At 39.3% G+C, this 57671-nt stretch carries 46 protein-coding genes and 2 tRNA genes (2 of these 48 cut by a window edge); 11 read left to right on the top strand and 37 right to left on the bottom strand.

Translation table 11 applies throughout. From position 1 onward, the window contains the following. Positions 1 to 1696: the 5' portion of a M13 family metallopeptidase gene (locus Q8M41_RS02920; protein WP_305363741.1), read on the bottom strand. The gene continues 356 nt to the left of window position 1, outside the view; 1696 of the gene's 2052 nt are visible here — the first part of the coding sequence; it begins with the start codon at positions 1694 to 1696; its stop codon lies beyond the left edge, outside the window. Between the two features lie 356 nt (positions 1697 to 2052). Here Q8M41_RS02920 and Q8M41_RS02915 point away from each other — a divergent pair, with 356 nt between their 5' ends. Next, entirely contained in the window at positions 2053 to 4701 is a 2649-nt protein-coding gene (locus Q8M41_RS02915; protein WP_305363740.1) for a valine--tRNA ligase, read from the top strand. Positions 4702 to 4718: 17 nt separating this feature from the next. Here the strand turns inward: Q8M41_RS02915 and Q8M41_RS02910 are convergent, their stop codons facing one another. The 6 genes from Q8M41_RS02910 to Q8M41_RS02885 all read right to left on the bottom strand — a co-directional run bounded on the left by Q8M41_RS02910 (position 4719) and on the right by Q8M41_RS02885 (position 10561). Continuing rightward, complete coding sequence (locus Q8M41_RS02910; protein ID WP_305363739.1) at positions 4719 to 5162, bottom strand: hypothetical protein; 444 nt, start codon at positions 5160 to 5162, stop codon at positions 4719 to 4721. An 80-nt stretch (positions 5163 to 5242) separates the two neighbouring features. Beyond that, complete coding sequence (locus Q8M41_RS02905; protein ID WP_305363738.1) at positions 5243 to 6088, bottom strand: arsenite methyltransferase; 846 nt, start codon at positions 6086 to 6088, stop codon at positions 5243 to 5245. 51 nt (positions 6089 to 6139) lie between these two features. After that, positions 6140 to 6469, bottom strand: coding sequence for a helix-turn-helix transcriptional regulator (locus tag Q8M41_RS02900; protein ID WP_305363737.1), 330 nt, complete (start codon positions 6467 to 6469; stop codon positions 6140 to 6142). 104 nt (positions 6470 to 6573) lie between these two features. Next, complete coding sequence (locus Q8M41_RS02895; RefSeq protein WP_305363736.1) at positions 6574 to 8955, bottom strand: ATP-binding protein; 2382 nt, start codon at positions 8953 to 8955, stop codon at positions 6574 to 6576. 196 nt (positions 8956 to 9151) lie between these two features. Next, on the bottom strand, positions 9152 to 9889 hold the full coding sequence (locus Q8M41_RS02890; RefSeq protein WP_305363735.1) for an acyl-CoA desaturase: 738 nt from the start codon (positions 9887 to 9889) through the stop codon (positions 9152 to 9154). 216 nt (positions 9890 to 10105) lie between these two features. Further along, positions 10106 to 10561, bottom strand: a complete 456-nt coding sequence (locus Q8M41_RS02885) for a type I restriction enzyme HsdR N-terminal domain-containing protein (RefSeq protein ID WP_305363758.1) — start codon at positions 10559 to 10561, stop codon at positions 10106 to 10108. Positions 10562 to 11183: 622 nt separating this feature from the next. Between Q8M41_RS02885 and holA the strand changes: the two genes are divergently transcribed. Beyond that, entirely contained in the window at positions 11184 to 12215 is a 1032-nt protein-coding gene (gene holA / locus Q8M41_RS02880; protein WP_305363734.1) for a DNA polymerase III subunit delta, read from the top strand. Positions 12216 to 12690: 475 nt separating this feature from the next. On the opposite strand, the gene Q8M41_RS02875 is transcribed toward holA, so the two are convergent. The 7 genes from Q8M41_RS02875 to Q8M41_RS02845 form a co-directional block, all read right to left on the bottom strand. Then, complete coding sequence (locus tag Q8M41_RS02875) at positions 12691 to 13611, bottom strand: hypothetical protein (protein ID WP_305363733.1); 921 nt, start codon at positions 13609 to 13611, stop codon at positions 12691 to 12693. A 78-nt stretch (positions 13612 to 13689) separates the two neighbouring features. Then, positions 13690 to 14403, bottom strand: coding sequence for a GAF domain-containing protein (locus Q8M41_RS02870; RefSeq protein ID WP_305363732.1), 714 nt, complete (start codon positions 14401 to 14403; stop codon positions 13690 to 13692). A 130-nt stretch (positions 14404 to 14533) separates the two neighbouring features. Then, positions 14534 to 15454, bottom strand: coding sequence for an alpha/beta hydrolase (locus tag Q8M41_RS02865; RefSeq protein WP_305363731.1), 921 nt, complete (start codon positions 15452 to 15454; stop codon positions 14534 to 14536). A gap of 12 nt (positions 15455 to 15466) precedes the next feature. Further along, on the bottom strand, positions 15467 to 17656 hold the full coding sequence (locus Q8M41_RS02860) for a penicillin acylase family protein (protein ID WP_305363730.1): 2190 nt from the start codon (positions 17654 to 17656) through the stop codon (positions 15467 to 15469). A 75-nt stretch (positions 17657 to 17731) separates the two neighbouring features. Beyond that, the gene (locus Q8M41_RS02855; protein WP_305363729.1) at positions 17732 to 17977 is read right to left on the bottom strand and encodes a hypothetical protein; all 246 of its coding nucleotides are present in this window, start codon (positions 17975 to 17977) and stop codon (positions 17732 to 17734) included. Positions 17978 to 18165: 188 nt separating this feature from the next. Beyond that, complete coding sequence (locus Q8M41_RS02850; RefSeq protein ID WP_305363728.1) at positions 18166 to 18528, bottom strand: DUF2200 domain-containing protein; 363 nt, start codon at positions 18526 to 18528, stop codon at positions 18166 to 18168. Positions 18529 to 18849: 321 nt separating this feature from the next. Continuing rightward, positions 18850 to 19254 carry a hypothetical protein gene (locus Q8M41_RS02845; protein ID WP_305363727.1) on the bottom strand — a complete coding sequence of 135 codons (405 nt, stop codon included), beginning with the start codon at positions 19252 to 19254 and terminating at the stop codon, positions 18850 to 18852. A gap of 229 nt (positions 19255 to 19483) precedes the next feature. On the opposite strand from Q8M41_RS02845, the gene Q8M41_RS02840 reads away from it, so the two are divergent. Then, a complete protein-coding gene (locus tag Q8M41_RS02840; RefSeq protein ID WP_305363726.1) occupies positions 19484 to 19888 on the top strand; it encodes an EVE domain-containing protein in 405 nt (134 codons plus the stop codon). 201 nt (positions 19889 to 20089) lie between these two features. Here the strand turns inward: Q8M41_RS02840 and Q8M41_RS02835 are convergent, their stop codons facing one another. From Q8M41_RS02835 to Q8M41_RS02825, 3 genes are all read right to left on the bottom strand, one after another. After that, on the bottom strand, positions 20090 to 20620 hold the full coding sequence (locus tag Q8M41_RS02835) for an acyl-CoA thioesterase (RefSeq protein ID WP_305363725.1): 531 nt from the start codon (positions 20618 to 20620) through the stop codon (positions 20090 to 20092). A gap of 355 nt (positions 20621 to 20975) precedes the next feature. Further along, positions 20976 to 22271 (bottom strand): DUF5103 domain-containing protein, encoded by a 1296-nt coding sequence (locus Q8M41_RS02830; RefSeq protein ID WP_305363724.1) that lies wholly within the window; start codon positions 22269 to 22271, stop codon positions 20976 to 20978. A gap of 45 nt (positions 22272 to 22316) precedes the next feature. Then, entirely contained in the window at positions 22317 to 24233 is a 1917-nt protein-coding gene (locus Q8M41_RS02825; protein WP_305363723.1) for an ABC-F family ATP-binding cassette domain-containing protein, read from the bottom strand. Positions 24234 to 24539: 306 nt separating this feature from the next. Here Q8M41_RS02825 and Q8M41_RS02820 point away from each other — a divergent pair, with 306 nt between their 5' ends. Continuing rightward, the gene (locus Q8M41_RS02820; protein ID WP_305363722.1) at positions 24540 to 25247 is read left to right on the top strand and encodes a hypothetical protein; all 708 of its coding nucleotides are present in this window, start codon (positions 24540 to 24542) and stop codon (positions 25245 to 25247) included. A 246-nt stretch (positions 25248 to 25493) separates the two neighbouring features. Beyond that, entirely contained in the window at positions 25494 to 27908 is a 2415-nt protein-coding gene (locus Q8M41_RS02815; RefSeq protein WP_305363721.1) for an AsmA-like C-terminal region-containing protein, read from the top strand. Positions 27909 to 27920: 12 nt separating this feature from the next. Here the strand turns inward: Q8M41_RS02815 and Q8M41_RS02810 are convergent, their stop codons facing one another. Then, positions 27921 to 28670 carry an isoprenylcysteine carboxylmethyltransferase family protein gene (locus Q8M41_RS02810; RefSeq protein WP_305363720.1) on the bottom strand — a complete coding sequence of 250 codons (750 nt, stop codon included), beginning with the start codon at positions 28668 to 28670 and terminating at the stop codon, positions 27921 to 27923. A gap of 209 nt (positions 28671 to 28879) precedes the next feature. On the opposite strand from Q8M41_RS02810, the gene Q8M41_RS02805 reads away from it, so the two are divergent. Continuing rightward, complete coding sequence (locus tag Q8M41_RS02805) at positions 28880 to 29914, top strand: quinone-dependent dihydroorotate dehydrogenase (RefSeq protein ID WP_305363719.1); 1035 nt, start codon at positions 28880 to 28882, stop codon at positions 29912 to 29914. Positions 29915 to 30064: 150 nt separating this feature from the next. Here Q8M41_RS02805 and Q8M41_RS02800 read toward each other — a convergent pair whose 3' ends face one another. From Q8M41_RS02800 to Q8M41_RS02790, 3 genes are all read right to left on the bottom strand, one after another. Continuing rightward, the gene (locus Q8M41_RS02800) at positions 30065 to 30247 is read right to left on the bottom strand and encodes a spore protein (protein WP_305363718.1); all 183 of its coding nucleotides are present in this window, start codon (positions 30245 to 30247) and stop codon (positions 30065 to 30067) included. Positions 30248 to 30272: 25 nt separating this feature from the next. Then, positions 30273 to 30343 (bottom strand) — tRNA-Cys (locus Q8M41_RS02795). A gap of 53 nt (positions 30344 to 30396) precedes the next feature. Then, complete coding sequence (locus tag Q8M41_RS02790) at positions 30397 to 31140, bottom strand: RNA methyltransferase (RefSeq protein WP_305363717.1); 744 nt, start codon at positions 31138 to 31140, stop codon at positions 30397 to 30399. Between the two features lie 41 nt (positions 31141 to 31181). On the opposite strand from Q8M41_RS02790, the gene Q8M41_RS02785 reads away from it, so the two are divergent. Then, on the top strand, positions 31182 to 33506 hold the full coding sequence (locus tag Q8M41_RS02785; protein WP_305363716.1) for a BamA/TamA family outer membrane protein: 2325 nt from the start codon (positions 31182 to 31184) through the stop codon (positions 33504 to 33506). Positions 33507 to 33852: 346 nt separating this feature from the next. On the opposite strand, the gene Q8M41_RS02780 is transcribed toward Q8M41_RS02785, so the two are convergent. From Q8M41_RS02780 to Q8M41_RS02760, 5 genes are all read right to left on the bottom strand, one after another. Further along, on the bottom strand, positions 33853 to 34413 hold the full coding sequence (locus Q8M41_RS02780; RefSeq protein WP_305363715.1) for a hypothetical protein: 561 nt from the start codon (positions 34411 to 34413) through the stop codon (positions 33853 to 33855). After that, positions 34410 to 36725, bottom strand: coding sequence for a patatin-like phospholipase family protein (locus Q8M41_RS02775; RefSeq protein WP_305363714.1), 2316 nt, complete (start codon positions 36723 to 36725; stop codon positions 34410 to 34412). Before Q8M41_RS02775 ends, Q8M41_RS02780 begins: the two co-directional genes overlap by 4 nt. 104 nt (positions 36726 to 36829) lie before the next feature. Continuing rightward, complete coding sequence (locus Q8M41_RS02770) at positions 36830 to 37591, bottom strand: hypothetical protein (protein WP_305363713.1); 762 nt, start codon at positions 37589 to 37591, stop codon at positions 36830 to 36832. 18 nt (positions 37592 to 37609) lie between these two features. Further along, on the bottom strand, positions 37610 to 38716 hold the full coding sequence (locus tag Q8M41_RS02765) for a carbohydrate-binding family 9-like protein (protein WP_305363712.1): 1107 nt from the start codon (positions 38714 to 38716) through the stop codon (positions 37610 to 37612). Between the two features lie 79 nt (positions 38717 to 38795). Continuing rightward, positions 38796 to 39602, bottom strand: a complete 807-nt coding sequence (locus Q8M41_RS02760; RefSeq protein ID WP_305363711.1) for an endonuclease/exonuclease/phosphatase family protein — start codon at positions 39600 to 39602, stop codon at positions 38796 to 38798. A gap of 467 nt (positions 39603 to 40069) precedes the next feature. Between Q8M41_RS02760 and Q8M41_RS02755 the strand changes: the two genes are divergently transcribed. From Q8M41_RS02755 to Q8M41_RS02745, 3 genes are all read left to right on the top strand, one after another. After that, the gene (locus Q8M41_RS02755) at positions 40070 to 41419 is read left to right on the top strand and encodes a DUF1080 domain-containing protein (RefSeq protein ID WP_305363710.1); all 1350 of its coding nucleotides are present in this window, start codon (positions 40070 to 40072) and stop codon (positions 41417 to 41419) included. A gap of 433 nt (positions 41420 to 41852) precedes the next feature. Beyond that, positions 41853 to 42056: a DUF2281 domain-containing protein gene (locus Q8M41_RS02750; RefSeq protein WP_305363709.1), complete on the top strand. Its 204-nt coding sequence runs from the start codon at positions 41853 to 41855 to the stop codon at positions 42054 to 42056. 3 nt (positions 42057 to 42059) lie between these two features. Beyond that, positions 42060 to 42443, top strand: coding sequence for a type II toxin-antitoxin system VapC family toxin (locus Q8M41_RS02745; protein WP_305363708.1), 384 nt, complete (start codon positions 42060 to 42062; stop codon positions 42441 to 42443). 344 nt (positions 42444 to 42787) lie between these two features. On the opposite strand, the gene Q8M41_RS02740 is transcribed toward Q8M41_RS02745, so the two are convergent. From Q8M41_RS02740 to Q8M41_RS02690, 11 genes are all read right to left on the bottom strand, one after another. Then, positions 42788 to 43198 (bottom strand): hypothetical protein, encoded by a 411-nt coding sequence (locus Q8M41_RS02740; protein ID WP_305363707.1) that lies wholly within the window; start codon positions 43196 to 43198, stop codon positions 42788 to 42790. A gap of 606 nt (positions 43199 to 43804) precedes the next feature. Beyond that, positions 43805 to 43876 (bottom strand) — tRNA-Arg (locus Q8M41_RS02735). Between the two features lie 60 nt (positions 43877 to 43936). Then, entirely contained in the window at positions 43937 to 45037 is a 1101-nt protein-coding gene (gene ychF, locus Q8M41_RS02730) for a redox-regulated ATPase YchF (RefSeq protein WP_305363706.1), read from the bottom strand. Between the two features lie 164 nt (positions 45038 to 45201). Continuing rightward, positions 45202 to 46074, bottom strand: a complete 873-nt coding sequence (locus Q8M41_RS02725) for an SMP-30/gluconolactonase/LRE family protein (protein WP_305363705.1) — start codon at positions 46072 to 46074, stop codon at positions 45202 to 45204. Positions 46075 to 46097: 23 nt separating this feature from the next. Next, the gene (locus Q8M41_RS02720) at positions 46098 to 46865 is read right to left on the bottom strand and encodes an SDR family NAD(P)-dependent oxidoreductase (RefSeq protein ID WP_305363704.1); all 768 of its coding nucleotides are present in this window, start codon (positions 46863 to 46865) and stop codon (positions 46098 to 46100) included. 15 nt (positions 46866 to 46880) lie between these two features. Beyond that, positions 46881 to 48593 carry an IlvD/Edd family dehydratase gene (locus Q8M41_RS02715; protein ID WP_305363703.1) on the bottom strand — a complete coding sequence of 571 codons (1713 nt, stop codon included), beginning with the start codon at positions 48591 to 48593 and terminating at the stop codon, positions 46881 to 46883. A gap of 168 nt (positions 48594 to 48761) precedes the next feature. Continuing rightward, entirely contained in the window at positions 48762 to 50336 is a 1575-nt protein-coding gene (locus tag Q8M41_RS02710; protein WP_305363702.1) for a hypothetical protein, read from the bottom strand. 57 nt (positions 50337 to 50393) lie between these two features. Further along, entirely contained in the window at positions 50394 to 51239 is an 846-nt protein-coding gene (locus Q8M41_RS02705) for a polysaccharide deacetylase family protein (RefSeq protein WP_305363701.1), read from the bottom strand. Between the two features lie 22 nt (positions 51240 to 51261). Then, entirely contained in the window at positions 51262 to 52116 is an 855-nt protein-coding gene (locus Q8M41_RS02700) for a sugar phosphate isomerase/epimerase (RefSeq protein WP_305363700.1), read from the bottom strand. Between the two features lie 26 nt (positions 52117 to 52142). After that, entirely contained in the window at positions 52143 to 53906 is a 1764-nt protein-coding gene (locus Q8M41_RS02695; protein ID WP_305363699.1) for a neutral/alkaline non-lysosomal ceramidase N-terminal domain-containing protein, read from the bottom strand. Positions 53907 to 53939: 33 nt separating this feature from the next. Beyond that, a complete protein-coding gene (locus Q8M41_RS02690; protein ID WP_305363698.1) occupies positions 53940 to 56984 on the bottom strand; it encodes a PVC-type heme-binding CxxCH protein in 3045 nt (1014 codons plus the stop codon). Positions 56985 to 57265: 281 nt separating this feature from the next. On the opposite strand from Q8M41_RS02690, the gene Q8M41_RS02685 reads away from it, so the two are divergent. After that, positions 57266 to 57671, top strand: partial view of a DUF3500 domain-containing protein gene (locus Q8M41_RS02685; RefSeq protein ID WP_305363697.1) — the beginning only. Its footprint extends 611 nt past the window's final position; only the first 406 of its 1017 coding nucleotides appear in the window; its start codon is at positions 57266 to 57268; the stop codon falls past the right edge of the window.

Here is a 57671-nt window from a genome sequence, read left to right as displayed (position 1 = left end):
TATAGGCATCAAATTGTTCCTGCAGGGCAGTCGCTTTAACTTTGAACTTAGTTCTGTCTTCGTCTGTCCACCAATTGCGTAAAGTGCCGTCTTTATCATACTGGCTTCCTGAATCATCAAAGCCATGGGAAATTTCATGGCCTATAACTGCTCCAATACCGCCATAGTTTACCGCATCATCTGCATTAGCATCAAAGAAAGGGAATTGGAGGATACCTGCCGGGAATACAATTTCGTTATTTACCGGGTTGTAATAAGCATTTACAGTTGGTGCAGTCATAGCCCAGCGGGTTTTATCAACAGGCTTGCCCAGTTGATTCACCATTTCAGTATAGCTCCAGGTTCCGGCATTTCTGACATTATTAAAAAATGTTCCTCTGTTAATTTCAAGTCCCTCGTAATTTTTCCATTTGTCAGGATAAGCAATCTTCGGAGTAAATGCATGAAGTTTATCCAGGGCTTTCTGTTTGGTCACACCGGTCATCCAATCCAGGTTTTTTATCCTGATCTCATAAGCTTTTACCAAATTGCTTACCAGTTCCTGCATTCTAGCTTTTGCTTCAGGTTGGAAGTGTTTTTTAACATAGATCTGTCCAAGAAGATCGCCAACAGAGCCGTCAGTTAAAGAGGACATCCGCTGCCAGCGGGGAGTTTGTACTTTCTGACCTGTTAATATTTGTGTAAAGGCAAAACTGGCATCAACAAAGTCAGAACTCAGGTATGGTGCTGAACTTTTCAGAACATTCCACTTCAGGTATGTTTTGAGGTCATCAAGTGGTGCTGAGCCTAACAAAGTATTCAGTTCGGTAAAGAATTTTGGAGAGTTCACTAATACAGTATCCTGTTCCTTAACCTTCATTAATGGGAGTAAGGTCTCCCAATTGAGGTTGGGTGTTGTTTTACTGAGTTCTGCTATGGCAAATTTATTATAAGTTTTATATGGATCGCGCATTTCAACACGACTCATTTGAGCAGCTGCCAGGGACTTTTCTATATTGAAAATTATACCAGCACTTTTTTCAGCATCGGCCTGAGAAGAACCTGTAAGCGTGAAAAGTTTGCTGATATAATTTTTATAGGATTCCTGAATTTTCAGGCTCCTTGGATCATTCTTTAAATAATAGTCGCGATCGGGTAGGGTGGCTCCGCCCTGAAAAAGCTGTGGGACAATGTTTTTGACATATTTTCTATCCTGTCCAACAAAAAAAGCAAAAAATGGGGAGCCGGCTCCGGATGTCCTCATTTCAGCGGCATGATTGATCAGGCCTTTTAGATCTGATAGTTGCGCTACTTTTTCAAGGTCATTATTGATTGGGCTATATCCCAGTTTTTCGATAGTGACACTGTCCATACCTGCCAAGTAGAAATCACCGACACGCTTTTCTATTGAGCCTGGAGCCGCACTTTTATTATTTGCAGATTCAGCAAGGATGGTCTTCACGGCATTGATGTTAAAGTCGCGAAGCAGGTTGAAACTTCCCCATCTGGTTTCTTTTGCAGGTACCGGATTGTTTTTTATCCAGGTACCGCTGGCATATTGGTAGAACTCATCACCGGGTTTTTTGCTCAGATCCATGCTTGATTTGTCGATGAATAATGGCTTTTTAACTGGTTTTGAATCATGTTGTGCGGAAACCTGCAATGACAGGGTACAGATGGCCCCGAAGAGCATTAATTTAATGTAATTCTTATTCATGATTTTTTGGTTAGTAAAAACAGGCTGTAAAAATAGCAGATAAAAGGATGAAGAAGAAAAATAATAGTATTTCTACTTATTAAACCAGGAAAGTAAACGGCCCAACTTCAGGTAATTGAGAAAAAAATAGGTAATATTTGACCAGGAGATGATTTTCATAGCTGAAAAAATCTGATTTATATAATAACACCTGAATGAGAATTATATTGTTTTATTGGTCAATAAGTTAATTAAAAAAGGTAATTCAGCATAAATTTTGTTGGTATTAATGGATTTTTATAAAAATTCAGAACCTGCATGTTCCAATAATACCTTCCAAAAACGTATTTTCGCATGTTAATTTTCCCCTTGATTAAATGAGTATTCCAAAGACGTATAATCCCAGAGAAACTGAGGATAAATGGTATAAATATTGGCTTGATAAGAAGTTCTTCCGCTCAGTGCCGGATGAAAGAGAACCCTATACTATCGTGATCCCACCACCCAATGTAACCGGGGTATTGCATATGGGGCATATGCTCAACAATACAATCCAGGATGTTTTAATCCGCAGGGCCCGAATGCAGGGCAAGAATGCCTGCTGGGTGCCCGGAACTGACCATGCATCGATAGCAACTGAGGCAAAAGTAGTTGCATTACTAAAAGAACAGGGAATTGAGAAGAAGGATGTTAGCAGAGAGGAATTTTTGAACCATGCTTATGAATGGAAGGATAAGTATGGCGGCATTATACTTAAGCAACTTGAAAAGCTGGGTGCTTCCTGCGATTGGGACAGAACCCGTTTTACCATGGAGGATGATCTTTCTGAAGCGGTAATCGATACCTTCATTCACCTTTATAAAAAAGGCTGGATTTACAGAGGCATACGTATGGTGAACTGGGATCCGAAAGGGCAGACTGCTGTTTCGGATGAAGAGGTTGTTCGTAAGGAAGTAAATCAGAAGTTATACTATATCAGATATTCAATTGTTGATCCTGCTCAGGGCTATCCTGATCATCTGGTCGTGGCGACAACAAGGCCTGAAACTATCATGGCCGATACCGCGATTTGTATCAATCCAAAAGATACCAGATTCGATTTTCTTAAGGGAAAGCAGGTGTATATTCCATTGATTAACAGGAAAATACCCATTATTCAGGATGATTATGTAGATATGGAGTTTGGTACGGGCTGTCTGAAAGTGACCCCTGCGCATGATCTGAATGACTATGAACTGGGTTTGAGGCATAAACTTCCGGTTATCGATATTCTGAATGATAATGGTACCCTTAACGAAAATGCTCAGATTCTCGTAGGTGAGGATCGCTTTGCAGCCAGGAAGAGGATTCATTTGATGCTTGATGAGGCCGGTAATCTGGAAAAGCTTGAAGACTATAAATCGCAAATTGGGTTCTCTGAGCGTACTGATGCAGCGATAGAACCCAAGTTATCGATGCAATGGTTCTGTAAAATGTCTGAAATGTCGGGGCCTGCGCTCGACTATGTTTTAAATGGCGAGATAAAATTAATTCCTGAAAAGTTTATAAATACCTATAAACACTGGATGGAAAATGTAAAAGACTGGTGTATCAGCAGGCAATTGTGGTGGGGACAACGAATTCCGGCATGGTATAATTCAAAAGAGGAGTGGGTTGTTGCAAAAACTGAAGAAGAAGCAAGTATAGAATTTAAAAAACTGTTCCCTGATTCAGATTCAACTCAAATCAGACAGGATGACGATGTGGTAGATACCTGGTTTTCATCATGGCTATGGCCGATTTCTGTTTTTGACGGATTTAAGGATCCTGATAATGCGGATATCAACTATTATTATCCAACAAATGATCTGGTTACAGCACCTGAGATTTTGTTCTTCTGGGTTGCGAGGATGATTATGGCCGGGCATGAGTTTCGGGGCGAAGTACCCTTTAGAAATGTATATCTGACTGGAATAGTACGTGATAAGCAGGGTAGAAAAATGTCCAAGTCATTGGGTAATTCTCCTGATCCTATCGGACTGATTGAAAAGTACGGAGCTGATGGAGTAAGGGTAGGTATGCTTTTGTGTTCGCCTGCCGGGAATGACCTGATGTTTGATGAAAGCTATTGTGAGCAGGGTAGAAATTTTGCAAATAAAATATGGAATGCGTTCCGACTGGTTAATGGTTGGGAAGTTGATCCTGCGCTGAGCAATACCAATCAACAGGCAATCAATTGGTTTGACTCTGCGTTTAATCAGTCATTGATAGAAATTGAGGACAATTATAAGCAGTATCGTCTTTCTGAGGCCCTGATGGGAATATATAAACTGGTTTGGGATGATTTCTGTGCATGGTATCTGGAAATGATCAAGCCTGCTTATCAGCAGCCTATAGATCAGGAGACCTACAAGATCACTGTTGACTATTTTGAGCGGATCTTAAAATTGCTCCACCCTTTGATGCCATTCCTGACTGAAGAACTATGGCATGATGATCTGTTTGCCCAGCGGGGAGAAATGGATTGTTGTATTGTAGCAAATTATCCGTTAGCAGGTAAGATTGATACAGCACTTGTACATGATATTGAGATTGTAAAACAGGTGATCTCTGAGATCAGAAATATCAGAAATACAAAACAAATTTCTCCAAAAGAGGCTTTGACATTAAAAATTAAGGTTAATTCAGAAATCAGGTATCAGGATTATTTTAATATTGTTTCGAGACTTGCTAATATCACTGAATCTGAATTTGTGAAAGAGCCGGTGGCCGGAGCTGGTACATTTATGGCCGGTAAGGATGAATTTTTTGTGCCACTTGAAAATAGTATTGATCCCGCTGCTGAGAAGCTGCGGATAGAAAAGGAAATTGAGTATCTCAATGGATTTTTACGTGCTGTGGAATCAAAACTATCTAATGAACGTTTTGTACAGAATGCAAAACCGGAAGTGGTTGAAATTGAGCGTCAGAAGAAAGAAGATGCTTTGTCGAAGCTGAAAATACTGGAAGCGGGGTTGAAAACGCTGACAGGGTTCCAAACCCTGTAAAAAACCCTGTCAGCCTTCTAAAGGCTGACAGGGTTCAATAATGTTCTGATCTTTTCTTTTATTTCCCAGCGTTTTTTCTCGTTTCTGATTACTTTCAGGTTAACCAGATGGACCCTTTCCTTTGTGTGAACCCTCAGTTCACAAAGTTTTGTACTGATATGAGTTATATCCTGTGCAGCAACTTTTACTATTTCTTCGCTCTCTGTATCGAAATAGTTCAGTGTTTTATCACTGATTTCAATAAAAGATACTTTATGTGTTTTCCGGAACTGCCTCAACAATAAAATAAAGAAAATAATACTTAGAAATAAACTTAGCAAAAAAAGTGTAAGTGAATAAAAATAGAAAGTTACTGTAACGGCATTCAGTAATAATATTGATAAAAGCACTATAGCAAACTTAGAATTAGCAATTTCACTGTTTAAGGGACGGTGAAGGCTGATTTTATGCTGATATGTCATAGGTCAGTATGTTTTGGTATACCTATTACGTTTGTTTAACGGTAAAAGTTATATCAAAATTGTCTGATGATCAAATGTTATCAGCAACATCCTCCTCCGGGTACGCAAGCCGCTGCTTGTTGCGGTTTCGTTGCGTAAACACTAATGCTGAAGATTCCGGTATTTCCTGATTTGAATGCAAGAAGTTCTTCTGCTGAAAGGTAGTTCTGCAGAATATCATCCGGAATGATAATTGGCTTTTCCTTTTGAATTTTCATCTCTGTAAAGCCGTTTAAATTGATTAATTCAAGATAGGTTTCCTTTTGTATAGCACCTGAAACACAACCTGCATACATCTCAGCCGCATTTTTAAGCTGATCGGGGAGTTTGCCGCTGAGTACCACGTCAGAGATGCTGAAATGGCCACCCGGCTTCAAAACCCTAAATATTTCCTTAAAAACCTTATCCTTATTTGGAACAAGATTGAGTACACAATTGCTTACTACAACATCCGCAGTGTTTGATGTTACCGGCATGTGCTCAATATCTCCCTGTCGAAATTCGACATTATTAAAACCCAGATTTTCTGCATTCTGTCTTGCCTTATTGATCATGGCTTCGGTAAAATCTACTCCGATGATTTTTCCATTTTCGCCTGCTTCAGATCTCGCAATGAAGCAATCATTTCCGGCACCTGATCCAAGATCAATTACCACATCACCATTTTTGATTACGGCGAACTGGGTGGGCAAACCACATCCCAGACCCAGATCGGCATCCGGATTATAACCTTTCAGATCAGTATAATCATCAGTCATGATATTGTACACTTCTGTGCTGCATCCACCGGCACCACAGCATGAACTTTCATTTGTTGTTTTATCCTGTAATGCAATTTCACTATATTTTTGTCGGACAAGTTCTTTGATCTCTGCTTCAGTTTTCATGGTATTTTATTTATATTATTGTAATATTACGATATTTCGAATTAAATTTTTTTAACAGCAGCTATTTGTACTTTTCACGGCTGAAAGAAAGTTTCCTATTTCTTTTTCCAGCAATTGCCAGGTTTCCGGATTAATACAATAGCATATGCTGGCTCCTTCAACGGTACCCTTTATTAAGCCTGAGTTTTTTAATTCTTTGAGATGTTGCGAAATGGTGGCTTGTGCCAAACCAAGCTCAGTAACCAGATCGCCACAGATACAGGTATTCGCTTTCATGATTTCCTGAAGGATTGCTATCCGTGCCGGATGTGCCAAAGCTTTCAGTAATTGAGCCAGATGGTTTTGTTCGGCTGAGAATATTTCTGATTTGGTTAGTCCCATAATTAATTGCAATATTACGATTAATATTTTATATAATCCAATTTGGGTCTTATTTGACTTTAGTACTACAAATTTATGTACATAGAGAAAGGCCAATTCACCCCTTAATTATTTTTTTTGGACATATAGTGAAGCACTTTTCTGTATAGTTCATCAGGGAGGAATGGTTTCACGACCACGTCATTGATTCCGCTAAGTTTGATTTCATCTTCAATCTCATTTGGTAAATTGGCCGTAAGGGCAATTATTGGTAAATTTATTCCATTCTCCCTCATTTTTCTACTGGCCTCATAACCATCCATAACGGGCATGTGCAGGTCAATAAGAACCAGGTCATGTTTCTCAGGATCAACCATGTTAAGTGCCTCAAGCCCGTTTGTGGTAGTTTCGATCTTTGCCCCCCAGCGCTCCAGGAATTTTTGGGCAACCAAAATATTAATGGGATTATCTTCAACTAATAAAACAGTGATTCCGCTTAGTAATTTATTATCTTCGGTTTGAAGGTTCATATCTGCTTCTTGTTGTTCGGGATTTTGTAAGCTTTTTTCAAAGGTCTGACTGAAATAGAAATTTGAACCTTTTCCTTCCTCACTTTCAAGTTGCAAGGTCGAATTCTGTAATTCAAGTATCTTTTTACTGATCGCTAGTCCTAAACCTGTCCCTCCAAAACCACGTGAAGTGGAAGAATCAGCCTGTGTAAATCGCTCAAAGATAAGTTTTTGCTTTTCCTTAGAGATACCTATTCCGGTATCTTTTATGCTAAACTGCAGGGTGATTTGATTTTCAGTTTCTTTAATTAGTGTAATATCTAAAATTACCTGTCCCTGTTCAGTAAATTTGATTGCATTATGAAGCAGATTGCTCAAAACCTGTGATAATCGGGTGGGATCTCCCAAAACTCTGGTATGTAAGGAACTATCCAGATGTAAGTTCAGTTCGATGCCTTTATCACTGGCAGAAACCTGAAGGCCGCGGACAATATTTTTGGTGATGGACGAAATATCCATTTGAATATGTTCAAATGAGATCTTGCCTGCTTCGATTTTATTGTAATCAAGGATGTCATTAACAATTGCTAATAAATTATTTGCAGAGAACAGCATTACATTAAGACTTTCAACCTGATCTTTTCTGGGATTCTCTTTAAGTAACAAGTGACTCATCCCGATTACAGAATTCAGGGGAGTTCTGATCTCATGACTCATGGTGCTCAAAAACTCACTTTTTGCTATCAAACCCTGTTCGGCTTGTTCCCTTGCTTTTTTAAGTGTAAATGAAACTCTGTTCGAGAGAATGAGTGATTGAAAGAAAAAGAAGCCCATATAGCAAATGAAACTGGGTAGCTGCAATAATGGTGAAAGGTGCCAATAGTTTAGTATTAGGATAATAAATATGATCATTAGCATAAGCGAACTGATCAATGCGAATAATGATCCCGGCCGTTTTTTATTATAGGCCTTAAAATAAACGAATGGTACGTAAATGATACAACTGAGCATTACAAATATGAATGGATTGATCAGTTGAGTGAAAATTACAGGAGGGAAAAACAAAGTAATAATTGCAAAAGTAAAGCACAAAATGCTGATTGTTCTGACGATTAATTTATTGACATCTCTGGGGTAAAGGTAATTTGTATAGAGAGTGAACAGGCCAATGCTAAAGAACAAACTTATGTATTCCATACGAATAGCAAAAAACCAGTCAATTCCCGGCATTATGGTATGCATCACGTAATTACCTACACCCATAATCCTGTAACTGTAAACAATGGAATAGAGAGAGAACAAAAGGATCGCTTTATCGCGACTCCCCAGGAGGTATAGGCCTAAAAAGAAGAGGCCCCCCATAAACAGACATCCTGTTAAAAGAAGATCGATGGCGACGGCATGCATCCTATAGGTCTCCATATTTGATTTGCTGCCCAACACAATTGATTTGGAGATACCAGCTTTGGAATGGGAAAAATTTGCGATCTGCAGAACCATGTTCAGCGTGTCGGGGCTTTCGCTAAGATCAACTGTCTGGTATTGCCAGTAGGGTATAAAATCTTCTTCATTATCGCTAACCCGCCCATTTTTAGCCACTTTTTTGCCATTAATAAACAAACTGAAGGCTGAATACATTTCGGGGACGATTATACGCAGCGGTTCGGTGGTTTTAGGAAGGAGTATAGTAAGTTTATAGCTGGCATAACCATAGGAGGGTAGCTTTTTACCGTTCAATTCATAATTTTCCCATCTGAACGGAAAATTAACAATTTGGTACTTCTGGTTTTGTGCCTGATTACTTCTGGAACCAATTAACTGGTTCCAGTAAAAATGCCATTCGCCATCCAAAGAAATGATATCAGTTAATCTGGATTTGCGCAGGTCAAGAATGCCGTTTTTAGCATTCGGTACACCGTCGTTGGAATTATGAGATCCATACGATTTAAAATAAGACAGCAAAAGCAGTATTATATAAATGTACCTAAGGAATCTCATTGTTAACAATCAAATAGAAAATTATAATACTAATTTCGATCAGGAATAATCAAAGGTAAGGTATATAAAAATAATCGCAGGGTTAAATTTATTTCGGAAGGCGAAAGTCCTCGTTTTAATTTAATCTATAAAATTGCTTTGATTTGGCTGATTGAAATAAGACTTAAGGCTAAAAGGGAACTTAAGTCCTAAACAATCAGACAGCCTTTTTTAAGTGAATGATTCCCATGGTATCCATTAGCTTCATAACCGGATATACCGGATCGATTTCAAACCATTTCTTGCCGAAATTTGCACTATTAGGATAGCGATGGTGATTGTTCTGAAATAATTCTCCAAGCATCAGAAAATCGAAGGGGGTAGTGTTCTTTGATTTGTCTTTATTGTCGAAATTGGAATAACCGTATTTATGTCCGCACCAGTTCACAATTGCACCATGCAATGGTCCCATAAGATAATGGATTGGAAGCAGAAAAAACATCCATTCCGAGCCTTTTGGAACAAATTCGATATAAAACCAGGTATAAGCTGCCCCAAACAGGAGTCTGGACGCGATAGAGGATCCAATCCGGTCAATTAATGGCCATTCAGGATAATAGCCCTGAAAACGAGCCTCCGGATCTTTGGTACGCTTTAAATGATCACGGAAAGTGATGATTGTGGCTTTCATCAGTTGAAATACATCAGTAAAAAAATGAGGTGAATGCGGATCTTTCTCTGTATCACTATAAGCATGATGCTCTCTGTGCATCATGGCATAGGCACGGGGGTTTAAAAAGGAAGCCCCTTCAAAAATAAATGCCATAAAATAAAAAATGCGTTCCCAGCCTTTCGACATCGTAAACATCCGGTGTGAGGCATAACGGTGCTGGAAAAAAGTCTGAAAGAACAGAGAGAGAAACCAATGGGCAATAAAAAAAATCAGAATGGCCATATATACTTAAGTTGTTGAACACAAGTAATGGCCACCTGTTAAGAGGTGAATTTAGAACGAGTGAGGGTTAATCAGATTATAAATAGATCGGTCATTTTGATCTATTAGCTAATATAGTTTTTTATATCAAAATTTATGCCTGAATATTTCTAAAGATAGAACATTCCTGTGAATGATAATCAATAATCCGGATCTCAAAATTTTATTTTTGGATGTTCAGCCGGAGTATTCCGGCAATTCCTCTGCAAATCTGTACGATTGTTTTTCAAAATCAATCTCACAGCAGAAATGCTGTAATCCATTGCTGACTAATAGCCAGGGTACCTTGTGTACAAAATTATATCGTGCAATCTGGTCAAAGGTATCCTGGTTAATCTTGACAGAGGGTGCTTTGCATTCAACAAGCAAGACCTTTTCCCCATGCCTGTTGAAGAGTAGAATGTCTGAGCGTTTCTGAAGGCTGTTCAGTTTCAATCCTCCTTCCAGTCTGATCAGTGATCGCGGGTATTTCTTGTCCCTGATCAGAAACTGAATCAAATGTTGTCTGACCCATTCTTCGGGGGTGAGAACCAAATACTTTTTTCGGATCTCATCAAAAATATAGCTTATTCCGTTTTCCTCTTTAATCTTAAGTGAATAGGACGGGAGATTTAATGGGCCGGGTTTGAACATTGCAGTAAATTTCACAAAATGATTTTAATCTGGGGCATCCCAGGGATATAATTTTAAAATATTAGATTAAACTTGAAATGTAGTTTGAAGAATCGCATTATCATTGGTGTCCGGGGTAATTATAATTGTAGAAATAATGAACTTATTTACGTCTAATAATTTTTCTCTTTTCTTTTCCTGCAGCCCGCCCGGATAAACCCGTTCGGACGGGCAGAAAAGAAACATGCCGAGGAGGTACGACGAGACCATGAGTGCCTTAAAAAACAATAGACAAAAACGAATAAATGCCGCCGCTGTCCCGAAGGTTCGGGAATGCTATTAAAGTTAATGCTTTGGCTTGGTCTGTGCCTGCCGCACCATCCGCCCTGGGCGGAGGAAAAAAACGTTGACGGAGATTTTGTGCTAAGGCCAAAGCTTATGAACAATTCTGTCAGTATAGGTAAAATAATGCAAGTTTTAAGTCAGTGAAAGAAGTAAAAAAAATGATACCATGATGAAGTGGGACTTGCTTTTTATGGGACAACAAAAACATTCTAAATAGAATCTAAATGGCTATTTTATTTCAAAATTTATTTTAACCAGGCAACAGTGATTGCATTATTTCGTAATTTCGAAGAGCAAAATGAATAGCAACGAACTTATTAAAGACCTGAAAAACCGGAAGTTTAAGCCGGTTTATCTACTGCATGGCGAAGAATCATTCTACATTGATCAGATTAGTGATTATATAGAAGAAAGCGTGCTTTCTGCAGCCGAAAAAGGTTTTAATCAAACTATTTTTTATGGTAAGGATTCCGACCTGATGAGTATTCTGAATGCTGCCAAACGGTATCCGATGATGAGTGATTATCAGGTGGTTTTGGTAAAAGAAGCACAGGATTTGAAATGGGGCAAAGATGGGGATGATGATAAGAAGTCGGCAGATCCTTTGTTAAGCTATTTTGAAAATCCCCTTCCAAGTACTATTCTCGTATTTTGTTACCGGAACGGAAAGTTTGATAAGCGGAAGAAAACATATAAAGCCATAGAAAAAAAGGGTATTATTTTCGAATCTGCATCAATTCATGAGAATAAAGTTCCCGGCTGGATTGAGGGATTTGTCCGTGAAAAGGGTTATTCAATTCAGATTCAGGCTTCGGCTCTGATGGCCGAATACCTGGGGAATGATCTTTCTAAAGTGGCTAACGAACTCGAAAAGCTGATGCTGAACGTGAAAGCGGGGCAGGAGATCAGTGTCAATGATATTCAGAATAATATCGGCATTAGTAAGGAGTACAATGTATTTGAACTTCAGAATGCGATTGCCAGAAAGGATGCATTTAAAGTGAATCAAATCATTAATTATTTTGCAGAAAATCCGAAGAATAACCCAATCCAACTCCTGCTGGGGGCTCTTAACTCATATTTTACTAAAGTATTAAAGTATCATTATGCTGGCGACAAATCCCCTCAGGGTTTAGCAAGTGCATTGGGAATAGCCCCTTTCTTTGTGAGGGAATATGAACAGGCGGCCAGAAATTACAGTAAAGAGAAGGTGTTTCGGGTGATTAGTTATTTAAGGGAGTGTGATCTGAAAACCAAGGGAGTTGATGCAAGTGGAAATACAGAACAAGGCGACCTGATGAAAGAGCTTATGTTTAAGATCATCCACTAAATAACGTGAGTTCGATTATTGAATAATTTTCTTTTGTTTTAGAAAGCAAGGTCTGTTTTCTTCGGTCATACCAGTCCAGTGTTCTGCAGTAGTTTTTTGCAACAGATTTAATTTATATCATGAAAAACTAGTATTGCAAAAAAACTACAGCTGCCACCCAGGTTTATTTCAAATGGCAGGTGGTCCTATTGCCGGGCTGCCCGTTCCAATGAAATACAACACCGGGTAAAATAAACCTTGCCGGAGGAGGTAGCTTCCGGCTGTTGGTATTTGAAATAGAACGCGATTTCTTGCCGGAACTACTCCGGAGGAAAGGGCTGAACTAGCCTATAACACACAGCTATTGCTTTCAAAAATTAAATTAATGTCTACCAGAGCCTTATCCCACCAATTTAACCGTATAATTTTCCCTTCATAATATCGAACTAGCATTAAATTATCGAGTCTTTTTGCTGTTAATTGCTTAAATCAATTCTTATGGTTTCCTCCCAATAACATGCAAATTGATCACACTTGAATGTGGAAAACCAAGGGTATTTCCAGGAATGATATCCAGGGTATTTCGCAGATAGACATCAATTATTCCCTTTGCCACTTTTGTTTTGGTTTCGATGAATTCGGGTTCAACAGCGACCAGAAATTGTTTGAAATGCATCCTGCCATTGTGATCAACTAGTACCGAAAATGAATATTGAAAATCCTGATAAGCCTTGTCGATCTTTATCCGGTATTCCGGATAAAGGTATTCTTCAGACCGATTGACATGGCCTAAATATGGGTCAAGACTTGGCATAATCTTTTCGACAGAGCTTATTTTACTTTTGCTTGTCAGTTTAACTGGATTTCGCGCGGCAAATGCACTATCCAGATCAGAATTTGCCTGTATTGCACGGTATTTAATAAATAAACTATCTTCCTTTGAAGGTGCTTTCAGCTTCTCAGCTGTAGTTTTGAGCACATTTTTGATGTAGTCATCAGAATAAAGAGTCATGGTAATAGTAGAAAGATCCTCCATCACGGCCCTGGATTCCAGTTCCATAACCTGGAAAATCAAACTGTCTTTACTCACATGTCTTACTCTGAACCATTCACGGGCAAACTGAAAAAGTGCTTTATGGCTGTGAAATATGCGATAGGTCATGTATTGTTTCTTCTCCGAACTGTAGATCCTAACAGAGTCATCAGCATTAAAATAGATATTCCATTCAGGTTCCAGTTGAAATCCCTGCTCAGTGAATGAAAGTCCGTTGTTAAAGCGGCGTTTTATTTCGGTGTATTTGATCCCTTTTATAGCGGTGAATGTCGGAGCCGGTTCTTCGTTTATCTTGCTGATATGGCCACAGGATATAAACAATAAGGAAAGAAAAAATGAGAAGACAGGCAGCAAAAATTTCATCGGGCTGAAATTAAAAAAAATATTCAGATATCAGACAGAACAGCCAGATCTCAGGCATGATGAATTATTGATACTAACTTATGCCGGTGTATAATCAGATTCCTGATCGTTTATATGATTAACCATAGTTCTGATGCGTTCATCTAACTGATTGGCTGATACTTCGAGAAGATCTATGCATTCAGAATCATTGGAAGCTAAAGACTCTTTCATCAGGGCTATTAAACCCAAAATAGAGGCAACTGGCTGTCGGATCTCATGCGACTGAATGCGGGCAATTTCCCGAAGTGAGTCGTGTTGCTTCTTTAGTTGGTTTAAACTTCGGTCAAGTTCCATGATATGACTTACCTGATTAGCAAGCGCTCCAAGACATTCCAATTGCTGTGCTGTCAGATCTTTTGGTTTGGTGTCGTAAACACACAAGGTGCCAACGTTAAATCCATCATACGATTTTAGATTTGCACTGGCGTAAAAGCGGATATGTGGATTATTGACAACAACTGGTGCATTTGCAAACCTGACATCCTTAGTCGCATCTTTTACTACCATGATCTTGTCAATCTGAATTGCATGGGTACAAAACGAGGTGTTTCTTGGCATCTCTTCAACGTCAACTCCAACTTTCGCTTTGATCAGTTGTACATCATAATCCATTAGTGTAATTAGAGCAATAGGGCTATTGCAGATTACAGAAGCGAGCATTACAATCTCCTGAAGATCTTTCTGTCTCTCCAGATTGAAATCAAGATATCGCTGAACCGCCTGTACTCTTTCTACTTCATTAATATACATTTTTTGTTTTTTAGGCCTTTGATATTTACGTTAAGAGAGCTGTCAAAGTTTTATTTATGCGGATGACAGGCATTCTAATATGAGTGCCATGTTAAAATTTATTTTTAAGGATAGTTTTAAAGATTCTGCTTTACAGGAACTTGTTATCGCTTATCCAATCTTTTAACTGGTTCATCCATTGAATTGCACTGGTTTTATTCTTCATGCCAAAACCGTGCCCTCCTTTGGGATAAATGATCATATTGCTATAAATCTTATGCTTCAGTAGTGCTTCATAATAAACAATGCTGTTTTTTACAGGAACAGAAGCATCATCACCTGCATGTACCAAAAATGCCGGCGGAGTTTTAGCACCCGCTGCCAGTTCATTGGAATATTTTTCCAGAATTTTAAGATCCGGATTTTTTCCAAGTAAATTTTCCCTGCTTCCCTTATGGGTGATCCCTTCCATAAAACTGATTACCGGGTAGATCAGAATCGAGAAATCAGGTCTTAAAGAAGTGTTTTTCGGATTCGCAATCACTATTTCACTGAACCTTGTGGAAGCACTGGCTGCAAGATGCCCACCTGCTGAGAAGCCCATAATTCCAATTTTTTGGGGATCAATATTCCATTCGGCAGCACGTTCCCGAACCATTTGTATTGCCCGTTGGGCATCCTGTAATGGCCCGATAGACTTATCCTGCATAGTAGTGTCATTCGGGATTCGATATTTTAAAACAAAGGCCGTGATGCCCCATTTATTCAGTTCCATGGCTACATCAGCACCCTCATGGGAGGCAGCCAGGATCTTGTACCCGCCACCCGGACAAATAATCACTGCAGCACCCTTATCAAGGGATTTTTCCGGCTTGTAAATACTTAGTGTCGGAATGGAAACGTTACTGATCCGCAGAACTCCGTCAGCACCCATAACAGATTTTTCTTTATTGGGGGCAGGTTTACTGTTTGGGATTTCAGCATCGTAAAGGGGTATGATCTCTTGTGCATTCACAGCATTGATGTTAAACAGCATAGTGGAATAAAGAATGGTCTTAAAAATTTTTTTCATCTGTATATTTTTTTATTTTTTGTCTCCGGGATGATACCTTGATTCAGCCCGTTTAAGTACATCCTCCCGATAAAAGGCAACGGTTTTAAACTTGCGATCGGCATACCGCTGCATTTGATCATCGAAATGAACTGATTTTGGATCAGCATTCTGACCACCTGCCAGCATGCTTTTGGCCTTAACTTTTTCCCCGAATTCAACTACTGCAACAAAACTATTGCCCGCAACTCCATATTGACGTTTAGTACCAGAACCTTTCCTCGTTCCGAAGGATGCCAATGCACCCCATTCACCTGAGGCCATGCCAATTGGGATACTGGGTAATGCATCATTGAAATTCTGGTTGATATCGCCATTAATTCGCTGATAGCGGTTGAATTCTCCCCATGCCGTTTCTACTGAGCCGAAATCCCGTTTCAAATCGGCCAGACTATTAGCAAATATTTCCAGACGTTCTTTAGCGGGCGACTTTGAACTCATATAATTTACTTTCTCCATGAGGTGTGTCCCTGCGGGGATTTTTCCGGAATTGATATAACTGTTCAGATAAAACTGGCTGATAGTCATGGCTTTTGATTCACTGGATACTTTAAAATCCCAGTTTTTAAGCAGGTTTATGGCCGTTTTCATCTCCTCATTATTGACCGGTTGGTTATCATAAGCTTGTATCAGTCCCCTGATCAATTCCTCTGCTCCCGGAAGATAAGGATCATAAGCAAGCTCAATCATCTTGTCAATAGTTAGATTTTTTGCCTTAGATAGCAATGAGATGGCGTGGACTCCCCGGTAATTCTCGGGGGAGTAGGACATATAGCCGGGATAGTTCTCAGGTTTCGGACTTGATGCTCCGGCACTGGTAAAGGGGGTAGAGTTACAGTTCTGAATCCAGCCGCTTGCCGGATTTAGGAGAAATATATTGTCCTTAAGATCGTGCAGGCCTTTCCAATCTGTTTTAGGATTAGTACCATCAACAGGTTTTTTATAATCAAAGTTTGTGTCTCTTTTAGGAATGAAATTCCCGTGGTAATAAGCAATATTTCCATCAGCATCAGCATAAACAGTATTGTTCGATGAATTTGTACGTATGTTCATCATCTTATCGAACTGCTTCTGATTGGAGTTTTTAGTACGCAGAAACGATTGCTGAAGTGCTTTTACAGGATCCCACATCATGGCAGTGCTCAGCCATTTATTTCCTGAAGCATGTGTTACCGGACCATGATGCGTGCGGTAGACCATAAATTTCTTTGAACTGGTATTGTCACCTTTTTTGTATTTCAAAACGACTTCCAATGAGTCGACAGGCCGTAATTCATTACCATATTTATAAGTGATACCATTTTTATTTCTGTAGATTGTTTCTTCAAATTCATCAATAATATCTGCATCAGATGTAGTGTGCATCCATCCTGTTTTTTCATTAAATCCCTGATAAATAAAAAATTGACCCCATGTTACTGCGCCATAAGCATTGAGTCCCTGTTCACTTTGTACATGAACTTCGCCCCTAAAGAAAAAGGAGGTATGCGGATTGATCAGCAGCATGGCATTACCGGATTCGGTTAATTTACCCGAAACAGCGAATCCATTTGAACCACGCGGCTCATTGTCTTTAAGAAGTATTGAGCCCGTCATAATTTTTGGGATCATACTTGCATCCGGTCTGCCGTAAAATTCTCCAAGTTTTCTAGTTGAAACCTTTTCTATATCACCACCAATTGATCCTTCACTGAAATACATGGGCATCCAGGGTTCAAAGCGTGTTAATAATTTGGGTTTTACTTCAGGATGCTTTGCCAGATAGAAATTGATGCCATCTGTAAAGGCAAGGCAAAGATTTTTAAGCCATTGGGGACTATTCTGATACTTGATTTCTGCTTCTTTCTGCGTCATGAATAACTTTGCACGGAGATCACTGTAAATGGCATTTTCGCCATCCAGTTCTGCTAATCTGCCGGTAGCCCAGATATAATTCTGCTCTACACGATTAAAATCATCCTCACATTGGGCATATAATAAGCCAAAAACAGCATCTGCATCGGTTTTACCATAAATATGCGGTACTCCAAAATCATCTCTTATGATTTCAGTATTGGAAGCATGCCTGTTCCATCGTTCACTTTCACTGAGGGAATTAAGTACAGGCCCGGTTGAGAATCCCGATGCTAAAATGAAAATGAGAATGAATGTGATACGAATCATCAGCACAATATTTAAAGCTAAATATAATGCTTTTGAACGAGGGAAGAATCAGGAAAATGGATCGAAAACAGATTTTCAGGTATTTCTGGAAGCAATTTCAGCCTGTATTTTCTTTAGATTTGTAACATTGATTATAAACATAGGTAGGAAAGCTACTGGCAGGACAGAAAACACGGAGAATCCTTGCAGACATAAAAGATAAACTGAGGCAGCGGCTAATACCACCAGCATCCCGCCCAGAACAGTACTGGCAGCTTTCAGGGTTTTTTCTTTTTTCAATAGATCTTCCTGATTTAATTCTGAAAGTGGAACTTGTTTCATTCTGTTTATTGCTTGATTTTTAGGGTATAGTCATCTAAAATAATAATTAAATCAATAATTATTTAACCTGGATATTAAATAATTAACGTTTCTTTCATGACACGGAGAAGGTGCCCATCAACGGGAGCCTATGCGACTAATCTTTGGTATTTTTACCTTTACAAAACAGCCAGGCTTCGTAAAAAAAGCTATGAGTTCCGCAATATCTTCTCCATTTTCCTGCCATTCGCCAATTCATCCACCAACTTGTCTAGATACCTGACATTTTGTGTCAAAGGATTTTCAATTTCTTCAATGCGATAACCGCAAATCATTCCGGTGATGAGATGGGCATTTGGGTTTAATGCCGCATTTTGAAAGAAAGTTTCGAATGTAACCCGTTTTTCAATCATTTCCTGCAGCTTGATATGGTCGAAGCCTGTTAACCATTCAATAACTTGTAGCAATTCTTCCTTAGTTCTGCCTTTCTTCTCCACTTTCGTGAGATACAAAGGATAGACCGAGGCAAAGATCATTTTTGCTATACGCTCATGATGTGTGTTGCTATTCATTGCTTATTTAATGTAAACTATTCATTTTTTTCTCTTCAGGAACGTGCGAGAGGAACGCAACAATGGGGTAGCCTTTACTTCTAAGTCAATTTACGCTAGCCATTTAATAAGCCTTGCGTTTTCTTAATTAAGCAATCGGTTCTTAGGTGCATTCGGCGCGATCACGCAATCTCTGAATTCGATCAAGCCAATTGCCTTTCCATCCTTGCTGTGACGCTTCTTCACAAATAGCTATAGCTTCTTCATACATCTTTTCTTTTTCAAGTAGGATTGCTAATTGATAGAATCCAAGATGCCTTGGCAATGGAGGGCCATATTCATTCAAAAAAAATCGGATGTTTCTGAGGCTAGAGAAATCTGCTGCGCACAATATTTCTTTGCCTTCTGATAATGTCTTATATCATCTCGTAGCTTATAGTGGACCTCAATTAGAAGATTAAGTAAGAAATGCTTATCAACAACGGTGCAATTACCTACAAACTCTTCTGCCTTGTTTAAGAATTTTAATGCTATACCCACATCTGACTTGTTGAGAGCATACCCTGCTAGCATTGTTAAAAACCAAACAACACTCGCTCTATACCCTCCTGAACCTTTGAACAAATCTTCATAAGACCCTCCCAAAGGCTTATAAAGTTCCTTGAAACGTGTTTTCTCTTGGTCGGTAAAAGAATTAGTCCACCAATCGGTTAAAGAATAAAAACCAAAACTCCCATTTCCATTCATATTTTATTGGCATCTACTTTTATTTCTTGATGATAAATCTATTACATTTATAAAAAACCTTCAATCTGAGGAACATTTACCATTATATAATCATTACACTTGGCTTGTTAAACTCCTATTAATTTGTACCCGGCCTTTCTTCGACTATTCCTGTTTTCTTTATCTTTATTGCCAATTGAGGGATAATTTCGAATAAGACTATTAAATCGTATCAAAAACAGAGAAAAACATGAACTATTGGTTAGTTAAGTCGGAACCTTTTAAATATAGCTGGGAAAAATTTAATAAAGATGGCCGTACTTTCTGGGATGGGGTGCGTAATTATCAGGCGAGAAATAATCTGAGAGAGATGCGGGTAGGGGATCTGGTCTTATTTTATCATAGTAATGAAGGAAAAGCGGTAGTTGGAATCGCCAGAGTAGTTAAAGAATCCTACCAGGATCCGACAACAGATGATAAAAACTGGGTTGTAGTAGATCTGGAACCAGTAGAAAGTCTTAAAAACCCGGTTACACTTGAAGTAATCAAAGCTGATCCCCGTCTGCAAAATATTGGCCTGGTAAAGCAGGGGAGATTATCTGTTATGGGGATGAAGGTTGAGGAGTTTGATAGGATTGTGGAATTGGGGAGCTAATTGATAGTTGAGAGTGGAGGATTGAGAGTTGAGAACCGATAGCTATTGGGTTGACAGTTGAATTCGGTTATCTGTTACCTGTTATCAGTTACCAGGTTGTAATACGCTTAGCATTCCAATTAAAGTGAAATTGGCTTGTTCAATTATTCTATAATAAATGTCTTCTTGAGCAGCTCAAACTTATAACTTATAACCTACAACTTACAACTCACTCTGGTTCAAAAACAAGGCCTTCAACTCCGTAGCATCGTGCGCTTTCATCTTTCCTGCAAGGATTAGTCTTAACTGACGACGGCGAAGGGCACCTTCAAATAGTTTTTTTTCGGACTCAGTTTCTGGTTCAATTTCGGGAACAGAAATAGGTTTTCCCTCTTTGTTCAACGCTACAAAAGTATAAAAGGCATCATTTGAACGTACTCTTGTTCCGGATGGGATGTTCTCGGCCCAAACGTCCAGACGTACTTCCATGGATGTGCTGAATGCTCGGGTTACCTTGGCTTCAATGGTGATTACATCGCCCAGTTTTATCGCGTGTCTGAAAGATACATTATCAACAGATGCTGTGACGACAATATTATTGCAATGTTTCTGTGCTGAGATGGCTGCTGCGATGTCCATCCAGTGCAGTAGACGGCCTCCCATCAGGTTGTTTAAAGGATTGGTATCGTTTGGAAGTACCAGCTCATTCATTATGGTGAACGACTCTTTAGGGCTTTTGGTAATTGTGCTCATGAGGCAAAGGTAGTGTTTTCCGGATCTAGTCCGGAATGACAATCGGATCTAGTCCGGAATGACAATTGATCGGGTCCGGAATGACAATCGGATCAAATCCGGGATGACAGTGCGCCCGGTACATTTATCCAGCCGAGCAGCCTTCCAACCTGTCGTGCCGAACGTTCCACCTGTCATCCCGACGCAGGAGGGAACTTAGCCAATCGAAGCAAAATTTTCATCCCTCAGTAGGATTTCCCTCAGCTGCTGATGAGCAGCTATTGGGGTCGTTTCCATAGGTACAATCTTTATGCATTTTGCATGATGTCATGGGTAGAGGTAATTAAGAATCAAAGGAAGTGTAAAGATTAAGTTTTTAGCGCTTTACAGTATTAATCTGACTATAGCCAATCAGTTCTTCCCATCTTCCACCCGGTTTGCGGTAATAGAAAAAGATCTGATAATCATTTTCAGTTTCATAATGCGAGCCATCGAAGATCACATCATCCCTGGTTTTGCCATCCGCGCTTACCCAGATGTAATGATAATCTGTCAGGCCCTGTTTTACAAAGATCATCCCGGTAAATCGCTTGCGGACATCATCATAATCCAGCTTGTCGCTAAGCCGGTAATCGTTGAACTGTCCGACTACATAGGCATTCCCTCCCTCAGATGGTTTCGGAGCATTCAGTGATAAGTAGACTGAGGCATAATCTCCATCAGTGCGGTTATCCCTGCCATCGGTATTGCGAATGAAAAAGGCGCCATTTTCATCGTAATTAAATGTATAGCCTGATCGGTTTTCTACAATATCGCCCTGGAGAGTCACTGTATTAGCAGTATCCTGAACAATGCGGGCAACCTCTTCGGTACGGAAGCGCAGACTGCGGATATCGAAACGTCTGAACTCATTACCGCCCTTAAAATCCAATGCTCTGAGGTCATTATACACCAGTTGACTTGGACGGATGAAGGTAGGGCGCTTTAGAGTTTGTTCATTGTCAAATCTGCCGTTTTGGAGCACCTTGATTTTTGCATCCAGATAGGGATTATTGATCTGTACCTGACCGTGGTTGACTAAAACATTAAGTTTCTGCATCTGATCGCGGTTAGCTACAGTATTGGATCTGTTCAGTTCTGCTGCAATGCCTACGATTGGCACTACAACAAAGAATCTTTTGGTAATCAGTATTTTGCGTGGATCATTATCCTCATAAACCTTCAGCAGATAATTGCCCGAGATCTTAGGTTTGATGGTCAGGTTGGGCAGACTTAGTTCATAATGGGTAAACTTTTGCAGGGTATTGAATGAATTACGGTAATCGATGATCCGGTCTTCACTGAATCCGTCTGCAAAATCAAGCGGAGAAAGGCGGCTGCTGTTCCATTCTGAATCACAATGTTCAATGGAATAGCTGATATTACGGCTTCCCGTACGCAGGTCGTCAAAGCCAAGGATCAAATTATCCTGACTACCCAGTATGTAAACCGGAATGGATTGTTCCTTATTCTGGTTATAAAACTCTACGGATTTGATCTCTGGGATATAAGTATAATTCTCATACCGGATTGTATTTTGAGGAGCTTCAGGGGGACGTACACGCACTTTTTTTTGTGCCTGTATGCCTGTTGTTACCAGTATAAAGGAGAGCAGAAACGATAATTTCTTCATAAGCTAATTGATAATGTCCCTGGCTCGAAATGGAAGAGGGGTCTTTTATTTCCCCTCGAGCTCCATAATCTCTTCAGCCATGTGTTCCCATTCAGTCTGGGCCTTTAATAAACGAGGACTCAATTGCTGATAACGTCTGTTTGCTTCAGATAGTTTCTCAGGATCGCTATAAATTTCTTCTTTGGATAGTTCTGCTTCAGCATCTTTTACAGACTTTTCAAGTTCAGCAATATCCTCTTCCAGCTTTTGAAGGGTCTGGTTTAGCTTTTTAAGTTCATTTCCCTTATTCTCGATCTGAACTTTAAGCTTTTCTTCCTTTTTTTCCTCTTTTTTAGGGGCCGGCGCTACCGCTTTAGGAACATAAACTCTTTTGGAGTTCCATTCCTCGTATTCAGCATAAGTGCCAGGATATTCCTTAATTTCCTGATCCTCGATAAACCAAATTTTATTGGCAACATTATCCAGTAAATAACGGTCGTGGGAAACCACGATAAAAGTACCTTCATATTGTTTTAATGCCTGAATCAGAATGTTAACTGATGCAATATCCAGGTGATTGGTAGGCTCATCCAGAATTAAGAAATTTGCATCAGCGGTTAAGGCTTTAGCAAGTGCTACCCGCGATTTTTCTCCTCCTGAAAGGACCTTGATTTTTTTGAAAACATCATCCCCGGTAAAGAGAAAACATCCCAAAATAGAACGCAGTTCCGTTTCCGTATGTTTTGGTGCAAAGGCCTGAAGTTCCTGAATCAGAGAGTTTTCAAGGTGCAATGCTTCGAGTTGATGCTGTGCAAAAAAGGTTTGAGTTACATTATGTCCGGTTTCGCACATGCCTGTAAAGTTCTTGTCTGCTCCGGCAATGATTCTCAATACAGTTGATTTACCACGTCCGTTGGCACCTATCAGGGCAATTTTATCACCTTTTTCAATAGTTGCTGTCGCATTGTGAACAATGGGAACACCAGGGTAAGCTTTAGTGAGATCTTCGATCCTAATTACATGTCGGCCTGACTGCTTGCTGAATTTGAAACTGAAGTTAACAGAAGGGTTATCGTCATCCACATCATCCACGCGTTCCATCTTCTCGAGTGCTTTGATACGGGATTGGGCCATCTTGGCTTTACTTGCCTTGGCCCTGAATCGTTCAATCAAACGCTCTTCCTGTTTGATTTTGGCCTGTTGGTTCTTGAACTGACCACTCTGAATTTCTTCCCTTAGTCCTTTTTCCTCTACATAAAAACTATAATTTCCGGCATAAGGGACTAATTTCCCCTTTCTGGATTCCACAATCTTCTTGACCACACGATCCAGAAAATACCTGTCGTGAGATACAATTACAATTGCGCCTTCAAATGCCTGAAGATAAGTTTCCAGCCATTTGATGGAAGGTAGATCCAGGTGGTTGGTAGGCTCATCAAGTAAAAGAATATCAGGGCTTTGAAGGAGAATCCGTGCAAGCATAACACGCATACGCCATCCCCCTGAAAACTCTGAAAGGGTACGATGCGTGTCTGTTTCACTGAAACCCAGACCGGCCATAATCTCATGGGCACGATATTCAATGCTGTATCCATCGAGGGCCTCAAATTCGTGCTGCTTGTCGCTTAATTTATTGATTAAATCGTCAGTATATTCTGTTTCTAATTTCTTTAATATAGCTTCAATTTCTGTATGCAATTGATTCTGGCGCTCAAATGCTTCCATAGCAACGTGCAAAATACTCTTGTCCGACTGGTAGGAAAGCAGATCCTGATTTAGGTACCCGATCTTGATATCCTTAGCCATTGAAATTGTACCACGTGTTGGTGCGTAGTCGCCAACAATTATTTTTAACAGAGTGGTTTTTCCGGTACCATTTGCACCAATCAAGCCAATTTTTTCTCCTGGTTTTATATGCCAGTTCGCTTCGTCGTATAATGCCCTTGCACCGATCTCGAACGTGAGGTTATTTATTGCAATCATTTGCCGCAAAAGTACTGATTTTATACATTTATTTTTGTTTTATGCGATCTGGGTTTGGCCTGGTATTGAATATTTGCTGTTTGCAGTATCATGTATTATTTCTCGGATTTAAATTCGGACACACTTTAAGCTGCCTGCAAGATATTGTATTACGGCAGGTGCTTGCCTTGAGGCCCTTTTAAAGGCCTGTTTTATAAATAAGAAAAAGCAATAATTGATCTTTGGCAACATTTTTGTTATGAATATCGTAAACAAGAAATAGGCTTTAAAAAATTAACTTAATACACATCAACTAAATCAAAAAAAATGAAAAACTACTTATTTAGCTATGGATCAGTGATACTGGTAGCCGGACTGATCCTGACATCATGTACCAAAGATAATTCTACAGGAGATGGTAAACTTTCTTATAAAGTTAAACCATCTAACTTCACAGCATCTATTGGTCCGACAGCTTCAGGGAGCGGTTTAATTATTGCTATTAATTCAAACTCAAGTTTAACCTGGACTTCAGGAAATGTAAATGTCAGTGAAATTGATTTTGAAGCAGAAAGCAAGAGCACCAAGATTGAATATGAACTTAAACAAGCTTTTAATGTCGATTTGTTTAATTTGAGCCCGGTTTTGGGTAGTATTACACTGCCAGATGCCACTTATGAAGAAGTAGAATTAAAACTTGTACTGAAGAAATCGGCCACTTCTAATATTCCCCTTACTTTAAAAGGCACTTATACTGATGGAAATGGTAATAAAGTTCCGGTTGAGTTTTACTTTAACGAAGACTTTGAAGCAGAGGTTGAAGCAGAAAATCTTGTTGTGAGCGGAACCAACGATTACATTGGTTTAATAAATATGCAGATGAATAAGTTTCTGACAAATGTTGTTTCTGCCGATTTGAGCGGAGCTACAAAAACCAACGGAGTAATTATTATCTCCGGTACATCGAATATGGAACTGTACGCCAAGTTAAAAACAAACCTGAATGTATTCGCCGATTGCGATTTTGAAGATTAACAAAATCCTTAAAATTTAAAAAATAGAGGCTGTAATTTAAATATAGCCTCTTTTTTTTATATTAAAATTCACTACCAGTTCAGATATCACTTGGTCTGAAAGTAATTTTAATAGCTTCTGCATGTCAGAATTCAGGTTTAGTGATCATAATTCATGACGAAAATAATATTGGCTCATATTTTGTTTACATAAAACGTTAGCATTAATAAATGGGTAATACCCACCTATGGAAATTTATTTTAAGTAATGTCGCGCTGGTTAAAAATATCTTTAAGAGTAGGGGGGCTGATTCTAAGTCTGTTTCTGGTTGCATGGATCCTGCTTGCGGCCTATGTTTATACCCACAAGAAAGAAATCCTGACAGCAATAACTACTCAATTGAATGAAGATCTGAGTGGCAAACTTACAATAAAGCGAATGGAACCCTCTCTGATTCGGGGTTTTCCGGGAATTTCAGTATCTCTGGAAGATGTTCTTTTAAGAGATAGTTTATGGTCAATTCATAAGCACGACCTCCTGAGAGCCAAAAATGTCTATGTGGCTATCAATGCATTCTCCATCCTTTCGGGTTCAATCAAAATCAGGGATATCGAACTAAAAAGTGCTGAAATTTATCTGCTGACTGATAGTTCAGGGCTGAGAAATACCGAAATCTTCAAAAAGAAGAAACCATCTGATAATAAGGGTGGCATTACTAAAAATATTAACCGGGTTCATTTAAAAGATGTAAAACTTACTATTGATGATCAGCAAAAGCATAAGCTATTTAAGTTCAGTATCATAAATTTCAGGGGTAGTATTAAACAGAGAATTGGGGGTTGGGAAGGAAATGTGAAAACATTAACCCAGGTCGATTTTTTTGCATTTAATCTAAAAAAAGGGAGCTTTCTGAAAGGCAAATTACTTGACCTTGACCTCGATATGAATTATAGCGATAAAACAGGGCAATTGAATATCCCAATGCAGGAGATCATGATCAATAAGGATGATCTTATAATTGGTGGGAATCTCAATTTTTCATCAGAAAATTCAGATTACCTGATCGAAGTACAGGCACCATCTATCCTGTTTAAAGATGCTAAGAGTTTGTTATCATCGCATATAATTTCGAAGTTACAGCCTTATGATGTTAAAAAGCCTCTGGATGTTAGTGCTGTTTTGTCCGGAAAATTTAAGCAGGGTGGTGATCCTTTAATTAAAGTAGATTTTACAGCAAAGGATAATATACTTAGTACACGGGGAGAGAGTATTACAGATTGCAGCTTTACAGGAATCTATACCAATGAATGGAAAAAGGGACTGCCTCATAAAGATCCTAATTCATTGATTGCCTTTTATAATTTGGCAGGAAATTTCTATGATATTCCCTTTAAAGCTGATTCAATTCAGATAACAGACTTAAGGGATCCGGTGTTTACTGGAAAGTTTAAGTCTAATTTTCAGCTTGAAAAGCTAAACAACATAGTTGGTGGCAACACTTTTCAGTTTACTGCGGGAACAGCAGATTTGAACCTGGTTTATAAGGCTCCATTCAATCAATTGGATACAGGCAGGCGATATATCTATGGTACGGTCAATGTGAAAGAGGGGGCAGCTGCATATAATCCAAGAAATTTGCTTTTTAAGGATATTAAAATGTTAATGAATTTCAAAGGAGAGGATCTGTTTTTAGAGAACCTAAAGGTTAAAAGCGGTACAACCTCTCTGGCAATGGAGGCAGTTCTAAAGAATTTCTCAAACTTTTATTACACTGACCCGCAGAAGATCCTGATCGACTGGAAAGTTAAAAGTCCTAACGTTAATTTAAATGAATTTCTGGCTTTTCTGGGTAAGCGAAGACAGGGCTCAAATCCTAAGGGAAAGCGTTTTACAGGTAATCTGGACAAGATGCTTGAACAGGCAAGCATGGTCATGGAAGTTGAAGTTGACCGATTGATCTACAAAAATTTTGAGGGTAAGGATCTGAGATCAAATATCACACTTAAACAATCCGGGATCTTGATTAACAGGATGAGTATTAAACAGGGTGGAGGGAGTATGGATATTAAAGGCAATATTGATCAAAGTGGCACAGTGAATCACTTTAATATGAATTCCAGGATCAACAATGTTAATGTGCAGAATTTGTTTTATGCATTTGAGAATTTCGGACAGGATGCTATTACCGATAAGAATTTGAGAGGAACATTTTTCGGGGATGCATCGGTTTCCGGTTCCATGCTCCCAAGTGGGAAGATTGTTCCACTTTCATTAAGCGGTAAAGTTAGTTTTGATATCCGAAACGGTTCTCTGATTAATTTCGAGCCGATGTATAAAATCGGGAATTTTGCATTTCCTAACCGTAATTTTTCGAACATCACATTCATGAATTTGAAAAATACTTTAAGCATCTCGCAGAATAAGGTAACTATTCCTCCAATGGAGATTAGATCCAGTGTTTTGAATATATTTCTGTCAGGCGTTTATAGTTTCGGAAAAGGAACAGATATCGGAATGAGAATCCCACTCAGAAACCCCCGTAAGGATGAATTAATAACAGATATTGATGAGAAAAGGGAGCGATCATTAAAGGGGATCGTCCTCAATCTCCGTGCAGTAGACGGGGAAGACGGTAAAGTGAAATTTCGCTTAGGAAAAAAATCAGAAAAGGCTGAAGATTGATATTCCCTAGATTTAAACAGGATCCTGTAGCAATTCTGTTTTATATTTTATGAACTTTAATACGAAGTAGGTCAGAACAGAAAATATTCCAAACGATTGCAGGATTACATTGATATTTGGTTGTTCTTTGATCAGTTCACCTGCAATATCAAAAAGGCAAAAAATAATCATTAGAGCTGCAAATCCATTTTTTTCCTGACGTAAGACTTTTTTCCAGTTAAAACTATACTCGGATTTTACGAATGAGCTGAATCTGGGAATAATTATTGGCGTTTTTTTTGCCCAATTCAAATAGGTATCTCCGAATTTATTCTTCAGGAATTCCTCTTCTGTAAAAATGATCCTTTCGTAATAGAGAAAATAAAATAGAATAAAAGCAATTATGAACCAGAAATTACCGGTCAGCATTGCTATTCCGAGCCACATAAAGAAGTTGCCGACATAGAGCGGATTCCTAACAATAGAATAAATGCCGCTTGTATTGAGCTCATCAGCTACCTGTTGCTTTGTGTTCCTCCCTGATGTGTTCGGGCGGCTGTAACCTACTGTATATACCCGAATGAAGAAACCTAAGAAAGATATAATCAGGCAACTTAATTCGTATAAATAATGCTGGAGTTCTTCCTTAAGAATCCAGTTCTCCGGATTCGATTCATTCTTTAAAAACAGGCCTGCCCCAATCACAAAAATGATAAGTGGTAATACTCCACGATGTTTGAATAGCCATGTTCCCTGGCCTTGCATTTGTTCAGTTAAAGCCATTTTCCTTCTGCGATTAATCTAGTGTCATCGTAATGTAAATTATATATAATGAAATTGCAAGCCTGTGTTAAGATTTTGTTAAGTAATTTAATTGTTACGAAGAATTTTGATCTGCAGGAATTTTTCAGAATGGAATATTATGTTAAAACAGGGTTTGTTTTTTCGAAAGCCGGAAATGAAAATATAAATCAAACCTGTAACTTCGCTGCATGTATAAGCTGATCAAACCCATATTATTCCAATTTGACCCTGAAATTATTCACCATCTGGTGACCGGGGGATTGCGCAGAGTCAATCGTATATGGGGTGTTAAGTCATTATTGAAATCTTCTTTCCAGCTTGAAGACAAGCGTCTGGAAAGAGAGGTAATGGGTTTGAAATTTAAAAATCAACTTGGATTGGCAGCCGGTTTTGACAAAAACGCTTCTATGGTGGAGGACCTTGCTGAATTTGGTTTTGGTTTTATAGAGATTGGTACAGTAACTCCTTTGCCACAACCAGGCAATGAAAAACCCAGAATGTTCAGATTGCCATCAGACGATGCCCTTATTAATCGGATGGGCTTTAATAATCAAGGGGTTGATGTGGCTGCCGACCGTCTGAAGCGGATTGATAGGAAGGGAATGATTATTGGCGGAAATATTGGAAAGAATAAGCATACGCCCAATGAAGATGCGGTTAATGATTACATCAAGTGTTTTGATCGTTTATTCGATGTAGTCGATTATTTTGTTGTCAATGTAAGTTCTCCTAATACACCTGGTTTACGCGAATTACAGGAGAAGGAACCACTTAAAAACATATTGAACACTCTGCAACAACGAAACAAAAAAAACGATATATCTCGCCCGATTCTTTTAAAAATAGCGCCTGATCTTACAAATTCTCAGTTGGATGATATCATTGAGATTGTTAAGGAAACTAAAATAGCGGGTGTAATTGCTACCAATACTACTATATCAAGAGAAGGATTATCAGCACCTGAATTGATAAAGCACGAAAGCGGTGGACTCAGTGGTAAACCTCTAACTAAACGGTCTACAGAGGTGATCAGATATCTTTCTGAGCAATCTGGCAAAAGCTTTGTAATAATTGGAGTAGGGGGGATCCATAGTCCCGAGGATGCTCTGGAGAAGATCAGGGCCGGTGCATCTTTGATTCAGATCTATACCGGATTTATTTATGAAGGCCCGGGTCTGATCAAAAAAATACTGAAGAGCTTGTTAACGCAGACAGGGTTTTAAACCCTGTCAGCGTTTAATGAATTTAAACAGAAAAAAAACTGGAGCATGATTATGCCCGGAAAAATTATTTAACGGTATAATTTTAGAAATTACCGGGCAAAAAAAATCCTGATCTGAAAAGACCAGGATTGAATATTTCAATTTAGCTAATTATTTCTTAGCAGCAGCTTCAATAGCAGCAAGAACCGCATTGTTTTTAGCTATTTGTCCGGTAGCAGATTCTGCTGAACGGCTTCCGGTTTCAATATTCCGGCCTAATTTCAAAAACTGAACTTCTAAACGTGAAGTAGTTTTATTTTTTCTGTCTTTTCTCTTTAAACGTGTAACACCCATGGTTTTAAATTTAATATTTTAATTGAGGTCAGGAGCGGGTTCGAACCGCTGTAAAAGGTTTTGCAGACCTCTGCCTAGCCACTCGGCCACCCGACCTTATGTATTAAGGAATGCAAAAGTAGCAATTAATTATTGCTACCCAACAAATTTTATGATTTTCTTCTTAATTCTGAACAAAAGATAGACGCTGAAATGGCAACATTAAGAGATTCAGCTTTTCCATACCTTGGAATCGTAACCGGATAATTGATTCTGCTTTGAAGTTGATCACTAATTCCCTTCCCTTCATTACCCAGTAATATAATTCCTTCCTCTCCGAAATGGGTTTCGTAAATTGACTTCCCATCGAGTAAAGCGCCGTAAACCGGAAGATTAGTCTGACTCAGAAAGTCTCCAAGAGCTGTATAGATAATATTCACCCGCGACAATGATCCCATACTGGCCTGCACTACTTTAGGATTATATGCTTCAGCAGTATCCATTGAACATAAAATCGTGTTCAATCCAAACCAATCTGCAGTGCGAATAATCGTGCCCAAATTGCCCGGATCTTGTATGCCATCCAGGGCTATAAGGAATGACCCAACAAGTTTTTTTATGTTTAAATCACTTTGTTTGGGTATCTGAACAACTGCAAGTATTGCCTGTGGAGTGCTTAATGCACTTATTCTCGATAATTCTGATTCAGTAATTTCAACTAACTTTAAATTTCGTGATAAATTGCCCAACTTTGGCATCAAATTTTCTGTGTAATAGACAGAATCAACAACATAATCAGAATTTATAAATTCCTGAATTGATTTTAAGCCTTCAACAATGAAAAGGCCCAGTTCTTTTCTGATTTTTTTTTGATGTAAAGATTTTATAAAACTTATTTGAGACTTTGAGATCATACTTTATCTACCGTAGTTCCTTACTTACAAGTATACTGCTTTTGATTATATTAATCCTAGGCTCGTGTAATGCAACCCGATATCTTGCCGAAGATCAGGCTCTTGTGAAAAAGGTTGAACTGACAGGGGTGGATAAGCAATTTAAAGAAACTGCATTAACCTTTGTGCAAAGTGATATTCGCACAAACTCACGATTGAATCTGGCATTATATAATACCTTCAATACAAGAAATGGTAAATACAGAACAGACAAGGTTAAGGCCATTGGGGAAGCTCCACACCTGCTTGACAGTTCTCTGGTGGAGATATCCAGAGTTCAGATAGAAAAATTTCTGGCTACCAAAGGGTTTTTCAATGCCAAAGTTAAGAGTGAAATAGAAGTTAAGGATAAACATGCAATTATCAAATTTGTAGCTACTCAGGGGCCTGAATTTAAAATCAGAAAAATAGAATATAAAATTGCGGATTCTGCCGTTTTAGCGATCTATGAAAAAAATCGGGAGAGTTTCAGTAGGATGCGTGAAGGCAATCGCTTTGATTCAGATTCCCTTGCCTTAGAACGCGAACAGATTTACCGGATGATGAAGAAAAATGGGTATTTCGACTATGTTCGTCAGTATGTAAGATTTGATGTTGACAGTAATTTATCCGACAGTCAGGCAGATCTGAAGTTGTTTCTTACCAATCCCGAAGGGAAGTTGGCACACCAGGTTTATACTATTAATAACAGTCAGGTAACCATTCGGGCCAGTGAAGGTAAGTTTGAAGGATTAAAGGCAGATACCCTGCAGGTGGACTCACAGTTTCGTTTTATCGATTACTCCGGCAAATTCAAGCCAAAACCGATAAAGAAATATATCTTTTTGAAAAAGGATGATATATATAATATTGAAAATGAAGAACTTACTTATGACAGGCTTTATGATCTGAATGTTTTCAGAAACCTGAAAATTGATTATACTAAAACCAGCGACAGTACAAATAAGCTTAATCCCAGATATGATATTTCACCTCTGAAGCGGATGAGCAATAGAATTGAGGGTGAGTACACCTTTAACTCGGGGCGGAACGGATTTAACATTGGGAATACCTATACAAACAGAAATCTTTTCGGAGGAGCCGAGCTTCTTGAGGTAAAAGCAAAATACGGTGTTTTATTCGATGCTACCTCTGATAAAAAAATCCTGGATCGGGTTTTCAGCAGGGATCTTCAGCTCGGAATTAATCTGATCCTGCCAAAATTGCTTGTCCCTTTTAGAATTCCGGATATAGGGAGAAATGGAATGCCTCATACTACAATATCCAGCAGCATGCAATCATTTGACCAGCGGGCTGCTTTCAGAAGCCGGGTATTTATAAATTCCATTACCTACGACTGGGTAGAGACCAAATCCAAACTTCATTCGTATACCCCAATCAATATTGAGTTTAGAAAGGGTGTACTTGACCCTGTGTTTAGAGATAGTTTATTACAACGTGGATTTGGACTGTATGTTAAAACGAATGACCGTCAATTTTTCAATTTAGGTAGCCAATATGCTTTCACTTATAATGCCAACAGACTCGATAATTACAATAATTTTCTGTTTTTCAGGGGGTCGGTTGACTTAGCCGGAAATTCACTTGGTATTCTTGATAAGCTGATCAAATTTAAAAGGGATGCTGATGGATTTAGAACTATTTTCGGCTTACCCTATCAGCAATATGTAAAAACCGAATTGGATATACGGTACTACCGCTATTTGGGTGGCGATAAGCAATTCGTCGCGCGTTTGAATCCTGGAATTGGTCTGGCCTATGGAAATAGTGATCAGCTTACCTTTGAAAAAAACTTTTTTGCCGGAGGATCAAGTGGAGTTAGGGCATGGCAGGCACGTACTTTAGGCCCCGGTAATTATAACAGGGCTGTATTGGGAACAGATGGGAAGGCAGATACTCTCAGAGCAAACCTTCGAAATCTGGATCAGTTAGGTGAATATAAGCTGGAAGGGAATCTTGAGTATAGGTTTAAAATTGTTAATAGTTTCATGGGTGCAAAGGTAAAAGGTGCCACATTTACTGACTTTGGTAATATTTGGAGGAGAAAGGCAAGTGTCGAAAATCCGGGTGGTGAATTTAAATTCAATCAATTTTTCAACCAACTTGCGGTAGGTGTGGGAGCTGGTTTACGTTTCGATCTCAATTATTTTGTGTTCAGACTTGACGCAGGAGTTAAATTAAAAGATCCACAATTCACTGGTTCAGACCAATATGTGATAAAATACCTATTCAATAAAAAGGAATTTAAAGATAATTATGCCAGTACACATCGACCTGATGTTTATCGCTTTGTACAGTATAATTTTGGAATTGGAATGCCGTTTTAGTTTTAGTATTTAGTAGTTAGATATAAGATAACCTGAGTTCGATAGATGGTCCTGTTGCCGGGCCGTTCCGATGAAAAACAGCCCCGGCTAAAATAAACCTTGCCGGAGGAGGTATCTTCCGGCTATTCGTAATTTGAACCAGAACGCGATTTCTTGCTGGAAATACTCCGTAGGAAAGGACTGAACCAGCCTATAACTCACAGGTATTGATTTCCAAAATCTAATCATTGTAGCTCCAGAGCCTTATCTGACCAATTATAATCGCATTTTTTACCCTTCCTTATATCAAACTCAGGTTAAGATAGAAAGATTGTCTTCAGTTTCTTAAACTAATATTGCCTTTTACCTAAAATAAGTTCTTAAGTCCATCAAATACCGTATCAAAAAATGTAGAGATCTTCAGTCCATTACTTGTATTGAAGTAAAACATTACAATAAGTAAAATTCCGGCGATTATTATAAACTTTCTGAACATCATAGCGAGTAAAATAATTAGGGCAGGTACAAGCACCAATACCAGCCAACTAATTTTTATGGGGTTAATCATATCATATTTTTTAATCACATAATATAATTTGCCCCGATTTCCGGATTCATTTTCATGCCTTACATAAATAAACGTTGATTTGCTTATAGGCTGTGGGACAACTGCGGCCCCATTATTGAATTTTAGTTCCTGCTCAAATCCGTTGATGCTGAACTTAAATGTACCGCTCAGATTTTCAATCGGCTTATCAACCGAATCTGCAGCAATAATTGCTAACTGATTGTTCTTATAGAGGTTTTCCTTAACAATAAAATTGTTGATTGTAATCTCTGTTCCGGCAATTGTGTTGCTTTGAGTGTATGCTGATTCACAAATTAATAGTATTGAAAGTGAAAACAGTGCAAGTTTGATTAATCTCATTCGAATGATCGTTTATTATAAATTAAAAATCCGATATGAAACATTAGTCCAAATCGTTTTTGCTCCTCAGAATAATGATTGAGGCTTAAACTTAGCGGTCCTGCAAGCGTATTATAAACAAGTCCGGCAGTAGCAGCATAATAGCTTTTTGTAAATATACCAGCATAACTAACTGATTGTAAATTATCTAACTGAAATACTTTGAACGGCTGGAAAATATATCCTTCTGCCCGTAAATCAAGCTTTTTATACAGGTGAAATACATTTTTCATGCCAAAAGCCCCATAAGAATTCGCCCTGAAATTTTCAATGTACGAGGATTTTGAATCCTGTAGGGGATTGAATGCCGGGGCACTCAATAAGGTTGACTTGTATGTACTGAATAGCGGTTTATTGCTAAATACTGCTTCTGTTAAGAAGCCTAATGAATAGATTTTTGAGTTTAAAACATAGGATTCCCTGCTAATCATAGCTTTTATCCATTCACGATTGGTTTTTGTATTCTGTATTCTGGTAAACCCTGGTTCTTCCCTGAAGATATTTCCGGGGGAATATGATTCAGTGCCTGAATACATGTTAATTCCAACCTGAATAGATGACCCGCTGCTTGCATATTGTCTTCGATTTAATGAATTCCGGGTATAATTCAATGAGCCCATTAAACCATTAAAACTGTTGAAGTCCATGATATCTCCAAAGGTAAATCGCTGATTTGGGCTATACTGATCATCGAAGCTTATAAATCCTGCCTGAGCTTCCAGTTTTCCATTTTTGGTAAATGGTATTCCGAGCTTCAAAACGATTCTGCGATCTGATTGCTCAATAAAGGAGGGTTTTATGTTCTGAATAAAGATCTGACTTTTGTTGAAATAGTTCCAGTGGTTATAGGTCATCTCTGCTTCCAGATATACTGGAAGTTTGCTCGGGAAATCTACACGTGCACTTGTTTGAGCAGATTCATAAAATCCTCCTGCATAAAAATTGGCAGAGAAGGTATAAGACTTCTTTCTCAGATAGTTATACTGTAAACCTACATAAGCATTACTGATTGGCCTGGTTGAAATAGCACCCCCAAAATCTATTTTGAAGTTTTTTTCAGGTTGAACCTGTACCTCGAAATTATATAGATCCTTCTCAGATTCGTATTTTATTCTCGGATAAACAGTCTCGAAATTATCATCCGCGACTAATTTGTAATATCCTTTTTTAACCTCTTCCAGACTGCTAAATACATCAATAGTATTCTCAATAACCCGCTCTACATAATCTTTCTGCTTTGAATTTACTCCGCTTGCAATTATATTGTTGAACTCCAGAAACCCTAAACGCCCCTTAAAAGCTGCTCTTTTTTTATTCAGTTCATCTTTAGTAATTTCTCTTGAAATCGATTTTTTAATCGCAGGAATATTTGCTAGAGCTGCTTCATACCCCTTTTTAATTAGTTCTGCCACTGGTGAGAAATTAGTGGTAGAATATTCTTCAAGATCAGGCTGAATATAGGTTCCATTTTTTCCTATTGCAGATGAGTCAGTTTTTGACAGGAACATATATACCAGAAAACGGTTCATTAATTTTTCATCATTTTCTTTAGGATATTCGCTGAAGGTCTTGGAAGAAACATTGGTTCCAATAATATAATCAGGTTCGAAATCTTTCTTGAGCACATCCACCGGAAAATTATTGTACAAACCGCCATCAAATACATACTTATCATTCACTTTAATAGGACGGTAGACAAGGGGTACAGTAAAGGTCCCCCGAATAGCTTCTGCCAGATTTCCATTTGAAACCGGGATCATTTTTTGTGAAAATACATCCGCAACGATGCACCTGAATGGTACAAAAAGATGATTAAAATCGTCTTTTGCGATTGCTGAGGCCTGTCCATAAAGCTCGAGCAATGCAAAATTCAATGGGATGTCATTAATCAGGTTGGAACGTAACTTGACTTGAAATCCGGTATCTACCTGTAATTTGGCGGTTATAAATGAAGGGTTTTCAGGCTTTTTATTATAGAAATAGCGGTATTCATTTTTGTAATGGCCACTTACCCAGTTTTGAAAATCAGGGCTGAGGGCAATGGTTTCAATTTCTTCGGGACTGTAACCTGAGGCATACATTCCGCCGACAATCCCACCCATCGAGGTGCCTACGATATAGTCAATTGGGATATTGTTTTCTTCAAGAGCCTTCAGGACTCCGATATGTGCTAATCCTTTTGCACCTCCTCCGCTAAAAACAAGACCGACCTTTTGTGCATTTGCAGCTAAGGAGAACAGGAAAATAACTAAGAAATAAATATATTTATTCATGGTTGCCTTAATCAAAATTAAGGATTTTAACCATTAAACAGTTTTTTGTATTTGCTTAGTATATTTCAGATAGTATTCTTGAAGAAAAAAAAATTGAAATGTCATCAGTTGTCCTGAACCTGATTCACAAGGTTTACTGATTTTACCTTCGCAAGTAGTTTTACTGCCCTGTTCCTATGATTGGCTCCTGTAAGTACGATTATGCGCTTGCCTTTATTCTTTTTTGCGATTGCTTTGACGTTATCGGCTATTCGCTGATCCCGCATAACCTGAAAATCATCATAATATTGGTAGGGAGTATTTCTCAATATTTTGGCTTGTGATACTGTAAATTCTTCGGTTAAAGCATCATATTTTCCTGTCATCAAATCATTCGCGCCTAAACCGGCCATCATTTTACCTCTTTTACTGATCAGATCCGGAAGCCCTTTTTCAATCCGGGCTTTAACAATAGCACTATCGCGCATTAATTTCTGATTCATTAATCTGAATTTTCCAAACTCATTAACAGTATCTTTCAGAAAGTTTTCAGGCAATGGTTTGCCTGCAACATCAGCACCCATGAAATCAATTCCGGCTTTTCCTGCTTCAGGAAATTCCTTTAAAAACATGACCATTTCGGGATTATAGAACTTATGGAGATAGATCGTATCCTGATCCAGATCCTCAGGACGAATTTCCAGGGCAATGATATCAGGTTTGAAGTTTTTGATGATGTTTCTTACATGATTAAAATTGTAATTAACATTCTTTTTGTGTCCGGCATGAATAGTTGGCAGAATCAGTAGTTCTGTTTTTTGAGCAAAGGAGGGACTAATTAGCTGGCTAAGCATTAGCATGGATGCCAGGAATAGTTTTAGTTTCATTGTTGTTAGATTTAGAATTTAATAAATGATCAGTCCGTCATGATCAACACTGATACTGTTTGCACTACCATTTTCCCTGATCAGCACCAAAAATTGCTTTGAGGTTGCTTCCATGCTTAACAAATTGCTTTTTCCATCAATCAGAATCCCTGATTCAGGAACGTTCAAATCTTTCAGACTGTTGGCATATTTTTTATTAAGCTTAAAGAATTCCTTTTGCCTGTAATAAGCAAGCCATAAATATTTTCTTTGCTTTTCTGAATAGGGTAAACTGAATTTTTCTGATTGGGCAGCCGGAGCCTTATCTGAAAATACAGTATAAGCCCATCGCTCAGGGTAATGCATATTAATTATTCCCTGTGATGTAAAGCATGAATAATGGGGAGGGAAGGCTTTGCCATTGTTGTCCATTGCTTTCGAGTAAACTCTGTCCTTTACAATAAAATCAAAGTTGGTTCTTAAAAAATTGATTCTGAAGTTGGTATTTTGTTTACTGTTATGTGGGTCAAACTTTAATGCCGCAAGTGGTATTGCTACTTCTGCTACCCATCCCTGATCTTTATCGCCTGAATTATTGATCGTTCCTAAAAGTTTCACTCCTGATTTATATCCAATTGGATCCCAGCCTGTTACTGGTGTTCCTGCATCTCTGTATGGCTTATTCATGATTAGAAAAAGCATTTTATTCTGAGGATTTATCTGAATCTCAAAATCATCATTCATATTATTATCTGGGTCAATAAATATTTTGAACACATTATCTCTGAATATGATATCTTTTTCCGGTTGTTTGTTTGCCCATAAATGTGGTTCTTCCATCTCGGCAGCAACGTACAGGTAATTTGCATCCCACAACATTTTCACCCTTGTTTTATAGGTAGGGGCAGGTTTTAAATCTCCCTCTATATCAATAAAGTATTCAGTCCATAGAGCATCTGTCCAGCTTTTTTCGTTCAGTTCTCCATCCATGCTTAATGGAGCAGAGGCCCGAAAGAGCGTATAGGATTTTGGTTCTGTGAATAGCGGTTCAAGTCCGGCGAACGGATCTTGTGCAAATACATTCGATTGAGAGCATACTACTGATAGTAAGATCAGAATGCTTTTTAAATTGTTTTTAACTGACAATATGTTATCTATTTATTGTTAAACCTTGATTGTAGAATCTGATGATAAAACTAGCTTATTCTTATTCAAAATTGCCGACTTAGAAACGTAACAATGCTACTACCGGTAAATGATCTGATGCATAGTGCTCCTGTATTACACGATGTGAAATAACACTGAAAGGATCTGTTTTCTTAAAAGCAATGAAATCAATGGTTCTGTTTGGTGTTACAACTGGAAATGTAGGCTCACACTTACTGCAGGTTCGCATGAATACCTGATCAAGCTTTTGTATCTCTTCTGACTCGTTTACGGCATTCAGATCACCAGCGATAATGAATGGAAGTTTTTCTTCAGTTCCTGTTTTATTGATCTCATCAATCTGTACTACTCTGTTAACTGGATTCCTCAAATGATCGAGATGGGTCGCACCAAAACGAATATATTTTCCATTTTTTAACTGGATTCTTGCTGTTGCGATTACCCTGGGTTCGCCACCACTTCCTGCCACCGTGGTCAGGCGATGGATTTTTGTTTCGCTGATCGGAAATTTAGATAATAAAGCAACCCCGTAATCGCCGCCATCATGGTCGATTGCTTTTGCAAAGAAGAAGTTCATTCCGAGTTTCCTTGCAATGATATCTGCCTGATTAATCTTTCCTGACCTTAGAGTGTTTACATCCACTTCCTGCAAAGCTATCAGATCAGGATCTTCAGTTTTAATTGCTTTAATAATGGCTTCCATATCAATAAGACCCGGTTTTGAGGGAGGGTTACCGATATGTATATTATAACTCATTATCTTTAATTCATTGGATAAAGATTTTTGGGATGTTATGGCCTGCTCTCTGGAAACCCCGCAGGAGCACATAATTAGTATTGAAAAAGCAAAATAGAATCGTTTCATATGAGGTATTTTTTCGGATTGAAAGTAAGGTATTTTTGGAAGAATTTATAAAGGCAATTATCAGGAAGCTGACCCGGAGGGTATATATTAACGCGAGTTCGATATAAAATCTTGCCGGGCTATTTTAGATTGCATAATTTTCTATTTTTAGAAAGCAGGGGCTGTCCGTCCCCATGAAATACAGCTCCGGGTAAAATAAACCTTGCCGGAGGAGGTATCTTCCGGCTTTTAGTAATTTGAAATAGAACGCAATTTCTTGCCAGAAATACTCCGGAGGAAAGGGCTGAACCAGCCTATAACACACAGGTATTGCTTTCCAAAATCTAATAATTGTGGTTCCAGAGCCTTATCTGACCAATTATAAAGTATTTTTTCCCTGCCTTATATCGAAATATCAAACACAGGTTATATTATTGTCTTGCTTAGGTTGATTGGCAGGAATTTGTACATTTAATAAAAATAATTCTATGAATTCGAAGTTAATTACATTGTTGTTCCTGCTTGTTTCAGTGAACGTATTCGCTCAGCGATCTAATTCAGGCTGGGTGAACCTTTATAATGGAAAAGATCTTAGCGGCTGGAAGCTGCTTGGTGGGAAAGCAATCTACGAAGCCAAAGGAGACGAGATTGTTGGAACTACTGTATCCAGTACACCTAACTCCTTTCTTGCAACCGAAAAAGAGTATGGAGATTTCATTCTTGAAGTAGAGTTGCTGGCACATCCATTGATGAATTCAGGAATTCAGTTCAGAAGCCTGAGTAAGTCTGAATATCAGAATGGAAGAGTGCATGGTTATCAGATGGAGATTGATCCCTCAGCCAGGGCCTGGAGTGGTGGTGTTTATGATGAGGGCAGAAGAGGTTGGTTATATAATCTGGAATTGAATCCTGCAGCTAAAACTGCCTATAAAATTAATGATTGGAATAAGTATCGAATTGAATGTATCGGGAATAGCATCCGTACCTGGGTGAATGGGATTCCGGTTTCTCACCTTATTGACGATATGACCACTAAAGGATTCATAGCGATGCAGGTGCATGCGATTCCTTCATCTGAACCTCAGGGTCGTCAGATAAGATGGAGAAATATTCGTATTAAAACTGAAAACCTCAAGCTTTCAGCCCCCGAAGATATTTTTGTTGTGAATATGGTCACAAATGATCTGACAGCACTTGAGAAAAAGCAGGGATATCGTTTGTTATGGGATGGAAAATCCACAAAGGGCTGGACTGCAGCAAATGGATCAGCTTTTCCTGCTGAAGGCTGGCAAATTCAGAATGGAATTTTAAGTGTTCAGAAAGATATCCCCGGTGAGAAGGCAAAAGGAGGGGATATTGTTAGTGAAAAGGAGTTTTTAGCATTTGAGCTGAAGTTTGATTTTAAACTAAGCAAGGCTGCAAACGGCGGACTGAAATATCTTGTCAGCAATTTGGGAGGCTCAATTCTGGGGCTGGAATATCAGATACTGGATGATGAAAATCATCCGGATGCAAAATTGGGGATAAACGGTAACCGGACTCAGGCATCATTGTATGATATAATGCCTTCACAAAAGATCCCATATTCTTTAAAAAAAGTGGGTGAGTGGAATCAGGGCATGATCAGGGTTTATCCTGATAATAAAGTGGAGCACTGGTTAAACGGCATCCGGGTTCTGGAGTATCAGCGGGGTTCTGCAGACTTTATGCAAAACATAAGCCTTAGCAAGTTTAAAGCAGTCCAGGGTTTTGGAACTGCCGCAAAAGGCAAGATTTTATTGCAGGATCATGGTGATGAAGTATACTTCCGAAGTATTAAAATAAAGGAGTTGAAATAGAGGACTCAGAAATTATTGAGGCAAAAAAAAGCCCCGGAATTAATCCGGGGTTTGTGTACCCAGAGAGAGGGATTCGAACCCCCATCAGCCCGTCTGTACGGCCCTAGCTGGGTGGGCAGAACCGGAATCTGCAATTTTATCCCCGTCCGAACGGTGTTCAGCCGGTCGGGCATTGAACTATGGAAATTGTGTTTACCCGGAGACTCCCGAACCCGGCCCTAAAAAGGCTATATTTTATAATCCAAGGGCTTTTAAGTCTGTACTCACCGAACTACTCACCGCTTTGATTTACCGTTGGTATAGCTGCAAATCCTATGTATGAAGATACGGAAACCGCAGCTTTATTGCAAAATAAACTTAAATAAAGATCGCATTTGCTGTCCTTGAATTGTTCAACAATATTGATTAAATTTGTAATACTTATCTATTTGATATGTCGAGCTTAACTTTATATACTAAACTTGAAACACTTTCTCCTGATTTAAAATCAGAGGTAAGTGATTTTGTGGATTTCTTAATAGTGAAATCTTCTGGAAAGAAAAAAGATATTGTTCCGCAGTTTGGTTGTGCAAAAGATCAAATTCATCTGTCGGATGATTTTGATGAACCTCTCGAAGACTTTAAAGAATATATGTAATCAATGGACTACCTTTTAGATACCCATACATTCCTATGGTTCATAAATGGTAGTGAAGAACTTTCCGATAAGGCTAAATCAGCCATTGAAAATATAAAGAATACAAAATTTATCAGTATAGCTTCCTTTTGGGAAATTGCAATAAAGAGCAGCCTCGGTAAACTTAAACTGGATATACCATTCCAGGAGTTGAAATTCCTTGCTATTAATAATGGCTTTGAAATTCTTCCGCTGACATTTGAACATACAAATCGATTAGTTAACCTCGATTTTCATCATAAAGATCCCTTTGACCGACTGATAATTGCACAGGCAATTACTGATAAATTAACCATTATTGGCAAAGACAGGAATTTTGCACCTTATTCCGTTAAGATCATTTGGTAGGTTCTATCTGGAAACCCTTGTACCATTTTACAGAGTCAGCCATTTTACCACTTAAGCATCAAAAGCGGATAGCCAGATAATGTGTCAAAGCCGGGCAAGCCGATGAAAATAAAACACCTCTGCCCGCTGTGTATAGCCTTTACTCATTATCCGGCACCGCTAAATTTGTGTGGGTAGTGAAATGGATGTCTCGTGCTTTAATGCTTGTCTTTATTCTAAATGAAATCTTTCGAGCTCATTATTTTTTATAGCTTCTCTTTCAGATATCCTTCTTAGACTTGGTTCTTTAGGTTAATTTTCCTACGATATATCATTGTAGAGACATTCTGGCTATTATAAGGCGTTTACTGTCGGTTAGAGTTTGTTAGTTTTATTGTTTTTATTACCTCTTTGAATTCATCAATTTGAGTTTTTGTCAATTGAGGATCTGAAAATTGTCCTTGAAGTGTATAAAGCAGATTTTTATTCCACCATTGTGCTATTAGCTCATAATAAACTTTATCCTTTAAAGCACCGATCCCTTTGTAATAAGTAAATAGTCTGTTTACACCATCTATTTTTAAATTTTTATCAAATTCTATAAAAACTAAGTCTCGATAGTAAACAGCTGAACTTAAAATTTCCGCTTTGTAAATATCAGGTGTGTATCTCATGAATTCTTGCTTATTCGGCCATGGATTTACCTTAAGCACAAAGTTACCTATTGATTTAAATTTAGGTACGGCTATAAGACTGTTGCAAGTAGTTACTGTCATCCCCCTCTAAAGATAGTATTGTTGCAAGTCTTTTCAAATATTCGTTTCTCTGGCATGTTAAACTGCCAACAGAATGAGTTAATGCTAATAAAGGAGTTGAAAACGAAGCTTGAACCATATAAGCGAGATTACTTGGCACTATTGAAAGCACCTACTGTCCTAACCTTTGAATAAGTTCGCCTTTATTTAAAGGTTTATAACCTGTTGCCGTGTTTCCTGTACCAGTTCTTCCATTTCTTTTGCAGAAGTCATCAGGCCAAAGTGATCTCTTGCTTTAATGTAGCTATGCAGAATAGGCTGGTCAAGATATTCAGTTATAGAACATGTTGTTAATCAATTGTTTATGAGCAATTTGGTGAGTTGGGAATCCTTGAAAATTTACTCACCTAATCGCTCACTCTTTTGGTGGGAAAAGCGGAATAAAATGGCATTTTGACTAAAATACAAAAGTCTGCAATCATTTGATTTGCAGGCTTTTAGTTCATTTGACATTAAAATAAGTGTGCCCAGAGGGATTCGAACCCTCATCAGCAGAACCGGAATCTGCAATTCTATCCCCGTCCGAACGGCGTTCAGCCGGGCGGGCATTGAACTATGGAAATTGTGTGTACCCAGAGGGATTCGAACCCCCATCAGCAGAACCGGAATCTGCAATTCTATCCATTGAACTATGGGTACAATCTTTAAGACAAAAAGATTAGACTACAAATATAGTTATTCCACTATTAGCGGCAAGGTCTAAACATTAAATCTGAAATGCATGATATCTCCATCCTGCACAATATAAGTTTTGCCTTCAACACCCAACTTTCCGGCTTCTTTACATGCGGCTTCAGAACCGAGATTTACAAAATCCTCATATTTGATCACCTCTGCTCGTATAAAACCCTTTTCAAAATCGGTGTGAATAACTCCGGCAGCCTGTGGGGCTGTAAAACCCTGTGTAATGGTCCAGGCTCTCACTTCCTGCACACCGGCAGTGAAATAGGTCGCAAGCTTTAGTAATTTATAGGCGGCACGTATTAATTGGGTTACTCCCGACTCGCTCAGTCCCAGATCTTCCAGAAACATTTGTCTTTCTTCAAAACTTTCAAGAGAAGCTATTTCTGCCTCAATTTGAGCTGAAATAACCAGCACCTCTGCATTTTCTTCCTTAACTGCTTCACGAACCTTATCTACATACTGGTTGCCACTGACTACAGATTTCTCATCAACATTACACACATACATCACCGGCTTTTCTGTCAATAAAAACAGGTCGGCGATATATTCTTTGTCTTCTTCACTGATAGGAGCGGTACGCACAGATTTGCCTGATTCAAGGTGTGCTTTAACGATATTGCAAACCTCATAAGTCTTTTTAGCATCCTTATCATTTCCTGTTTTAGCCATTTTCTCAACCTTTTGGATGCGCTTTGAAACAGCATCAAGGTCTTTTAACTGCAATTCAGTATCAATGATTTCTTTATCTCTTATCGGATCAATCGAACCATCCACATGGATCACATTGTCATCATCAAAACAGCGAAGAACATGTATGATTGCATTGGTAGCACGTATATTTCCTAGAAACTGGTTTCCAAGTCCTTCGCCTTTGCTGGCTCCTTTTACGAGCCCGGCAATATCTACGATTTCAATAGTATTTGGTTGAACTTTAACCGGCTTTACCAGTTCTGCAAGCTTGGTTAAACGGTGATCAGGTACAGTAATCACACCGATATTAGGTTCGATGGTGCAGAATGGAAAATTTGCCGCCTGCGCCTTTGCGTTCGATAAACAATTAAAAAGTGTAGATTTTCCAACATTTGGTAATCCAACTATACCGCACTGTAATGCCATTTTTGTTTGTAAGTTATATTTGTAAGTATTAAGCTTTCAACTTTTAGCTTAATTGGCGCAAAGATAGAATTTTTGTTCTGAGTTTTTCTGTCAGCTTTGATTATCAGGATACAGGTTGCTGTTGGAATATTTTAGACAAGAACTCGATTTGAATCCTGGCCGGGTCAAAAAATGCAGGTATTGGGTTCTGTTCCTCTAACCTCCATCTTTAAAAAGAATACATTTCCGCTTTCCGGATATTTTTTCAGTTCATCATCATTCAGATCTCCTCTGGCGGTGGTAATGATCAGGTGATCAAGATTCTCACCAGCGAAAGCACAGGACGTTACATGGGGGACGGGTATTTCAATCTTTTCGAGAAGTCCCCCATTTAAGGGATTCCAGCGGTAAACACCAAAACCTCCCCAATGTGCTACCCATAACATACCTTCCCGGTCGATACACATTCCATCGGGTGTGCCCATTTCTTCAGGAATATGAACAGCGTTTTTCTCAAACAGGATATCTCCATTAATTGGGTCGAATGAATAGGATTGAACGCTTTGTGTGGGACTATCAATAAAATACATTCGCTTGTTATCGGCCGTCCAGCCCATCCCGTTGGAAATGGTCAGATTGCTCAGCTTTTTTTGTTTACTGAGATTTTTATCAATGCAGTATAATGATGCGGCACCCGGTTTAAAAGCCATATCCATCGTACCAATCCATAATCTACCACTGATGTCACACTTAGCATCATTACAGCGGTTTCCTGTAATCTCTGACTCAATATCCAGGATCCATTTCAGCTTCTCAGTATTCAAATCAAACCTGGCAATTCCTCCGTTTAAACCCAGAATCAGACAATTTGCTGTGCCGGGGCAAACCATAGTGAGCCTGCCTTCAAATTTCCAGGTTCTGGTTTCCTTGATGATCCACTGATACTCAAATAAAATACCACGCTCAATATCAACCCAGAAGCATGAATTTCGTTCGGCATGCCAAAGCGGTCCTTCGCCCAGCAGGCATTGGGCAGGGAAAAGGATTTTTGCTTTCATTATTTGATTAGGATTCCTTAAGATCAAAAAGGGGAAGGACTGATACAGGACCAACCTCCATCGATAACAAGACATTGACCGGTAATCTGTTTTGCTTTATCGGATACCAGAAACAGGGCAGCATCGGCAACATCTGTGGTTGTTCCCGGTCTACCCATGGGCGTTAGTTTTGACCAAACTGTCTCATAATCAGGGTCATTTGTTGTTCTTTCTGTTATGGTGGCTCCGGGAGCAATTGTATTTACATTGATTTTATAAGCAGATAGTTCGATCACCAGGTTCCTTGCAAGCATATCCAGTGCTGCCTTGGTCATCGCATAAGCGGCCAGATCTTTATGTGCCTGGCGTCCGGTAATTGATGAAGTGAACAGGATTGAACCCCCACCAGCCTGTTGTTTCATCTGCTTTGCAGCAGCCTGTGTCAGGAAGAATGTGCCTGCCATATTCACATTTAGTACTCTGTTAAAGGCTTCCGGACTGTAAGTTAAAAAGTCGCCAAATAAAGTGATACCTGCATTTGCAATCACTATATCCAGTTTTCCGAACTGTTTTACGGCAAGATCAACCATGCTTTGAATGAAGTCCAGATCACTCGAATCACCCGAAAGGGAAATGCAATTACCATCTTCCTCCCTGATTTTCTTTGCTGCACTCTCCGAAAGATCTGAATCAAGATCGTTTAATATAACCGCAGCTCCTTCCTTTGCTAATTGTCTGCAAATTTCGAAACCAATTCCCTGACCTGCACCTGTAACGATAGCTACTTTTTTGTCGAATGACTTATAATTCATATTCAGTGTCCTAATTTAATGGGAGTCTCTTGTTACCTCGCTGCCAGAGCCTCCTTTAAGGAAACCAAGGTCGGCGCCCAAATGTGCCTGTTCCACGTTATTGATGTACAGACTGGTATAGCCTCTATCAGTAAGCGCAGGGGAGGGCTTCCATTTATCTTTTCTCTGCTGAAGTTCTTCTGTACTGAGGTCGACATTCAGTGTACGGGCATTCAGATCAAGGGTGATCAGGTCTCCGGTTTCAAGTACACTGAAATTTCCTCCCAGAGTCGCCTCAGGCGATATGTGCAAAACAACTGTTCCAAATCCCGTACCGCTCATGCGGCCGTCAGAGATTCTGACAATATCCTTAACTCCCTTTTCAAGCAGTTTTAATGGTAAGGTCATATTCCCAACCTCCGGCATTCCGGGATAGCCTTTGGGGCCTACATTCTTTAAAACAAGGACGCTATTTTCATCTACAGGTAAATCAGGATCATCAATCCTTAATTTATAATCTTCAATATTTTCAAAAACGACTGCTTTTCCGCTGTGCTGGAACAAATGCGGACTTGCTGCAGTTGGTTTGATTACTGCGCCGTTTTCGCAAATATTTCCATAAAGAACTGCCAATGCAGTGGTATTGTTAAATGGTTTATCGATTGAAGCAATTACATCACGATTATAGCATTTTGCATTTTGATAATTTTCCTGAATTGTTTTACCGTTCGCAGTAATGCAATCCGTATTGAGGAAGGAATCGAGTTCCTTAAGAAGTGCAGGTACTCCGCCGGCATAATACAGATCTTCCATAAAGAACTTTCCGGAAGGTTGCAGGTTCGCCAGAAGCGGAATAGAAGCAGACAGACGATCAAAATCTTTGATCTCAAGGGGTATACCAATTCTGCCGGCAATCGCTAATAAGTGAATCACAAAATTGGTAGATCCGCCGATTGCGGCATTGACTTTAATGGCATTTTCAAAAGCTTCTTTAGTCAGGATGTCTGATAATTTTTGGTCTTCTCTCACCATCTCAACTATTCTTTTGCCTGAAAGCTGAGCCAGTACTTTCCGTCTTGAATCAGCAGCCGGAATGGCCGCATTCTGAGGCAGGGTTAGCCCCAAAGATTCAACCATTGTGGCCATAGTCGAAGCTGTACCCATAACGGCACAATGCCCCTGACTGCGGCATAATCCGGCCTCGGCAATATTAAGCTCTTCTTCAGACATGATGCCTGATTTCACATCATCTGTGAACCTCCAGACATCACTTGTACCTATATCCCTGCCATTATATTTACCGGTGAGCATTGGCCCGCCGGATACTACGATTGTAGGAATATCGACACTGCAGGCGCCCATAACCAGTGAGGGGGTGGTTTTATCACATCCGCACAATAAAACAACACCATCCATTGGATTTGCACGAATCGATTCCTCTACATCCATACTGGCAAGATTCCGGTAAAGCATCGCTGTTGGTTTGATCAGAGTTTCGCCTAATGACATTACCGGAAATTCTACCGGGAAACCACCGGCTTCAAAGATTCCCCTTTTAACGGACTCCGCCAGTTCCCTGAAATGGGCATTGCAGGGGGTCAGTTCCGACCAGGTATTGCATATTCCGATGATCGGTTTACCCTGGAACTCATAGTCGGGTATACCCTGATTTTTCATCCAGGCCCTGTAAATTATCCCATCCTTACCAGTCTTGCCAAACCACTGCTGGCTACGTAATTTTTTCTTCATTTTAAATCTTTTTAATAATCCATGCTTAATCAATCAGCATCGAAATATATAAATGAGTAAACCTTTTCCTGATCAAAAGATTAAACCAAATCTTTCAATTAATACCCGCTAACTAAAGGTGTTGAAAAATCCTTAAACACACAATTATGAATGAAAATATTGAGCTTTTCAATTGGTTTTTTCGGCCCACATTTCATCAATTAATTTAACCGTTCGGTCGACAAGAATTTGTCCGCCCTCAGAACCGACGATATTACTCTGACAAACAGCACTGTAGCCACCACCCCGGATAGCTTTTTCTGTTGCGAGATAGGTTCCCGGACCTGCAAGCTGGATAACAAATGTTTGTAAGGCTTTGCTGCGTGCCTGAATGCGTATGCCATAATCTGTAAACAGCTCGAATTGATTGGTACATATTACAGCATCTCCGATACGCAAAACATGTATTTCTGTTTCATAATCCGGATTTGTTTTTTGCTTTTCAAACCGTTTGAGAACATCTCCAAACCAGGTCATTTTTGCATAATGCTGGTCTGCAGCTTTGGGATCCTTTGCAATAAGAGCTGCCGCTTCATCCTGCACAATTTTTGATTCCTCGTATTCCTTTTCTGTGATTATCCGTACAGGTAGCTTAATCTTTTCAACTTTATGGACTAGCTGAAGATTGCGATACTGATCATTCTTTACTGTCTTATAGGTTTCCTCGACAGCTGCTACAACACGTTCGGCGATATCATCCATGCGGCTCTTGTTACTTAGTTTAAGCATCCGTTCATCGGCTGCCTTGCGGTACATAATATGTGGAGACTGATCTCCTGCAGCACCAATCCAGCTCAGTACTGTTAAATCATCACCGAATTTTTCCTTTAGAGCCATTCGAACCGGATGCCAGTAATCTGCATTGACCTCCGAACGTCCTTCAACCTCCTGTGCCGGGCATGCAACATCAATACTCATCGCAATCAGTTTTCCCTCTTTATTCCAGAAGAAAAGGGAATTAATATCATGATCTTCATAGCCTTCGAGGTTCCGAAACTCAGGCACATTAGTTTTACCATACATTGTGGTCGTATTATTGGCATAAGATGCGCGACGGTTATATGGGATTGCAGCTCTGTTAAGTCCCCAGCTTACACTACCGGGACTCCGGCTCTTCCATGCTTTAACGATTGCATCGGCCACATTCTTCACAAATAAAGCTCTGTAAGCACTTACCGGACTGACTCCCACCGGGATCTTGTACAAAAATGAGGATTCATCTAAATTGTCTTCCAGTACCGGTGCTGTATGGGTATGTGTCGCATTCAGAATAATCTTGTTGCCATCGAAACCGGCCAACTGTTTTGAAACTTCCATCCGAATCATTGAAAGTAATGGCGTTGGGATATAAACCAGGTCACAGGATACGAAAACAACCGCATCAAGAGATTTTGCACCTTCTCTTGATTCCAGTGCCACTACATTGGCAGTCAGAGGGGTGGCTGCCGTATTTGCAATCCTGAGATTAAACTGACCCATTAAAGCCACGGGCAGGGTAGGACTGATATTTGCCTCAGACTTCCCAATGTATATTTCTGATGCAGATGAATTTAAAGCGCAACATAAGGTAATTGCTATCAAAAGTGTCGAAAATGGAATAATGAAAGGCTTGAGCAAGGATTGGAAAGTAAATCCCGAAGAATAGAATTTAGGAACCTGAATTATTTCCAGATTTAAATTACGGTAACTTCTTAAACGTTGCATAGACTTAAAAGCTAAGTATTATTTAACAGATTTTAATTAGATCTGTAAAAGCTCATTTTATCCCTTCTGTCCCTTTATATATTTAGCTACAGTCCCAACCGGAGCAATCCAGATCCCATTTGCCGGGTTTTGTGAATACTCAATTAGCTTTTTCAGCATACTCAACCGGGTTGTTTGGTTTCCTGAAGTACCCATTTCATGTCCTGCAAGAACCAGCCAGGCACCTGATTTTTTTGCATTTTCAATTAGCGGTAAAATTTGCTCAAAATCTTTACCATCCATTTCCATTCCGGTTAACTGGGCAAGATCACAGAATTGAGGAGCATTTGGACCCTCATCCAACCAGCCTCTGCCGCTGAGAAATAGTTTTGATACAACAGGCACATAGCTTTTCGTGTTTTCCCCTCTGCCGATATAGGTTTGTCCGCAAGGATAAGCAAATACCTCAGCTTCCACTCCAAGTAATTCCTTAATATCCTTATTGGCCAGAATTAATTCATTCCGCATTATTTTCAGGGTATAATTCTCTATGGCCTTTTGTCTCGACCATGGAAAATTACCTGTACAGGGATGGTTAAATGAATGATTCCCTATTTCATGACCACTGGCAACTGCTTTCTTCCAGCCCTCCAATCTTTGTTTTACAGAGTTAGGAACCACATAAAATGTGCCTTTAACTCCATACTGATCGAGCAGTGCTGTTCCGGCATCTACCTGACTTGCACGGGCATCATCAAAACTTAAACTGATCGCTATTTGCTTTCCCTCAGGCCAGGCAAATGTTGATTCATTTTGTTGCGCCAAGAGCATTTTTGCAGAAAGAAAAATAGATAATGTAATTAGAAATAAATTCTTGTTGAAAGAAATAATATTTCGTTTTACTATTGTTAAAAAGGATTTCATAGTAGGTTCAGTTTGCTTTCTTTTAATTGACTTTAGTATATAATCCCTCGAAGTATTTCTTTCCTGCGATCACCTCGGCGAGGTTATTCTCCATTTTATGCTCGCATTCTACATGAATCACACCCTTAAATTGCTGACGTTTTAATTCGTCTATTATGGGAGGGAAATTAATGACACCTTTGCCAATAATGACATCATTTGCATCAGGATTATTGGATTGATGGATGTCTTTCAGATGGACTCCAAGTATATTTCCCTCCAGTTTTTTCAAACATTCAACAGGATTTAATCCGCTTCTTTCCCAATGCCCAAGATCGGCACATACACCAAAATTTGGATGGTCTTTCATTGCGGCGATTACAGAATCAGGATGCCAGTAAAGGCTTTTTCCTTTCGCATGCTCATGAATGGCTATTTTGATTTTGTATACTCCTGCCAGACTATCCAGCATATCCCATGATTCCTTTTCAGGTTCACATACCAGGTGCTGCATATTCATTTCCCTGGCCAGCTCAAAATAATACTTCCAGTCGGCTTCATTTTTTGCACCACTAACATACATAGATTGCATTTCAAGCTTTTTAGCGCTAAGCATTTCCTTCAATTTACTGATGTCTTCATCAGTCATCGCAGCCATAGTTTTATCATTGAACTCCTTACCCATATTATGGAAAGAAAAGCCTTCCACATAACTCACTCCGGCACTGTCAGCTTTATCAAGGGCATCTGCAAATGAAAACCGGTTAAAGGAATATAAAGCTACTCCCATATTCCATTCGGCATTCTGGTCCTGAGTTTTTTTGAAACTTTCAGCACATCCAATGAATGAAACAGCGAGAAGGCATAAATACCAGAGACTATTTTTTAAGGTTATCATTTTATATTGATTTAGAATATGAGTGTTTAATTGCTTTTGACCAAGCTAAGTTTAATTTCCCGCAGGTCCAGCATTCCGGCATCTACAGTAGGCTTGTTTGATCTGAAGACGATTTTCTGCCGGCCAGGCTTTAGTTTGATTGTACCGATATTTTTTGATTTAAAGGTTTCCCAGGAACCGCTGCGGTCAATAGTTCCGGTCAGTTTTTGTTTGCCGGCTTCAAGCAGAAACTCATTACCTGCTGTTTCATCAGAAACTGACCAAACCAGCTCGGCATTGTATTCACCTTCAAGATCTACTTCAATATCCCATTCAACCCTGTCTAAATTAGTAAACCATCCAAAAGCCCACCATTCGGGCATGTATTTAATTTTCGGTCCAATGCCTTTCCCATTTCTGGCGGTCAGTCTGAGCATACCATCAGTTTCTGGTTTTACAATTGCTGGTTTATTGAGAGTTTGTGGCTGGGATGCTGGTGTGCTCTTCATTTCACCTTCCAGGTAGCCCAGAACGGCTTCTTTTAAATGTTTCTCTACAGCAGGTGTGTATGGGGAAACGGTTTCGATTTCATAGCCACCATGTTTCCATTCCTTTTCTGTAGGCAGATATCCGAGCCAGCCATTTGTGTAGCCATAGAAAAATGTAAAGGGGAATGGAGAACGATCGCGGATCTCGTTTGAGATCTCACAAAACAGCTCAACCGGTAAACTCCATATAGCCACATCTTCATTGATCTTCAGGAATCTTGCCGGTAGCAGCACCATATTTTCTCCATTCGAAGAAGTCTGGGTATATCTTGCTAAATCCTTAGGCCAGCTTAAATTGGGTTTTCTTGGGGTTTCTATGATCAGCGATCCTGTAAATAACTTTATATCAGAGCGGCCGGATACTATTTCTTTATTTGCAGAGAGAATCTTGTCGCCTAATAATACTTTAAACTGACTCAGATGCCCTGCTCGGGGATTTGGATAAACACTGTAAATAGGTGCCAGATTGCCTGCTGCACCATTGATGAATAGGAGTGGGACACCTAATTTTTGTTCGACATATTCAGATACGATTCCGGGGGCATCACCACTGATCTCAGTTTGAGCAGGGCCAAGCACTGTTCCATGGATCGCATAATTGGCGATCAATGCAAGCGGACTTCCATCTTCCTTATCCAAACGGATTAAACCTATTTTGCGGTCAACAGCGCCTTCCGGATTTAATCCCAGGGAAGCTTTTCCATCCACATCTATTGCCCGACGGTTAATATTTGCCTGTGAAAATCCCCAGCCAACTCCAAGCTTAGCTTTAACCAGTTTGCTTCTGGCTTCTGTGATACCTTTTATCAGGGAACGTTCAACCAGGGAGGTATAGGCGGTATCTACCTCGTGCTTATAACGATCTCCCATAAATACCTCGGGAAGGCCGGGAACTCCAACCTCGGGTGCGGAATGGGTATGGGTCAATGTCCACCAAAAATTCTCGGGATCAATACCATGATCTTTCTGAAGAATAGCAGCAACATGGTCATATTCAGAAGGTGACATCACACAAATATCTGTTGAAACTAAAAAAAATTGCTTCACTCCATCATCCATCGCTACAATCCGATGGTAAATGCGGTCATTGACACCTGTTGATTTCCGCGCAGCATAACCCAGTAACATTTTTGGTTCATCAGGGGTTATGTCAACTTTGACCACTGATGCCCTGAATACTTTATCAGGCACTTGTCCGTAAGCAGTTTGGGTAGCAATTATTACAAGCCCTGAGAGCAGAAATTTTAAACCTTTGAGTGACATGCTTATATGATTTATTGTAAGACGATTATTCCTTTAAAATTTGCGTAAAAATGCCAGAAGATCTGCCATTTCCTGTTTGTTGATCTTTTTCTCCAGTCCGGAAGGCATTGCAGAAATTTCCATGCTTTTTATTTCCTTAATATCCTGACGATTGATCGTCTTTTCAAGTTTTCCATTGTTTTTGAGCGCTATAGCCACATCTGTTTCACTTGAAATAATTCCCTGATGGGATTCGCCATTTTTTAATTCCACATTCCAAAGATCATAACCACTTGATATTGAAATATTTGGATCCAGAATATTAGCCATGATGATTTCGGCAGTCCAGTTATGAATGGTACCCAGATCAGGACCAAGTTCAACACCCATTTTCCCTCTCACCTGGTGACAAATAGCACAGTTCTGTACATATACATTCTGACCATTTGTAGCATCTCCCTTAAGCTCAAGAGCTTCCTGATAGGCTTTATTTACCTTTTTGCCTTCTTCTTCATTTTTGGTAAAGAGCGTTCTGGCTCTGTTCCGTAAGAGGTCATCTTTATTTTGCATTAGTTGAACACTTCTGCTGAAACTAACACTGCTGGCCTGAACCTGATTTTTTTCAATTGCACTTAAAAGCAGATTGATCCTTTCATCATTCCCAAGAAATGTTCCGATAGCAGCATCCCTGATTTCAGGTGTAAGAACAGCCCATTTATGCAAAACATACTCACTAACCACAGTTCCCGGTATTTTACTCAGGGTTTTTAAAGCTGCCAGCTGAACGATCGGTTGTTCCTGCGGAACAATTAAATTCTTTAACAAAGAACTATATGGGGCAGGCTCAGTCAATGCGAGGAAATTAATGGCTTCAGTTCTTTTTTTATCTGTAAGGCTGCGGTCTGTCATAATTTTCAATGACCTGTCTATGGCAGCTTTTGTTTCAGGCCCGGTACTTAATCCGATTACCCTCAACATATCGAGAGATCCTTTTCGTACTTCATCAGATGGGTGGCTGAAAAATGTGCTAATTAATAAGTTCTGATCGTTTTTAAAGACATTAATAGATTCAGGAGATTTTGATTTCAGGGATTCCATTCCGATGGCAAGCCCTTCAAGCATAGCTCCCTGCCAAGGCATTTGCTTCCCCGAACCATTAGATATAGATTTTTGAAGTAGCTTCCTTATCGCATTTTGATCACCACCATTTGCGGTCATCGTAGCCAGCCGCTGAACTAATAATGAATAGGCAGGTACATCCACCTGGTACCTATTGAGCACTTCTTTTAAAATTGATTCTGTTTGTGAAGAGGATGCTGTTAAAGCAGCAATCTGAATCCATTTATCATTGATATCCTGAAATAAAAGTTTATTCCTGACTGTCGCTGATTCTTTTGAATTATCATATCCCAGGGTTAATAATAATTGCAGCCTGACTTTGGGGTCATTATCATTTTGCATGGATAGGAGTGCTGTAAGCAGTTGAGAGGACTCCTGCAAATGAAGCTCGGCAAGTTTGATTGCATTGCTGCGGATACCTGCTTCATTATCTTTTAAAGCTTGTTCAATCAAGGCAGGGCTTAATTCAGCCAGGCCCTCAAGCGTCCAGAGTGCATGTAGCCTGCCCATAGGGGATTCCGGATTGCCGGCCATTTTCATTAGCGCAGGTACAGCTTTTTTATCATTTCGGTCGACCAAAAGTCGTTGAGAGTTAGTTCTCCACCAACGGTTATTATCTGCAAGATGCTCCACAAGTTTTTCACTGCTTTCATCACCCAGTTTAAGACCTTTCGTCCATTCTGCAGCTTTCTGGCCTGTTGCACTAATCCTATAAATACGACCCTTTTCAGAGCCATCATACAGTCCTCCGGCTTTTACTGCCTGTTCCGACATCCATTCGGGTGACTCGATTACTCTGCGGTAATAATCTAGCATGTAGAGTGCACCATCCGGACCTACATAGAAATTGACCGGGCGTGACCAGGCATCCGTTGAAGTCAGAAACTCCTTATTATTTAACAGAGCACTTGCCTCAAAGCTTGTCCCCTTGTCTTTCAGGATGTCCACATGCACAAGGTTGCTTACCGGTTCTGCCACAAAGCTTATATTTTTATCAAATGGGGCAGGGAAGGCACCTCCGTCATATACGGTTATGCCGCATCCGGAAGTCATTACCCCCACATCGGTGAGTAATTGCCTGTCGGGATGAGTGGTAGTAGGGAAGACCTCCGGAGCATTCAGATGGTCTGACATCGACTGGATTGAACTGGAAATAACCAGATCTTTATTTCGCTGGAAATAACGGTTAGCTATTACCTCATGATAACCCTGGTTAGAATTATTACATCCGAACCAATGCCCATATTGATCAAAGGCATGCCCGAATTGGGTTTGATAGGATAGAGTCTCTATCTTTTTCTTTTCTGGTTGAAACCTGATGGATAGCCCCTTGGCATTTTTTGGTAATTTTTGAGCGTTCAATTCGTCCGGAAAAATAATTTCTGAACCTTCATCCCCGAATTCTTCTTTGTACTCACGGGTGGATGTTGCACCCTGATGCCCAATGTAAATCCAGTTATCTAATCCGTACATCGGGTTATTGGTATTATGCTGAGGATTTGATAGCGCAAATCCACTAAGGACTGTGTCACGGATATCCGATTTTCCATCATTGTCAGAATCTTCGAGGTAGAGCAAATTAGGGGCATCAGTAATCAGGATGCCCTTTTTCCATCGCATAACACCTGCCGGAAGTGTTAATTTGTCGGCGAAAACAATTCGCTCATCCATTTTTCCATCCCCATTAGTATCCTTCAGCAGAATTACATTGCCACTTCCGCTTTTATCCAGGGGATAACCGTGCATTTCAACAACATACATATTGCCGTATTCGTCGATTTCCATATCTACCGGATCTGAGATCAGGGGTTCTGCGGCGACTAATTCGATTTTAAAACCGGGAGGGACTTCAAACGTGGATAGGGCATGATCTGAATCTACTGCTGATGTGCCTGATTTTTCTTTACAGCTGGCAAAAAATAGGGGTATAAATAGGAAGGGAATAGACAATCGAAAAAAATCAGGGATATAAATGCGCATAGAATATTCTTATTTTGAGGATGTTAAATCGTATTTTATTAATTTAAAGCTAATTATTCTATTCCTTGTTTTCATTCTTAATTTATCAATGTTCAACAGAATTAATTAAATTGCTTCCAGGCTTTTAATTTTTTTGATACTTTACTTTTAAAGTACATGAAAATAGTAGTTAGATTTGATCAGCTGTGATATTAAATTCCAGTTATCTAGTACTTTATAAGATTAATTTATTATTTGATCAAAATAGAATTTTAATCCGTTCTGTTTAATTATTCCATTATATGAAGAAAGAATTATTGTTATTAAGCATGTTTCTGTTTATACGGCTCGCTGGTTTTGGACAGGAATCTGTTTTAACAGCTACTCGGTTTATTGCCTTGCTCACTGAGGCCCAAAAGACCGAAACCGTTTTCCCTTTTGACGTGGAAGAACGATATAATTTTCATTTTGTGCCAATGAAAAGGAGGGGCATTACTTTCAATGAAATGAATCCTCAGCAACATAAGCTGGCATTGGAATTATTACGATCATGCCTTGGTCAAGAAACTTTTCAAAAAACCAATGAAATCATACAGTTAGAAATTGTTTTGAAAGAATTGGAAAAAAGAAAGCCGGAAGATAATTTTCGGGATCCCGGCAATTACCACTTTACGATTTTTGGGAATCCTTCCTCAAAAAGTATTTGGG

Source organism: Daejeonella sp. (assembly GCF_030684675.1).
Classification (GTDB): Bacteria; Bacteroidota; Bacteroidia; order Sphingobacteriales; family Sphingobacteriaceae; genus Daejeonella.
Note: the sequence above shows the minus strand (reverse complement) of the source record. Positions and strands in the feature narration are given on the sequence as shown.

Coding starts and splice junctions, on each gene's coding strand:
- Q8M41_RS02915 (WP_305363740.1), top strand. CDS start 2,053: ATGAGTATTCCAAAGACGTATAATCCCAGAGAAACTGAGGATAAATGG.
- Q8M41_RS02910 (WP_305363739.1), bottom strand. CDS start 5,162: ATGACATATCAGCATAAAATCAGCCTTCACCGTCCCTTAAACAGTGAA.
- Q8M41_RS02905 (WP_305363738.1), bottom strand. CDS start 6,088: ATGAAAACTGAAGCAGAGATCAAAGAACTTGTCCGACAAAAATATAGT.
- Q8M41_RS02900 (WP_305363737.1), bottom strand. CDS start 6,469: ATGGGACTAACCAAATCAGAAATATTCTCAGCCGAACAAAACCATCTG.
- Q8M41_RS02895 (WP_305363736.1), bottom strand. CDS start 8,955: ATGAGATTCCTTAGGTACATTTATATAATACTGCTTTTGCTGTCTTAT.
- Q8M41_RS02890 (WP_305363735.1), bottom strand. CDS start 9,889: ATGGCCATTCTGATTTTTTTTATTGCCCATTGGTTTCTCTCTCTGTTC.
- Q8M41_RS02885 (WP_305363758.1), bottom strand. CDS start 10,561: ATGTTCAAACCCGGCCCATTAAATCTCCCGTCCTATTCACTTAAGATT.
- holA (WP_305363734.1), top strand. CDS start 11,184: ATGAATAGCAACGAACTTATTAAAGACCTGAAAAACCGGAAGTTTAAG.
- Q8M41_RS02875 (WP_305363733.1), bottom strand. CDS start 13,611: ATGAAATTTTTGCTGCCTGTCTTCTCATTTTTTCTTTCCTTATTGTTT.
- Q8M41_RS02870 (WP_305363732.1), bottom strand. CDS start 14,403: ATGTATATTAATGAAGTAGAAAGAGTACAGGCGGTTCAGCGATATCTT.
- Q8M41_RS02865 (WP_305363731.1), bottom strand. CDS start 15,454: ATGAAAAAAATTTTTAAGACCATTCTTTATTCCACTATGCTGTTTAAC.
- Q8M41_RS02860 (WP_305363730.1), bottom strand. CDS start 17,656: ATGATTCGTATCACATTCATTCTCATTTTCATTTTAGCATCGGGATTC.
- Q8M41_RS02855 (WP_305363729.1), bottom strand. CDS start 17,977: ATGAAACAAGTTCCACTTTCAGAATTAAATCAGGAAGATCTATTGAAA.
- Q8M41_RS02850 (WP_305363728.1), bottom strand. CDS start 18,528: ATGAATAGCAACACACATCATGAGCGTATAGCAAAAATGATCTTTGCC.
- Q8M41_RS02845 (WP_305363727.1), bottom strand. CDS start 19,254: ATGAATGGAAATGGGAGTTTTGGTTTTTATTCTTTAACCGATTGGTGG.
- Q8M41_RS02840 (WP_305363726.1), top strand. CDS start 19,484: ATGAACTATTGGTTAGTTAAGTCGGAACCTTTTAAATATAGCTGGGAA.
- Q8M41_RS02835 (WP_305363725.1), bottom strand. CDS start 20,620: ATGAGCACAATTACCAAAAGCCCTAAAGAGTCGTTCACCATAATGAAT.
- Q8M41_RS02830 (WP_305363724.1), bottom strand. CDS start 22,271: ATGAAGAAATTATCGTTTCTGCTCTCCTTTATACTGGTAACAACAGGC.
- Q8M41_RS02825 (WP_305363723.1), bottom strand. CDS start 24,233: ATGATTGCAATAAATAACCTCACGTTCGAGATCGGTGCAAGGGCATTA.
- Q8M41_RS02820 (WP_305363722.1), top strand. CDS start 24,540: ATGAAAAACTACTTATTTAGCTATGGATCAGTGATACTGGTAGCCGGA.
- Q8M41_RS02815 (WP_305363721.1), top strand. CDS start 25,494: ATGTCGCGCTGGTTAAAAATATCTTTAAGAGTAGGGGGGCTGATTCTA.
- Q8M41_RS02810 (WP_305363720.1), bottom strand. CDS start 28,670: ATGGCTTTAACTGAACAAATGCAAGGCCAGGGAACATGGCTATTCAAA.
- Q8M41_RS02805 (WP_305363719.1), top strand. CDS start 28,880: ATGTATAAGCTGATCAAACCCATATTATTCCAATTTGACCCTGAAATT.
- Q8M41_RS02800 (WP_305363718.1), bottom strand. CDS start 30,247: ATGGGTGTTACACGTTTAAAGAGAAAAGACAGAAAAAATAAAACTACT.
- Q8M41_RS02790 (WP_305363717.1), bottom strand. CDS start 31,140: ATGATCTCAAAGTCTCAAATAAGTTTTATAAAATCTTTACATCAAAAA.
- Q8M41_RS02780 (WP_305363715.1), bottom strand. CDS start 34,413: ATGAGATTAATCAAACTTGCACTGTTTTCACTTTCAATACTATTAATT.
- Q8M41_RS02775 (WP_305363714.1), bottom strand. CDS start 36,725: ATGAATAAATATATTTATTTCTTAGTTATTTTCCTGTTCTCCTTAGCT.
- Q8M41_RS02770 (WP_305363713.1), bottom strand. CDS start 37,591: ATGAAACTAAAACTATTCCTGGCATCCATGCTAATGCTTAGCCAGCTA.
- Q8M41_RS02760 (WP_305363711.1), bottom strand. CDS start 39,602: ATGAAACGATTCTATTTTGCTTTTTCAATACTAATTATGTGCTCCTGC.
- Q8M41_RS02755 (WP_305363710.1), top strand. CDS start 40,070: ATGAATTCGAAGTTAATTACATTGTTGTTCCTGCTTGTTTCAGTGAAC.
- Q8M41_RS02750 (WP_305363709.1), top strand. CDS start 41,853: ATGTCGAGCTTAACTTTATATACTAAACTTGAAACACTTTCTCCTGAT.
- Q8M41_RS02745 (WP_305363708.1), top strand. CDS start 42,060: ATGGACTACCTTTTAGATACCCATACATTCCTATGGTTCATAAATGGT.
- Q8M41_RS02740 (WP_305363707.1), bottom strand. CDS start 43,198: ATGACAGTAACTACTTGCAACAGTCTTATAGCCGTACCTAAATTTAAA.
- ychF (WP_305363706.1), bottom strand. CDS start 45,037: ATGGCATTACAGTGCGGTATAGTTGGATTACCAAATGTTGGAAAATCT.
- Q8M41_RS02725 (WP_305363705.1), bottom strand. CDS start 46,074: ATGAAAGCAAAAATCCTTTTCCCTGCCCAATGCCTGCTGGGCGAAGGA.
- Q8M41_RS02720 (WP_305363704.1), bottom strand. CDS start 46,865: ATGAATTATAAGTCATTCGACAAAAAAGTAGCTATCGTTACAGGTGCA.
- Q8M41_RS02715 (WP_305363703.1), bottom strand. CDS start 48,593: ATGAAGAAAAAATTACGTAGCCAGCAGTGGTTTGGCAAGACTGGTAAG.
- Q8M41_RS02710 (WP_305363702.1), bottom strand. CDS start 50,336: ATGCAACGTTTAAGAAGTTACCGTAATTTAAATCTGGAAATAATTCAG.
- Q8M41_RS02705 (WP_305363701.1), bottom strand. CDS start 51,239: ATGAAATCCTTTTTAACAATAGTAAAACGAAATATTATTTCTTTCAAC.
- Q8M41_RS02700 (WP_305363700.1), bottom strand. CDS start 52,116: ATGATAACCTTAAAAAATAGTCTCTGGTATTTATGCCTTCTCGCTGTT.
- Q8M41_RS02695 (WP_305363699.1), bottom strand. CDS start 53,906: ATGTCACTCAAAGGTTTAAAATTTCTGCTCTCAGGGCTTGTAATAATT.
- Q8M41_RS02690 (WP_305363698.1), bottom strand. CDS start 56,984: ATGCGCATTTATATCCCTGATTTTTTTCGATTGTCTATTCCCTTCCTA.